The 55,261-nt window shown below is 55.9% G+C and carries 59 protein-coding genes and 1 other RNA gene (1 of these 60 running past the window's edge); 27 read left to right on the top strand and 33 right to left on the bottom strand.

Annotated elements, in window-relative coordinates:
- Together STH12_RS16415 and STH12_RS16410 are read left to right on the top strand one after the other, a co-directional pair.
- Positions 1-279: the 3' end of an AAA family ATPase gene (locus STH12_RS16415; RefSeq protein WP_126168545.1), read on the top strand. 1,338 nt of this gene lie to the left of the window's left edge; only the last 279 of its 1,617 coding nucleotides appear in the window; its start codon lies beyond the left edge, outside the window; the stop codon is at positions 277-279.
- 50 nt (positions 280-329) lie between these two features.
- Entirely contained in the window at positions 330-1,172 is an 843-nt protein-coding gene (locus STH12_RS16410) for a Dam family site-specific DNA-(adenine-N6)-methyltransferase (protein ID WP_126168544.1), read from the top strand.
- Between the two features lie 52 nt (positions 1,173-1,224).
- Here the strand turns inward: STH12_RS16410 and STH12_RS16405 are convergent, their stop codons facing one another.
- Together STH12_RS16405 and STH12_RS16400 are read right to left on the bottom strand one after the other, a co-directional pair.
- Positions 1,225-1,413, bottom strand: a complete 189-nt coding sequence (locus tag STH12_RS16405; protein ID WP_126168543.1) for a DUF2970 domain-containing protein — start codon at positions 1,411-1,413, stop codon at positions 1,225-1,227.
- 5 nt (positions 1,414-1,418) lie between these two features.
- A complete protein-coding gene (locus STH12_RS16400) occupies positions 1,419-1,766 on the bottom strand; it encodes a hypothetical protein (RefSeq protein ID WP_126168542.1) in 348 nt (115 codons plus the stop codon).
- A gap of 209 nt (positions 1,767-1,975) precedes the next feature.
- Between STH12_RS16400 and rpe the strand changes: the two genes are divergently transcribed.
- Genes rpe through trpS form a run of 3 tightly spaced genes read left to right on the top strand, consistent with a single transcriptional unit; the run spans position 1,976 to position 4,350 of the window.
- On the top strand, positions 1,976-2,650 hold the full coding sequence (gene rpe / locus STH12_RS16395; RefSeq protein WP_126168541.1) for a ribulose-phosphate 3-epimerase: 675 nt from the start codon (positions 1,976-1,978) through the stop codon (positions 2,648-2,650).
- Entirely contained in the window at positions 2,650-3,333 is a 684-nt protein-coding gene (locus tag STH12_RS16390; RefSeq protein ID WP_126168540.1) for a phosphoglycolate phosphatase, read from the top strand. The genes rpe and STH12_RS16390 overlap by 1 nt, the downstream gene beginning before the upstream one ends.
- Positions 3,334-3,351: 18 nt before the next feature.
- Positions 3,352-4,350 carry a tryptophan--tRNA ligase gene (trpS, locus tag STH12_RS16385; RefSeq protein ID WP_126168539.1) on the top strand — a complete coding sequence of 333 codons (999 nt, stop codon included), beginning with the start codon at positions 3,352-3,354 and terminating at the stop codon, positions 4,348-4,350.
- A gap of 74 nt (positions 4,351-4,424) precedes the next feature.
- On the opposite strand, the gene STH12_RS16380 is transcribed toward trpS, so the two are convergent.
- Positions 4,425-5,330: a LysR substrate-binding domain-containing protein gene (locus tag STH12_RS16380; protein WP_126168538.1), complete on the bottom strand. Its 906-nt coding sequence runs from the start codon at positions 5,328-5,330 to the stop codon at positions 4,425-4,427.
- A gap of 129 nt (positions 5,331-5,459) precedes the next feature.
- Here STH12_RS16380 and STH12_RS16375 point away from each other — a divergent pair, with 129 nt between their 5' ends.
- Entirely contained in the window at positions 5,460-6,347 is an 888-nt protein-coding gene (locus STH12_RS16375) for a DMT family transporter (RefSeq protein WP_126168537.1), read from the top strand.
- A 144-nt stretch (positions 6,348-6,491) separates the two neighbouring features.
- On the opposite strand, the gene STH12_RS16370 is transcribed toward STH12_RS16375, so the two are convergent.
- From STH12_RS16370 to STH12_RS16355, 4 genes are all read right to left on the bottom strand, one after another.
- Entirely contained in the window at positions 6,492-7,058 is a 567-nt protein-coding gene (locus STH12_RS16370; RefSeq protein ID WP_126168536.1) for a BON domain-containing protein, read from the bottom strand.
- Complete coding sequence (locus tag STH12_RS16365; protein WP_126168535.1) at positions 7,055-7,648, bottom strand: phosphoheptose isomerase; 594 nt, start codon at positions 7,646-7,648, stop codon at positions 7,055-7,057. The genes STH12_RS16370 and STH12_RS16365 overlap by 4 nt, the downstream gene beginning before the upstream one ends.
- Positions 7,649-7,762: 114 nt before the next feature.
- Complete coding sequence (locus STH12_RS16360) at positions 7,763-8,089, bottom strand: YraN family protein (protein ID WP_126168534.1); 327 nt, start codon at positions 8,087-8,089, stop codon at positions 7,763-7,765.
- The gene (locus tag STH12_RS16355; RefSeq protein ID WP_126168533.1) at positions 8,086-9,918 is read right to left on the bottom strand and encodes a penicillin-binding protein activator; all 1,833 of its coding nucleotides are present in this window, start codon (positions 9,916-9,918) and stop codon (positions 8,086-8,088) included. The genes STH12_RS16360 and STH12_RS16355 overlap by 4 nt, the downstream gene beginning before the upstream one ends.
- 88 nt (positions 9,919-10,006) lie before the next feature.
- On the opposite strand from STH12_RS16355, the gene rsmI reads away from it, so the two are divergent.
- Together rsmI and rnpB are read left to right on the top strand one after the other, a co-directional pair.
- Entirely contained in the window at positions 10,007-10,852 is an 846-nt protein-coding gene (rsmI, locus tag STH12_RS16350) for a 16S rRNA (cytidine(1402)-2'-O)-methyltransferase (protein WP_126168532.1), read from the top strand.
- Between the two features lie 65 nt (positions 10,853-10,917).
- Positions 10,918-11,275, top strand: an RNA gene (gene rnpB / locus STH12_RS16345) — RNase P RNA component class A.
- 50 nt (positions 11,276-11,325) lie between these two features.
- Here rnpB and STH12_RS16340 read toward each other — a convergent pair.
- The 4 genes from STH12_RS16340 to STH12_RS16325 form a co-directional block, all read right to left on the bottom strand.
- A complete protein-coding gene (locus STH12_RS16340) occupies positions 11,326-12,819 on the bottom strand; it encodes an EAL domain-containing protein (protein WP_164551231.1) in 1,494 nt (497 codons plus the stop codon).
- A gap of 119 nt (positions 12,820-12,938) precedes the next feature.
- Entirely contained in the window at positions 12,939-13,778 is an 840-nt protein-coding gene (locus STH12_RS16335) for a substrate-binding periplasmic protein (RefSeq protein WP_164551230.1), read from the bottom strand.
- A gap of 75 nt (positions 13,779-13,853) precedes the next feature.
- The gene (locus STH12_RS16330) at positions 13,854-15,500 is read right to left on the bottom strand and encodes a BamA/TamA family outer membrane protein (RefSeq protein WP_126168529.1); all 1,647 of its coding nucleotides are present in this window, start codon (positions 15,498-15,500) and stop codon (positions 13,854-13,856) included.
- A 142-nt stretch (positions 15,501-15,642) separates the two neighbouring features.
- Positions 15,643-16,863, bottom strand: a complete 1,221-nt coding sequence (locus STH12_RS16325) for a threonine/serine exporter family protein (protein WP_126168528.1) — start codon at positions 16,861-16,863, stop codon at positions 15,643-15,645.
- Between the two features lie 134 nt (positions 16,864-16,997).
- On the opposite strand from STH12_RS16325, the gene STH12_RS16320 reads away from it, so the two are divergent.
- Together STH12_RS16320 and STH12_RS16315 are read left to right on the top strand one after the other, a co-directional pair.
- On the top strand, positions 16,998-17,402 hold the full coding sequence (locus tag STH12_RS16320) for an MAPEG family protein (RefSeq protein ID WP_126168527.1): 405 nt from the start codon (positions 16,998-17,000) through the stop codon (positions 17,400-17,402).
- A 145-nt stretch (positions 17,403-17,547) separates the two neighbouring features.
- Positions 17,548-19,920 (top strand): YgiQ family radical SAM protein, encoded by a 2,373-nt coding sequence (locus tag STH12_RS16315; protein ID WP_126168526.1) that lies wholly within the window; start codon positions 17,548-17,550, stop codon positions 19,918-19,920.
- A 96-nt stretch (positions 19,921-20,016) separates the two neighbouring features.
- Here the strand turns inward: STH12_RS16315 and STH12_RS16310 are convergent, their stop codons facing one another.
- Positions 20,017-20,508, bottom strand: a complete 492-nt coding sequence (locus STH12_RS16310; RefSeq protein ID WP_126168525.1) for a DUF2938 domain-containing protein — start codon at positions 20,506-20,508, stop codon at positions 20,017-20,019.
- A gap of 75 nt (positions 20,509-20,583) precedes the next feature.
- Between STH12_RS16310 and STH12_RS16305 the strand changes: the two genes are divergently transcribed.
- Positions 20,584-21,021 carry a helix-turn-helix domain-containing protein gene (locus tag STH12_RS16305; RefSeq protein WP_126168524.1) on the top strand — a complete coding sequence of 146 codons (438 nt, stop codon included), beginning with the start codon at positions 20,584-20,586 and terminating at the stop codon, positions 21,019-21,021.
- Positions 21,022-21,128: 107 nt separating this feature from the next.
- Here STH12_RS16305 and STH12_RS16300 read toward each other — a convergent pair whose 3' ends face one another.
- Positions 21,129-21,992 carry a LysR family transcriptional regulator gene (locus STH12_RS16300; RefSeq protein ID WP_126168523.1) on the bottom strand — a complete coding sequence of 288 codons (864 nt, stop codon included), beginning with the start codon at positions 21,990-21,992 and terminating at the stop codon, positions 21,129-21,131.
- Between the two features lie 110 nt (positions 21,993-22,102).
- On the opposite strand from STH12_RS16300, the gene STH12_RS16295 reads away from it, so the two are divergent.
- A complete protein-coding gene (locus STH12_RS16295) occupies positions 22,103-22,774 on the top strand; it encodes an FMN-dependent NADH-azoreductase (RefSeq protein ID WP_126168522.1) in 672 nt (223 codons plus the stop codon).
- Positions 22,775-22,926: 152 nt separating this feature from the next.
- Here the strand turns inward: STH12_RS16295 and STH12_RS16290 are convergent, their stop codons facing one another.
- From STH12_RS16290 to STH12_RS16265, 6 genes are all read right to left on the bottom strand, one after another.
- Entirely contained in the window at positions 22,927-23,229 is a 303-nt protein-coding gene (locus STH12_RS16290; protein WP_126168521.1) for a hypothetical protein, read from the bottom strand.
- 29 nt (positions 23,230-23,258) lie between these two features.
- Complete coding sequence (locus STH12_RS16285; RefSeq protein ID WP_126168520.1) at positions 23,259-23,684, bottom strand: hypothetical protein; 426 nt, start codon at positions 23,682-23,684, stop codon at positions 23,259-23,261.
- A gap of 49 nt (positions 23,685-23,733) precedes the next feature.
- Positions 23,734-24,321 (bottom strand): peptide-methionine (S)-S-oxide reductase, encoded by a 588-nt coding sequence (locus STH12_RS16280; RefSeq protein ID WP_126168519.1) that lies wholly within the window; start codon positions 24,319-24,321, stop codon positions 23,734-23,736.
- A 214-nt stretch (positions 24,322-24,535) separates the two neighbouring features.
- Positions 24,536-25,747: a M56 family metallopeptidase gene (locus STH12_RS16275; protein WP_126168518.1), complete on the bottom strand. Its 1,212-nt coding sequence runs from the start codon at positions 25,745-25,747 to the stop codon at positions 24,536-24,538.
- On the bottom strand, positions 25,740-26,135 hold the full coding sequence (locus tag STH12_RS16270; protein ID WP_126168517.1) for a BlaI/MecI/CopY family transcriptional regulator: 396 nt from the start codon (positions 26,133-26,135) through the stop codon (positions 25,740-25,742). Before STH12_RS16270 ends, STH12_RS16275 begins: the two co-directional genes overlap by 8 nt.
- Positions 26,136-26,285: 150 nt before the next feature.
- Positions 26,286-26,897 carry a GNAT family N-acetyltransferase gene (locus STH12_RS16265; protein WP_126168516.1) on the bottom strand — a complete coding sequence of 204 codons (612 nt, stop codon included), beginning with the start codon at positions 26,895-26,897 and terminating at the stop codon, positions 26,286-26,288.
- Between the two features lie 95 nt (positions 26,898-26,992).
- On the opposite strand from STH12_RS16265, the gene STH12_RS16260 reads away from it, so the two are divergent.
- Complete coding sequence (locus tag STH12_RS16260) at positions 26,993-27,457, top strand: methyltransferase family protein (RefSeq protein ID WP_126168515.1); 465 nt, start codon at positions 26,993-26,995, stop codon at positions 27,455-27,457.
- A gap of 103 nt (positions 27,458-27,560) precedes the next feature.
- Positions 27,561-28,976, top strand: coding sequence for a homospermidine synthase (locus tag STH12_RS16255; protein WP_126168514.1), 1,416 nt, complete (start codon positions 27,561-27,563; stop codon positions 28,974-28,976).
- Positions 28,977-29,140: 164 nt separating this feature from the next.
- Here STH12_RS16255 and STH12_RS16250 read toward each other — a convergent pair whose 3' ends face one another.
- From STH12_RS16250 to speFL, 4 genes are all read right to left on the bottom strand, one after another.
- Positions 29,141-30,295 carry a porin gene (locus STH12_RS16250; RefSeq protein WP_126168513.1) on the bottom strand — a complete coding sequence of 385 codons (1,155 nt, stop codon included), beginning with the start codon at positions 30,293-30,295 and terminating at the stop codon, positions 29,141-29,143.
- Positions 30,296-30,358: 63 nt separating this feature from the next.
- Positions 30,359-31,675: a putrescine-ornithine antiporter gene (gene potE, locus STH12_RS16245; protein WP_126168512.1), complete on the bottom strand. Its 1,317-nt coding sequence runs from the start codon at positions 31,673-31,675 to the stop codon at positions 30,359-30,361.
- Positions 31,676-31,735: 60 nt separating this feature from the next.
- Positions 31,736-33,898 carry an ornithine decarboxylase SpeF gene (gene speF, locus STH12_RS16240; RefSeq protein WP_126168511.1) on the bottom strand — a complete coding sequence of 721 codons (2,163 nt, stop codon included), beginning with the start codon at positions 33,896-33,898 and terminating at the stop codon, positions 31,736-31,738.
- 225 nt (positions 33,899-34,123) lie between these two features.
- Positions 34,124-34,228: a leader peptide SpeFL gene (gene speFL / locus STH12_RS16235; protein WP_011761440.1), complete on the bottom strand. Its 105-nt coding sequence runs from the start codon at positions 34,226-34,228 to the stop codon at positions 34,124-34,126.
- 347 nt (positions 34,229-34,575) lie between these two features.
- On the opposite strand from speFL, the gene STH12_RS16230 reads away from it, so the two are divergent.
- The 3 genes from STH12_RS16230 to STH12_RS16220 all read left to right on the top strand — a co-directional run bounded on the left by STH12_RS16230 (position 34,576) and on the right by STH12_RS16220 (position 36,807).
- Positions 34,576-34,920 carry a YkvA family protein gene (locus tag STH12_RS16230; protein WP_126168509.1) on the top strand — a complete coding sequence of 115 codons (345 nt, stop codon included), beginning with the start codon at positions 34,576-34,578 and terminating at the stop codon, positions 34,918-34,920.
- 181 nt (positions 34,921-35,101) lie between these two features.
- Entirely contained in the window at positions 35,102-36,151 is a 1,050-nt protein-coding gene (locus STH12_RS16225; protein WP_126168508.1) for an acyltransferase family protein, read from the top strand.
- Between the two features lie 83 nt (positions 36,152-36,234).
- Positions 36,235-36,807, top strand: a complete 573-nt coding sequence (locus STH12_RS16220; RefSeq protein ID WP_126168507.1) for a hypothetical protein — start codon at positions 36,235-36,237, stop codon at positions 36,805-36,807.
- Positions 36,808-36,881: 74 nt separating this feature from the next.
- Here STH12_RS16220 and STH12_RS16215 read toward each other — a convergent pair whose 3' ends face one another.
- From STH12_RS16215 to STH12_RS16200, 4 genes are all read right to left on the bottom strand, one after another.
- A complete protein-coding gene (locus tag STH12_RS16215) occupies positions 36,882-37,421 on the bottom strand; it encodes a YSC84-related protein (RefSeq protein WP_418856627.1) in 540 nt (179 codons plus the stop codon).
- 162 nt (positions 37,422-37,583) lie between these two features.
- Positions 37,584-39,626: a S9 family peptidase gene (locus STH12_RS16210; protein WP_126168505.1), complete on the bottom strand. Its 2,043-nt coding sequence runs from the start codon at positions 39,624-39,626 to the stop codon at positions 37,584-37,586.
- Positions 39,627-39,696: 70 nt separating this feature from the next.
- The gene (locus STH12_RS16205; RefSeq protein ID WP_126168504.1) at positions 39,697-40,548 is read right to left on the bottom strand and encodes a hypothetical protein; all 852 of its coding nucleotides are present in this window, start codon (positions 40,546-40,548) and stop codon (positions 39,697-39,699) included.
- Positions 40,549-40,628: 80 nt separating this feature from the next.
- Entirely contained in the window at positions 40,629-41,018 is a 390-nt protein-coding gene (locus STH12_RS16200; RefSeq protein ID WP_126168503.1) for a nitrous oxide-stimulated promoter family protein, read from the bottom strand.
- A 265-nt stretch (positions 41,019-41,283) separates the two neighbouring features.
- Between STH12_RS16200 and STH12_RS16195 the strand changes: the two genes are divergently transcribed.
- The 6 genes from STH12_RS16195 (at position 41,284) to STH12_RS16170 (ending at position 45,108) form a co-directional block, all read left to right on the top strand.
- On the top strand, positions 41,284-42,072 hold the full coding sequence (locus STH12_RS16195; RefSeq protein WP_126168502.1) for a hypothetical protein: 789 nt from the start codon (positions 41,284-41,286) through the stop codon (positions 42,070-42,072).
- Between the two features lie 81 nt (positions 42,073-42,153).
- Positions 42,154-42,453 carry a hypothetical protein gene (locus tag STH12_RS16190; RefSeq protein WP_126168501.1) on the top strand — a complete coding sequence of 100 codons (300 nt, stop codon included), beginning with the start codon at positions 42,154-42,156 and terminating at the stop codon, positions 42,451-42,453.
- Positions 42,450-42,758 carry a DUF3630 family protein gene (locus tag STH12_RS16185; protein WP_126168500.1) on the top strand — a complete coding sequence of 103 codons (309 nt, stop codon included), beginning with the start codon at positions 42,450-42,452 and terminating at the stop codon, positions 42,756-42,758. Before STH12_RS16190 ends, STH12_RS16185 begins: the two co-directional genes overlap by 4 nt.
- Positions 42,755-43,732, top strand: a complete 978-nt coding sequence (locus STH12_RS16180; RefSeq protein ID WP_126168499.1) for a serine/threonine protein kinase — start codon at positions 42,755-42,757, stop codon at positions 43,730-43,732. The genes STH12_RS16185 and STH12_RS16180 overlap by 4 nt, the downstream gene beginning before the upstream one ends.
- A gap of 108 nt (positions 43,733-43,840) precedes the next feature.
- Positions 43,841-44,455 (top strand): thiol:disulfide interchange protein DsbA/DsbL, encoded by a 615-nt coding sequence (locus STH12_RS16175; protein WP_126168498.1) that lies wholly within the window; start codon positions 43,841-43,843, stop codon positions 44,453-44,455.
- Between the two features lie 440 nt (positions 44,456-44,895).
- Positions 44,896-45,108 (top strand): DUF1107 domain-containing protein, encoded by a 213-nt coding sequence (locus tag STH12_RS16170; RefSeq protein WP_126168497.1) that lies wholly within the window; start codon positions 44,896-44,898, stop codon positions 45,106-45,108.
- Positions 45,109-45,126: 18 nt separating this feature from the next.
- Here the strand turns inward: STH12_RS16170 and STH12_RS16165 are convergent, their stop codons facing one another.
- Positions 45,127-45,330 carry a cell division protein ZapB gene (locus STH12_RS16165; RefSeq protein WP_126168496.1) on the bottom strand — a complete coding sequence of 68 codons (204 nt, stop codon included), beginning with the start codon at positions 45,328-45,330 and terminating at the stop codon, positions 45,127-45,129.
- A gap of 394 nt (positions 45,331-45,724) precedes the next feature.
- On the opposite strand from STH12_RS16165, the gene STH12_RS16160 reads away from it, so the two are divergent.
- Positions 45,725-47,209 (top strand): Na+/H+ antiporter NhaC family protein, encoded by a 1,485-nt coding sequence (locus STH12_RS16160; RefSeq protein ID WP_126168495.1) that lies wholly within the window; start codon positions 45,725-45,727, stop codon positions 47,207-47,209.
- 128 nt (positions 47,210-47,337) lie between these two features.
- Entirely contained in the window at positions 47,338-47,691 is a 354-nt protein-coding gene (locus STH12_RS16155) for a RidA family protein (RefSeq protein ID WP_126168494.1), read from the top strand.
- Here STH12_RS16155 and STH12_RS16150 read toward each other — a convergent pair.
- Positions 47,688-47,951: a Rho-binding antiterminator gene (locus STH12_RS16150; RefSeq protein ID WP_126168493.1), complete on the bottom strand. Its 264-nt coding sequence runs from the start codon at positions 47,949-47,951 to the stop codon at positions 47,688-47,690. The two genes, STH12_RS16155 and STH12_RS16150, sit on opposite strands and share 4 nt — an antisense overlap.
- Positions 47,952-48,094: 143 nt before the next feature.
- Between STH12_RS16150 and STH12_RS16145 the strand changes: the two genes are divergently transcribed.
- Both STH12_RS16145 and STH12_RS16140 read left to right on the top strand, forming a co-directional pair.
- Complete coding sequence (locus STH12_RS16145) at positions 48,095-48,835, top strand: DUF1223 domain-containing protein (protein ID WP_126168492.1); 741 nt, start codon at positions 48,095-48,097, stop codon at positions 48,833-48,835.
- A gap of 119 nt (positions 48,836-48,954) precedes the next feature.
- A complete protein-coding gene (locus STH12_RS16140; protein WP_126168491.1) occupies positions 48,955-50,268 on the top strand; it encodes an esterase/lipase family protein in 1,314 nt (437 codons plus the stop codon).
- A gap of 94 nt (positions 50,269-50,362) precedes the next feature.
- Here STH12_RS16140 and STH12_RS16135 read toward each other — a convergent pair whose 3' ends face one another.
- The 4 genes from STH12_RS16135 to STH12_RS21560 all read right to left on the bottom strand — a co-directional run bounded on the left by STH12_RS16135 (position 50,363) and on the right by STH12_RS21560 (position 55,222).
- The gene (locus STH12_RS16135) at positions 50,363-51,013 is read right to left on the bottom strand and encodes a class I SAM-dependent DNA methyltransferase (protein WP_126168490.1); all 651 of its coding nucleotides are present in this window, start codon (positions 51,011-51,013) and stop codon (positions 50,363-50,365) included.
- 154 nt (positions 51,014-51,167) lie between these two features.
- On the bottom strand, positions 51,168-52,580 hold the full coding sequence (locus tag STH12_RS16130; RefSeq protein ID WP_126168489.1) for a DUF3300 domain-containing protein: 1,413 nt from the start codon (positions 52,578-52,580) through the stop codon (positions 51,168-51,170).
- A 1,090-nt stretch (positions 52,581-53,670) separates the two neighbouring features.
- Positions 53,671-53,994, bottom strand: a complete 324-nt coding sequence (locus tag STH12_RS16125; RefSeq protein WP_126168488.1) for a hypothetical protein — start codon at positions 53,992-53,994, stop codon at positions 53,671-53,673.
- Positions 53,984-55,222 (bottom strand): hypothetical protein, encoded by a 1,239-nt coding sequence (locus tag STH12_RS21560; RefSeq protein ID WP_218567755.1) that lies wholly within the window; start codon positions 55,220-55,222, stop codon positions 53,984-53,986. The genes STH12_RS16125 and STH12_RS21560 overlap by 11 nt, the downstream gene beginning before the upstream one ends.
- Positions 55,223-55,261: the final 39 nt, after the last annotated feature.

The raw sequence follows: 55,261 nt of genomic DNA, 5'->3' as shown, positions 1-55,261 counted from the left end.
AAAGAGGGCTACACCCTTCAGATAGCCACCGTTGGCAAACGTGAGTCAGCAGATGTGATCCTCAAGCGTCTTGCTAAAGAGCCCAATCTCTATCTGGTGCTGTACCGCGACAAATTGGTGATTTTGCAGGGCAACTACAGCAATCACGCCGAGGCTGACAGCCAGGCGGATTCCTTGCCGCAACGTTACGGTGGCGGTAAGCCGTGGGTGCGTGCATGGAAGGATTTGGGGAGTTATCAGCCGATTGAAGCGGTATCCGGCGGTGAAATTTCCAATTAAAGGAAGTACAATCAGATGCTTCTTATTTCTTCCGGCGACTTTTCCCAACCATGACGATTAAACAAAGAGCCTTTCTCAAGTGGGCCGGTGGCAAGTTCAAGCTGATGGACGACATTCGTCAGCATCTGCCCAAGGGAAAGCGTCTGGTTGAGCCATTTGTGGGTGCCGGTTCGGTGTTTTTGAACACCGACTACAACTCATATCTTCTTTGCGATATTAATCAAGATCTTATTGGGCTATACAAAATTGTGCAGCGTCAGCCTGAAGACTATATTCAGGCGGCGAGGGCTTTGTTTTGTGATGAGATGAATAACAAAGAAGCCTATTACGATATCCGGAAGCGCTTCAACAGTACCCGCGACGCCTTCAGTCGTGCGGTGTACTTTCTGTATCTGAATCGCCATGGATTCAATGGCTTGTGCCGCTATAACCGTAAGGGTGAGTTCAATGTGCCCTTCGGCTCCTACAAAAAGCCTTACTTTCCTGAGCAGGAAATCCGCGCCTTTTCCGTGAAAGCCAAGCGGGCCGAGTTTTTGTGCATCAGCTATGAGCAGGCCTTCGAACTGGCAAACAAGGGCGACGTGATTTACTGCGACCCGCCCTATGCGCCGCTGTCTACGACCGCCAGTTTCACCACCTATGTTGGCGCAGGCTTTACTCTGGATGACCAGGCGCTGCTGGCGCGTCATTCGCGTCATACTGCCATCGAGCGTGGCATTCCCGTGCTTATCAGCAACCATGATATTCCGCTGACCCGTGAGCTCTACCATGGCGCCAGGCTGGGAACCGTTCGGGTGCAGCGTAATATCAGCCAAAAGGGCAGCGGCCGCAATAAGGTGGATGAGCTGATGGCGCTTTACGATGAGACTTACCATCTGGAGTCGCTGGACTGATCCAGTCGATCACTGACCGGCGATTGGCGAGATGCTCGAAAGAATGCGGTTGTTAGTTTGGCAGTACCATGCCGACCAGCCAGAGCAGTCCGGCCACCAGGCAAGCAGCCAGAAAAATACCCATCAAAATAAAAGGTACCGGGGAATCGGTGCTGAAATCTTTTTGTCTTCGCTGGTCAGATTGCACGCCAAAGAAGGCGGCGACAGTGCTGGTGAATACCCGAATAACGGACCGAAACACGGCGCTTAACGCTGGCTGGCCGCCGGATTATCGGTAGGCTTGCTGTCGTGTCCGTGGAGCAACTCCAGCAAATCGAGGAAATGGAACTGAGTGGTGCGGCTGCTGCCGGAAAGCCAGGACTTCCAGCTCAAATCCTGAGACTGGGTGGCGCAACGATTGTTGGGGTGACTGGCTGGCAGACTGTTGTTGTAGCTGGTGCTGGCACTACATACGCAGGCAGACGTGCCGGGATCTTTGGCGCTGGCCTGATACACCACACCACCAATAACCACAGATGCCGCCACGGATAAGACCATGACTGCCTTGATATTGGCAAATCGGCGTGGTGCATGTTGCGGGTTGTTGGTGTCCATCGTCACTTCCTTCGAGACAGAGGCTAGCTTCGGGATTATAACAAAAGCGTGCGCTTTTTGAACAATTTTCTTTCATCTGCATCGGCACAGGCCAGTGAATAGTGCCATACCCTGTGGCCGAGGCCATAAAAACAACAGAAAGTACGGAAAAAATCAGTGAAATCGGGTAAAATATGCGCCCTCCCATTTTCAGCCAGAGACTCTGAATTATGCGTCCTTACCTGATTGCTCCTTCGATTTTGTCTGCCGATTTCGCCCGTTTGGGTGACGATGTCAAAGCCGTGCTCGATGCCGGCGCCGATGTGGTTCACTTCGACGTGATGGACAACCACTATGTGCCTAACCTGACCATTGGCCCCATGGTGTGTAAAGCGCTGCGTGACTATGGCATCACTGCCGACATCGATGTGCACCTGATGGTAAAACCTGTCGACCGCATTATTCCTGATTTCGCCAAGGCCGGTGCGTCAATCATCACCTTCCATCCGGAAGCGTCCGAGCACGTTGACCGCACTCTGCAACTGATCCGCGACCACGGCTGTAAGGCTGGTCTGGTGTTTAACCCAGCCACCCCGCTGCACTACCTCGATTACGTGATGGATAAGCTGGATGTAATTTTGCTGATGTCAGTTAACCCGGGCTTTGGCGGTCAGTCTTTTATTCCTGCTACGCTGGACAAGCTCAAGCAGGTGCGTGAGCGCATCGATGCCAGCGGCTTTGATATCCGTCTCGAAGTCGATGGCGGCGTGAAAGAAGACAATATCGCAGAAATTGCTGCCGCCGGTGCCGACATGTTTGTCGCGGGCAGTGCCATTTTTGGCAAGCCGGATTACAAGGCCGTAGTAGACAGAATGCGCGCCGAGCTGGCCAAGGTGAACGCGTAATGCTGCTCGCTGAACGTATCCGTGCCATTGCATTTGATTTGGATGGCACCCTGGTGGACAGCGTGCCGGATCTCGCCGCTGCCACCAACGACACCTTAAAAGAGCTGAAGCTGCCCCAGTGCAGCGAAGATCTGGTACGTACCTGGGTAGGTAATGGCGCCCGGGTATTGATAGCCCGCGCCCTAACCCATGCCCTCGGCCGTGATGTTACCGGCTCCATGCTCGACGATGCCATGCCCATGTTTATGCAGCATTATGAGCGTCATCTTGAGCGTCACAGCCGCTTGTATGATGGGGTGAAAGAAACCCTCAATGAGCTGTCGGCACTTGGTTTCAGAATGGCGATTGTTACCAACAAGCCGCACAAGTTCACCTTGCCGCTGCTCAAAGCGTTCGGCATTGAAAACCATTTTGAGCTGATCCTCGGCGGCGACTCTCTGGCGCGGATGAAGCCGGACCCACTGCCGCTGACCCACATTATGGACAGCTGGGCCCTTGGTCCGAACGAGCTTCTGATGGTCGGCGACAGCCGCAACGATATTCTGGCTGCCAAAGCGGCTGGAATTGCATCCTTTGGCTTGACCTACGGCTACAACTACGGTGAAGATATTGGGCTTTCCGGCCCAGATGCCGTATGTAACACCTTTGCAGAGATCTTGACCCGCCTGAAGGCGGCAGAATAACACGGAGTAAGCAGCAACATGACCAAACCCATTGTACTCAGCGGCGCGCAGCCATCCGGCGAGTTGACCATAGGCAACTACATGGGCGCACTCCGTCAGTGGGTGGCGATGCAGGACAGTCATGATTGCCTGTATTGCGTGGTGGATTTGCACGCTATCACTGTGCGTCAGGATCCGGTTGCCCTGCGCGAAGCTTGCCTCGACACCCTGGCGCTGTATCTGGCCTGCGGCGTCGATCCGAAAAAGAGCACTGTATTTATTCAGTCTCAGGTGCCGCAGCACACCCAACTGGGTTGGGTACTGAACTGCTACACCCAGATGGGTGAGCTGTCGCGTATGACTCAGTTCAAGGACAAGTCACAAAAACACGCCAACAACATCAACGTGGGCCTGTTTGGCTACCCGGTTCTGATGGCGGCTGACATTCTGGTGTACCAGGCCAACCAGATTCCGGTTGGTCAGGACCAAAAACAGCACCTCGAACTGACCCGCGATATCGCCATTCGTTTCAACAACGCCTATGGCGACACCTTCACCGTGCCTGAGCCTTTCATTCCACCTGTGGGTGCCAAGGTGATGTCGCTGCAGGACCCGACCAAGAAGATGTCCAAGTCAGATGACAACCGCAACAACGTGATTGGTCTTTTGGAAGATCCCAAAGCGGTGATGAAAAAGCTCAAGAAAGCCATGACCGACAGCGACGAGCCGCCAGTGGTGCGCTTCGATATCGACAACAAGCCCGGCGTGGCGAACCTGCTGAGCCTGATGTCCGGCGTGACCGGTCAGAGCATTGCGTCACTGGAAGCCGAGTTTGAAGGCAAGATGTATGGCCACCTCAAGGTTGCCTGCGGCGAAGCCGTAGTCGGTATGCTGGAGCCGCTGCAGGCCCGTTTCCGCGAGCTGCGTGAAGACAAAACCTTCCTCGAAGCCGTGATGCGCGATGGCGCCGAAAAGGCCCAGGCCCGCGCCGAAGTTACCATCAAGAAGGTATACGAGAAGATTGGTCTGCTGGTGTAAGCCAGACCGCAAACGAAAAATCAGCCCAGGTGGCTGATTTTTTTATGCCCGTGGGCCGTGAATTTAACCCTGCCTTAAATAGTTTCGGCCCCGGCCTGCGCCTTTATCCAGCTGGCAAAGGCAGCCATGGCGGGCTCGTTCAGACGCCGCTCGCGGCAACCAAAGTGAAAGCCAAAACCGGTTTCCAGCGCGGGCCAGGGCAGGGCCACCAACTTACCGGCGGCAATGTCGGCCTCCACAATGAAGTCGCAGGCCAGTGCCACCCCCTGTCCGGCAATGGCGGCCTCGATGGCCAGCAGCACATGACTGTAGCTTTGCAGTTGACTGCACGACAGCGGCAATTGGCGGGTCTCGGCCCAGCGCTGCCAGTCAGGGCCAATATCGACCTCATCCACCGACAGCAGCGGCAGGCTGTCCAGACTCGCAGGTAGGGTCAGCGACTCGCCCAGGGTGCTTTTGAGCATCTGTGCCAATGGCGGGCTGCAAACCGGGATCAGCCGCTCTGGTCGTAACAGCGTCTGCCAAAAGCCTTTTTGTTGCTGCACACCGCAGATAAACATGTCCGCCACCTGATCCGATATTTGCGGGTCGCCACTGACCATTTCAAGGTGAATTCTTACCCCCGGATGCTGGCGCCGGAAATCACTCAGCCGCGGAATAAGCCACTTCACCGCAAACGAGCTGTACACCGCCAGCCTCAGTTCACGGCTGTCGCCTTCATTGAGCTGACGGCACAGGCTGTCGAGTCCATCCAGCGCCGACTGCACCCCCAAAAACAGCTGCTGACCTTTGCCTGTCAGTGTCAGCTCCCGCCCTTTACGGCTGAAAAGCGGTTGCCCCAGATGCTGCTCCAGCGCCCGCACCTGATGCGAGACTGCGCTTTGAGTCAGGCACAGCTCGGTCGCCGCGCGGGAAAAATGCAGATGGCGGGCAGCCGCTTCAAATACCTGAAGCGCCCTTAACGGCGGCAGTTTACGCATGTGAAACCTGCGGATTGAATGAGGAATTAATGCATGAATCTAATTCATGGTTAAAGAAAAAACATCATTTTTAATAATAATTTGTGGGCGATATCATGCCCAGCAACGCATGAGCTGAGGTGATGTAACGTGCAAAGAGCCACCCTGATTGGCCTGGGATTGCTGATATTCGGCAATATCTTCAGCGCCCTGTATGACGTATCGGTGAAGTGGCTGCCTGACGATGCCAATGGGGCCAGTTTTTTGCTGCTGCGCCAGCTCACCTCGGTACTTATGTTGTTGCCACTCTGGTGGCTTGCCGGGCGTCCGGCGACCAATCATCTTCCGCTCCACCTTTGGCGCGCCGGCATAGGTGTTGTTGGCGCGCTCTTTTTAATTCTTGGGCTGATGGCGCTGCCATTGGCGACCGTGAGTTCGCTGTTCTATTCCGCGCCGCTGATGATCATGCTGCTGGGTTGGTGGCTGCTGGGCGAGCGGGTGAGTGCCGGCCAATGGGTGTGTGCTCTCCTGGGCTTTGCCGGGGTGCTGATTATTCTGGCGCCAACCGAACTGGGCTGGGCCGGACTTATGGTGCTGGGCGCTGCGCTGACCTTCTCGCTGTGTCAGTTGTCGTTAAGAAAGTTGCCGGTGACTGAAAGCCCTGTGTTGACCATGCTGCTGTACAACCTGCTGGGGCTGCCAATCGCGCTTATCTTTGCCGCATTCAATAACTTTGCCGGTTTCAGTTGGTCGCTGCTGTGGGTGGCGCTGGCGAGCAATCTGTTCCTGATGGCCTATCACTGGTTTTGCGTATTGGCGTATCGCCGGGCGCGTGCGGCCGACATCGCTGTGGCCGAATACAGTGGCCTGCTGTTTATCGTGACGCTGGGCTGGCTTTGGTTCGATGAATGGCCTGGAGAGGCCGTGTGGTGGGGGGCTGCGCTGGTGGTGTTGCCGTCGGCGGTGTATCCCCTGCTTGCCCGCCTGTGGCAGGCCAGAGGAAACTCAGCACTTATTCGACGCACTCAAAGACCTTAATAATCAAAGACCTTAATGACTTTGGGTGCACAGGCAGTATCACGGGCACCTTAGGCCGCCAGGTCCGCCTGCGAACGGGGAATAAGCACCAGCAGAACATCCCGGCCGTTTTAGGTTACAACCTCTACGCGGGTTTATTCGGTGTTACTCGACGTACTCAAAAACCTTAATGACCTTACGCACACCGGCGGTGTTACGGGCAACATCCACCGCCAGGTCGGCCTGCGAGCGGGGGATCAGCCCCAGCAGGAAGACTTCGCCGTTTTCGGTCACCACTTTCACCCGGGTAATATCCAGCGTCTTTTCATTCAGCATTCGTCCCTTCACCTTGGTGGTGATCCAGGTGTCGTTGCTGCGGGTGGTAAAAGACGTGGGGTTGCCAATGCGGATCTGATTGTGGATTTTGCCGCCAAGCTTCAGATCCTGCACGATTTTCACCGCTTTATCTCTCAGAGTCGAGTTGGGAGCCTGACCTATCATCAGCACGCTGGTATTGACGACCACGGCGGTGATATTGGTTTTGGCTTTCAACTCTTCGTCTTTCATCAAGGCGCTGGCAATCACAAAGTCGGCGTTGGTGTCATCCAGCTGCGTTGATATGGAGCGTTCGTCATTGGCCATCACGGCGCCACCGACGGCGCCCACCATCACGGCGCCGGCACAACCGGTGAGTGTGATACAGGCGAGAGCGGTCAGCAGCAGTCGGGTCATGCCTGTTCGTCCTGTGGGAACAGTGTGCGGTCGATATTGTCGCACAGGCAGTGGATCACCAAAAGGTGCACTTCCTGAATGCGGGCAGTGACGTTGGATGGCACGCGGATTTCCACGTCGCTGGCACCCAAAAGGCCCGCCATGGCGCCGCCGTCTTTGCCGGTCAGGGCCACAATGGTCATGTCGCGGCTCAGGGCTGCTTCCATGGCTTTAATCACGTTGGATGAGTTACCACTGGTGGAGATGGCCAGCAGTATGTCACCGGGCTGACCCAGTGCCAGAATTTGCTTCGAGAACACTTCGTCGTAGCTGTAATCGTTGGCAATGGCGGTCAGGGTAGAGCTGTCCGTGGTCAGCGCAATCGCAGGCAGCGGTGGACGTTCTACTTCATAGCGGTTAAGCAGTTCGGCCGAGAAATGTTGGGCATCACCGGCGCTGCCGCCGTTACCACAGGCGAGGATCTTGTTACCGCCCAGCAGGCAGCCAACCATCATTTCAGCCGCCTTGGCAATGGAGTCTGGCAGGGCTTCTGCGGCATCGATCTTGGTCTGGATCGACTCGGTAAAGCTGTCTTTGATACGTTCTAACATGGCGGATCCTTACAAAATAAACTGGCGCTATCATGCCATAAAGCAGCGCGGGAGTAGAGAGCAAGGGGGTAAATTGTTGTTCATAACACCCAAATCTTACCAAGTAGCTGAATGCTAAAAGGCATCTTTGAGCCAGGTCAGCTGATCGCCGGTAATGGCAACCACATCAAAACGGCAGGGAGCATCAATGCGATGGCATTGCAAAAAGTGGTTGGCGGCGCGTCTCAGACGGCCTTGCTGGGCATGGGATAGGGCATCAAGCGCATCGCCGAACCCTTTCGGCGTGCGGAATTTTACCTCCACGAACACCCAGGTTCGACCATCACGCATCACCAGATCCAGCTCACCGAAGGGATAACGCACATTGCGCGCTTCAAGCTTAAGCCCCTGTTTAAGCAGGTGCTTTACTGCCATTTCCTCGGCAAGCTGGCCTGTGTTCACAGCGGCCTCAGCACGCCTCGCTGGATTTTGCCCCAGGAGAGCTGACGTTTGATAACGCCTTCATGGGTGACCGACAACACGCCGCCACGACCCTGGAACTGATAACCGGGGAAGGCGCGCATCTGTGCCAGCTTATCCACCAGATCCAATGCATCCCAGCCCATAATAAACAGGCGCTTCTGGCCGTTATTCCAGCTTGGCCACAGGGCGTTGACGTCGCGGGCCTCGTCGGAGATTTGCATCAGCCAAGGGATGTCACTCACCATCACATTGTTGAATTCCTGCGGCACCTGATGGCTGTTGTCCTGTGGCCGCGCACGGCTCGAGGTATACATGGGCACAGGATCGGCAAACACCGAGAAGCTCACATCAATAAATGGCTTAAGCAGCTGAATTTCTTTAGGACTGGCAATCATGTAGATGGCGTCTATGTCCTCGCGGGAGCGAAACTCGGCTTCGAGTTTACGTCCCATGATTTCCTTCATGCGGGCAATGCGCGCCTGGCTGTCGAGCACGCCCAGGGCGCGCTGCACAGTGAGCTTCATTTCATTGCCCTGCTCGAAATAATGCACTTCGGCCGGGTCCTGGGTTTGCTTTTGCCAGGTTTGGTTAAAGGCCTCGGCCATACGGCGACCGGTGGCATCGGCACTGGCCAGCAGTAAAGGTTTTTCCACGCCATCGCGGTACAGGCGCTCGGCGGCGTCACTGGCTTCTTCTGAAGGAGACAGCGAGAAGAAGAACTTGTCGATATCGGCGCTGAACTGACCCAGCTGGTTCAGATACAGGCGCGGCACCAGCTGCTGCTCGGGGGTCTTGGCCATGGCCTCAATGGCTTCGATAGCCGCAGGCAGCAAAGGGCCGATGATAAAGTTGGCACCTTCGGCCAGCGCTTGCTGGTAAGCTGCCACCGGATTGGCGGCGCTGTCGTAAAAATTCACGGTGCGGTGCTGATCATCCGCCGCCAGATAGCCAGCCAGAATACCCTGCTTGATGGCGTAACCTGCCGCGGCGGCGTTTCCGGACAAGGGCAGCAGCACAGCCACATTGCCGGTGTTGTATGGCTTGGCATTGAGGGCGCGATCCAAATCGGTTGGCAGTCTGGCAGCAGCGGGGTGGAAGGGGTTTTCCCGTTGCCAGTCGCCCAGGTAGCGCACCAGTGTCTGAGGGTCTATCGCATAATGTTTGGCGATAAAGGCAAGCTGCAGCCAGCCTTTGTAAAGCGGTGAGCGGGCATCCTGCATAAAGGCTTCGATGGTTTCTTCATGCATCGGTGCCAGGGTTTTCCAGAGCCGGTCGTTAACTTCGGCCGCCTCGGCGGGGCTTAAATACTTGCCCAGCTCCGCCAGTTCTCGCACCTCTTCCATAGGCTGCTTTTGCGCCCGGAACAGCTGCGAGCGCAGCTGGTGATAGGAAACCCACTGCCAGTCGGGCAGTTTCCAGTGGCTGGGGTAAGTCAGCGCTTTCAGGGCGGCTGCCAACTCGCCGTTTTGCTCCAGGGCACGGGCGGTGAGATACTTGAATTCCGCCTGAATTTCCGTGTCCTGCGCCAAACCGGCCTTAATGGAGCCAAGTAACTGGGCGGCACCCTGCGGGTTGCCCTCGTTCAGCATCGCATGGGCGGCCAGCAACTGGTAGCGGCTGCGGGACTGGTTATCCCGCGTCGACTCGGCCAGTGCCAGGTACTGAGTGGATGAAAGTTCGGCCTTGACCAAAGAAACGGATCCCTGAGGTTGGCTTACATCTGTCCTTGGTGTGCTGCCGCAACCTGCCAATAAAGACAGGAACAGGGCAACACCTGCGAGTTTCAATTGATTCCGGCTTTTCAACACTTGGCTTCACTCTGGTAAAATGCTGCGTTAAGTTTAACCTTCTCCGGCCCGGGGTTAAAGCCTTGGCCATCATACTCCAGAGGTAATTATGTCCCTGCCCCCAGCGCTTTATATCGTTCCGACCCCCATAGGTAACCTGGGGGACATGAGCCCGAGGGCCGTTGAAATCCTCCAGTCGGTGAGTTTGATTGCCTGCGAAGACACCCGTCACTCCGGGAAATTATTCAGCCATTTTGGCATCAACACCCGCACCACCTCGGTGCATGACCATAACGAGCGCGCCCGTGCCCAATGGATTATTGAGAAGTTGGCTGCGGGTGAAGCTGTGGCGCTGGTGAGCGATGCCGGTACGCCGCTGATTTCAGACCCTGGTTATCATCTGGTGTCCCAGGTGCGTGAAGCAGGCTTTAAGGTGGTGCCACTGCCGGGCCCCTGCGCAGCCATCACGGCGCTGAGTGCCTCGGGGCTGCCGTCGGACCGTTTCTCGTTCGAAGGCTTCCTGCCCGCCAAAGATAAGGGCCGCACCGATAAACTCACTGCGCTGCGGGAAGATCCGCGCACCCTGATTTTTTACGAGTCTCCCCACCGTATTTTGCAAACGCTCGAATCTCTGGTGGCGGTCTTCGGTGCCGACAGACCCATGGTGATGGCCCGCGAACTCAGCAAAACCTTCGAAACCTTTATCAGCGGTACCACCGCTGAGGTGCTCGCGGCGGTTCAGGCCGACAGCAATCAACAGAAGGGTGAAATGGTGCTGATGTGCCACGGTTTTGTGGCCGAAGAAGACGAAGAAGCCATTCCCGCCAAGGCGATGGAAACCTTAGGCCTGTTGGCGGCCGAGCTGCCACTGAAAAAGGCCGCGGCCATTGCGGCGCAAATCCACGACCTGAAGAAAAACGCCCTCTATAAGGCGGGTCTGGCAGCAGGGCTGTAAGCCGGGTTTGACCTTTATTGGCGAAAGCCCTTGGTCGGCTCAGGTCATTGGGCTATAATCCGCGCCGAGCCGACTGGGCAGTCGCTGCGTTCGAAAGAACGGGGAGGAAAGTCCGGGCTCCATAGAGCAGGGTGCCAGATAACGTCTGGGCGGCGTAAGCCGACGACAAGTGCAACAGAGAACAGACCGCCTGCCTTCGGGCCGGTAAGGGTGAAACGGTGCGGTAAGAGCGCACCGCGCGGCTGGCAACAGTTCGTGGCAAGGTAAACTCCACCCGGAGCAAGATCAAATAGGGTTCCTTATGGCGTGGCTCGCGTTGGAACCGGGTAGATTGCTTGAGCCTGCGAGCGATTGCAGGCCTAGAGGAATGGCTGCCACTCCTTTCGGGGAGAACAGAACCCGGCTTACAGGTCGGCTCACCAATTTGCCAAAAAGGCCGCCTCAGGGCGGCCTTTTTGCTGTCTGTCATTTGCTCAGGCGGGCTGAATGTCTGCTGCGGTTGCCGTTTGCTGCGGATTTTCAAGCTGCAGCTGGTGCGCACTCAGCCAGGGTAACAGCTCGGTTATCGGCATAGGGCGCGCAAACAAAAAGCCCTGCAAAAAATGCACGCCCGCGGTGCTCAGGTACTCGGCCTGCGCCTGGGTTTCCACCCCTTCGGCCACAATCAGGTATTCCAGCTTGTGCGACAAGGCAATGATGCTGTCGAGCACATGGGTGCTCATATCGTCGCGGCCAATGGTGTCTACAAAGCACTTGTCGATTTTCAGATAATCCAGCGGCAGGGTTTGCAGCAGTGCCAGCGATGTTTGGCCGGTGCCGAAATCGTCGATGGCAATCAACACGCCCTGGCGGCGAAAGCCTTCGATCTGCCCGGCAATGTCCGGGGCTATCAGGGTGCGCTCGGTGATCTCCAGCAGGGTTTGTACCCCAGCGGTCGATAAGCTGCGTTGCAGTTCGGCGAAGTTGCTGCCACCGCCCAGGGCTAGCTGGGCCGCCGACAGATTGAAGCCAAGTTTGAACCCCTCGGGAAAGTGCAGATCGGCAAAATCTGCCATGGCCAGGCTGAACACCCGCTCGGTGAGCGCTGGCATCAAGCCGTGCTCTTCGGCGAGGGGGATGAAAATGTCCGGCCTGACGGCACCCAGCTCAGGGTGGCGCCAGCGCAGCAGCGCTTCGGTACCAGCCACCTGACCACAGGTCTTCAATACCGGCTGATAGGCCAGATAAAACTCACCTGCCGTCAGTCCGCGCTGTATGTCGTCCACCATGGAGCCGCGGCGTAAACGGTATTTACGCCACCACTGCCAACCGCCAAAGGCCAGCAATAAACACACAGGCAGCATCAGGACCAGATAATGCCAGAAGTTGTTTTTGGCGTATTCGGGATTGGACTCCAGCAGCAGTCGTATTCCGGCGTAGGCCGAGTGATACACTTCCAGCCCGGGTGTGAGGCTTGTCAGCTGGTTATCGAACAGACGAATGCGGGCTATGGGCAGCTCAAGCGGGGTTTGAAAACCGTCCAGCATCAGCTGGGCATCCAGCACCGACACCACGGTGAAGTCACGTCCGGCGTCCCTGGCAACCACCACAATCGCCGGACTGTCGGGCAAGGCCGGGGTGCCGGGCACGGCAAACACGGCACCGTCGCTCAGATCCCACAGCGGCAGAATGCTTTCTTTAGGCTCGGCTATCTGGCCAAACTTGGACGAGCAATAAAAGGTGTCGCCCTTGAGCAGCAGACTGCCACGAAAATATTCCCTGAAGGCGGCCAGCTGCGCCAGCCTGCGACACTCATCTTCGTCGCTGCTGCTTAACATGCGTTGGTTGATATCCTGCGCCACATGGATGAGACCGGTCAGGCGTTTGTTGGCAAATTCCGCCAACACCCGAACGTCTTGCTTTGCTTCCTGCACAGCAAACCAGGCACTGAGCCCAAAGGCCATCAGCGCGCAGCTGAGAAACCACAATGTCGGTGCCCGCCATTGGGTTGCACGGTTTGTTGTCTGCATAAGGTAAAACGTCTAAAAAATGCACTGAGGGCGGGCATTATAGCCAGTGACAGCAACCGGGCCGGTTACCTTTTGTATCAGAAGGGCATGTTCCAGCTGGGATCGGGTGGAAAAGAGACGGAAGTTGGCGACATCTGCCACTGGCTCAGGATGGTATCAAAGGCGCCCTGGGCCATGAGTTTGACAATCAGGCGGTTAAAGCGGGCCACCCGTTCCCGCTGACCGGGCTTGGGCTCAAAGGCCAGACAATACTGAACCCCAGACACCGCCGGCAGGAAGTTCAGCGGCCCGATACCCTCTTTGGCGGCATACCAGGCGCCCACGTCCCGATTAACGAAATACGCATGAAAACGCCCCTTTTGCAGCATCCGCAGCGGCAGTTCATTTCCCTGAGGGAACTCTACAATCTGAAATCCCTGGCCGTGCTGTGTTTTTAGACCTTGGTTCAGTTTGACCAGTTCAAAGTGAGTATTGGAGGGGACAAACACCCCTACCTTGTGCTCAGCGAGTGCCGTAAGAGCCTGGGGAGCGAAGGGTGGGCGGCTGTAGAAGCCGTATTCGGTTTCCAATAACGGCAGCGAAAACAACATGTGTTGCGCCCGCTCCTCGTTCCAGCCCAGAAACAGCGCGTCGACTTCACCACTGGCCAGCAGCTGTTTGGCGCGGGGGGTAGGCACCAGCCGCAGTTCACAGCCCTCCGGCAGGGCATTGCACACCACCCGGGTGAGCTCAATCAGCGCGCCTGTGGGCTGGCCGTTGTCGTTGTAACTGAAGGGAGCAAATTCATGGAAGCCGATACGCAGCGGCGCGCTGAGCACGGCGCTGGGCAGTAGGGCGGCAGTCAGCAAGGCGAGCAGCACCAGCGACATCCACAGCCGGGATCTTGGCAGCAGCTTTGGGCTTGGCACTCGCAACATGGGCAGCATCCAATTGGGTTAGCCTGGCGTTCCTGCTGTTAAGTGTAGTTCAGCGCCAGGGCTAGCCCGAGGGGATCAGAAGCGGTTTTTCACCAGGAAGCGCCACTCCCAGCTGTCGACGTGCTCGCCGCTTTGGAACGGCATGGTCAAATCGATGTGGGCGACGTTGCCGTAGCTGGAGCGGGACGAGTAAATCCGGGCGCCGATGCCGATGGCACCAATGGGGCCGGATACTTCGTTCAGTTCGGCCTCGGGGCCGCCGAAGGCATTACCCACGTCGATAAAGGCTGCCCAACCCAATTCGGCCAGTTGATACAGGTTGATGTTGGGGTAGTTGCGGATTTCGGCACTCAGCAGCCACTGATGGTCACCATGCTGATAGTCGTTGGGATAGCCCCTAAGCCCGGTTTCATCCCCCAGCGCCAGGGTGGTGTCCACGTAGGTGTTGTTGGAGGTGCCCAGCACGGCTTTGCCGTAGGCGGTCCACTTGGGATTGATTTGATAGAAGTATTCGGCAACACCTTGCAGTTGGTAGTTGTCCTTCTGGCTGGTGTTGAAGGTACCGCGCCCTTTCAGCGACAACAGCAGCAAGCTGTCTTCCGTGCCAAAACCGCGGGAGGACTGAATGCCCACATGGTAGCCGGGCATGTCGCCGCGGGTGTCGTTGGTCTCCAGCCCCAGGGTGAAATAGTGCTGCCAGCCGAGGTTAAAGTCTTCGTTGTAATTAATCAGATGCACATTACGCAGCACCCGATAATCGTCCTGAATGTACTGCCAGCCCACCCAGGGATAGAGGAAGTCGCGGTCCTGCGGCAGGTCGGCATCTGGGTACACATCGGTTTTCTCGAAGCTGTGCTTATCTTCGGTAATGCCCACAATCCAGCGGCTCAGGTGGCCATTGTCTTTGCTGGCCAGCCAGCCGTATCTGAGGTTGATGTAATCGACGCTGTGCTCAAACTCGTTCACTTCAATGCCGTTTTGGCGCAGGGTGTCGATGCGGGTGTCGTTGAGCGCCTCGGCGGAGTACATCAGTTTGCCATCGAGGGTGTAGAAGGGGCGCTCAAAATACACATGTGCCGCCTGGCCGTCGCTGTTGTCGTAAAAATCGGCCGCCAGGGTGCCGTGGGGCACTATGGTCAGCGGCATATCAAAGGCGACCTTATAGCCGGTTCTATCTTGATTTGCCTGATATTTCAGCCTGGTACGAATGCCCGTGCCCAGCAGGTTGTCTTCTTTGATACCGAAGGAGTACTTGGTGTCGCCGCCGCTGCGCCCCAGGCTGACCGTGGGCAGCAGTGACCAGTTATCCCAGGTTTCCACCACCACATCTTTGTGACCATTGGCCTCGTCGGCGTCCGGATCCTGCTCGGCAAACTTGATGGTGGCGTCGCGAAGATAGGGTTCGGCCCGCAGCAGTCGCTGGGCTTCATCCAGATCTTTTTGGGTCACGGCATCGGCCTCTTTAAAGCTCAGCAGGCTTTTTACCGTGGATTCGCGGGTGTTGATGTGCAGGAAGTTGGCCCAGCGATGGATAAAAAAGGCGTCTGGATCGGATTCATCGAAAATGGGATGGCTGATAACGACTATGTTGCCCACATTGCTGGGGTTGACTGCGGGGGCTGCGGTTTCGGCTTCCGGCGCTGTCTCGGCCACCGCGCCACAGGCAAGGGGCAGAGCCAACATCAAAGCGCCGTTGAGTCGGAGTTTTGTTGCCATTGCCATCCCCTTTGCAGCCGTAGGTCTCTACATTTCATTAACACCGTAAGCCGGGGGATAGTCAAGGCTGCTTTGAAAAAAACTTAAATTGTTACTTAAGCTTAAGTGAAATAAGGGGCTGGTACTTTCGACTGCCAGCCCCTTAAAATCAGAGGGTTCTGCGCGGCGGAACGGCCACGTTGGCGAAGATCAATCCGGCAATCAGCGACATGAAAATCAGGAATATCTGTGAACCGATATGGGCCTGATTAAGCATGGTTTCGCCCGAGATAAGTACGTTCAGACCTATGTAGGTTTTGCTGCCTGGAACCAGAATAACTATGCCTTGCAGCAGGGCAATCGAGGCCGGCGCCTTCATCCAGCGGGCAAACAGGTTTGAGTAGATACCCACGGCGAAGGCGCCGATAAAGATACCTATACTGTCACCCAGGTAGATACCTCCGGCCATGGCCGAGAAGAAGGCGACAATACCGGCCAGTACCCCCCAGGGCGCATCTTTCATGCGTGCCTTGAAGATAATCACCAGCGCCATCGACAGTATCGGTACCGCAGACCACACCGCCAGCTTGGGCACGGGCTGGGGCTCAACATAAATCGCCTCACCAAACAGTGCCTTACCTACCACCATGCCCAGAATGGCACCGAAATAGAGTTTAAACAGCAGCATCACCGCATCCATGATGCGCATGGTGCCGGACATCAGATCCCGCGCGGCAAGCTCTGCCAGCCCCAGGGTGAGGGCAAGGCCGGGAATAAAGATGATGATGCCCGAAAGGATAACCACCGGAATATTGATACCCGGATCGAACTGGCTGATGCCGGTGGCGGCAAGGGCGCAAACAATGGCGGAAAGTGGTTCGAGCATTTCGGCCATCCGCTTGGAGCGCTCGGCGCGATGCACCAGACCATACACAATCAGCCCCAGCATGCCTGACCAGAACACATCGTTCCAGCCGCTGCCCATCAGCATCGCAAAGGCGGCGGCCGATGAGCCAAACGCCAGCAGGGTCAGCAGCGGGCCGTAGGGATTGGGTTTGTTGATGATTTCTTCGAGGCGGTCCATGGCTTCCTGCAGCGTGCGTTTGCCGCTGATAAGCTCATCCACCAGTTCGTCGGTGCGGGCCAGTGAGCCCAAATCCAGGTCGCCTGGCTTTACCCGGGCAACGTGGTTGTATTCCTGATCGGCGTCGTGCTGCAGCACAAAGGTCATCGAGGTGGGCGAAATCAGGAAGTAGCCCTCAATGCCCAGCATGCGGGAAACGTTCTGCAGGTGGCCTTCCAGCCGATATGCCGGAGTACCAAACTTATGCAGTGCCTTACCTAACTTAATAATAAAGCGACGTTTTTCAATAAATTCTGCGTTGTCCACGCGCGGTTCACTCGCCTTGTCAATGTGCCAGCCTGTACCCCATGCTCAGGCGCGCGAATAATACCCTAAGTTGCAGCCAAAGGGTTAACGGGATTTAATGGCGATGCAAACAATATTGCCACCTGGAGAATTTTATGCCGCTTTCGGTAACAGCCTTGTATGTCAGTCTTTCGGCCCTGTTGATGTTGGTTTACGCCTGGGGAGTCGTACGTATTCGCAAACGGGAAAAAATCGGCCTGGGCTCTGCAGACAACAAGGCGCTGGAAATCGCCATGCGGGTTCACGGCAATTTTCTTGAATATGCCCCCATGTTCCTGCTGCTGTTGGCCTGCGCCGAAATGAATGGCCTGAGTGCTCTGTATCTGCACGTAATGGGCGCGGCCTGGCTGGTGGCCCGGGTGCTGCATGGCATTGGACTCAGTCACGGGCGCGGCGGTTACCATCCGGGACGCTTTTACGGCACCCTGATCACCTGGCTGCTGATCTGCGCCGCTGCGGTAATTAATCTGGGCCTTTGGGTGCTCGGCGCGCCCCAATAATGCCCCCAACAACAGTTGACAAAAAAACTCGGGTTTTGGTGGTTTTTTGGTCACACTTAAGGGCGGAGTCCTGTTATACTCCGCGCCCTTGAAATGCATCGCCAGCGGGCGGTGTCTGTTGTGATTAGCATCGTCGGGTTTTGTCATGCGCGTTGAAGCCAGCCTTTTCAACTATCCAAAGTATTGGGCCGAGTGTTACGGCACCGCTCCTTTTTTGCCTATGTCCCGTGCCGAAATGGACAAACTGGGCTGGGACAGCTGTGACATCATCATTGTGACCGGCGATGCCTATGTGGATCACCCAAGCTTCGGCATGGCGGTGATTGGCCGCATGCTGGAAGCGCAGGGCTATCGGGTCGGCATTATTTCCCAGCCCGACTGGTCCAGCAAAGACGACTTTATGAAGCTTGGCCGCCCCAATCTGTTTTTTGGGGTAACCGCGGGCAACATGGATTCGATGATCAACCGTTACACGGCTGACCGCAAACTGCGCCACGACGACGCCTACACCCCCGGCAATATCGGCGGCAAACGCCCCGACCGGGCCGTGACCGTGTATACCCAGCGCTGCAAAGAAGCCTTTAAAGAGGTGCCTGTGGTGATTGGCGGTATCGAGGCCAGCCTGCGCCGCATCGCCCACTACGATTATTGGTCCGATAAAGTGCGCCGCAGCGTGATTTTCGACGCCAAGGCCGACGTCCTGGTGTACGGCAACGCCGAGCGGCCCTTGGTGGAAATCGCCCATCGTCTGGCCCGCGGCGAAAGTGCCAGCGAACTTACTGATGTGCGCGGCACCGCGGTTATCAGCAAAACCCCTATGCCTGGCTGGCGCGGCATGGATTCGCGCAAAATCGACCAGCTGCATAAAATCGACCCTATCCCCAACCCTTATGGCGCCGATGATGTGGGCTGTCAGAACCTGTCTGGCCCCAGCGATACCAAGGTGTTTAACGACGAAACCGCGCCCGATGGCGTGACCGTGGCCAAGCCCATCAGCATTCAGCCACCCAAGCCTCGCCCATGGGAGCAAACCTATGTGCTGCTGCCGGCTTTCGAGCGGGTGAGCGAAGACAGATACCTGTACGCCCACGCCTCGCGTATTTTGCACCAGGAGCAAAACCCCGGTTGTGCCCGCGCGCTGTTCCAACCCCATGGCGATCGTGGTGTGTGGGTCAATCCACCGGCATGGCCATTGTCCACCGAAGAGATGGATGCGGTGTTTGACCTGCCTTACAAGCGGGTGCCACACCCTGTGTACGGCAAGGAAAAAATTCCTGCCTACGACATGATTAAGACCTCGATCAACATCATGCGTGGCTGCTTTGGTGGCTGTTCCTTCTGCTCTATTACGGAGCACGAAGGCCGGATCATCCAGAGTCGTTCAAAAGAATCTATTGTCCGCGAAATCAAAGATATTCAGGCCAAGGTGCCGGGCTTTACCGGGGTGATTTCCGACCTCGGCGGCCCCACCGCCAACATGTATCGTTTGGGCTGTAAGAGCGAAAAGGCCGAAAAGACCTGTCGTCGTCTATCGTGTGTATTCCCCAGCATCTGCGGCCATCTGGACACAGATCATCAGCACACCATCGATTTGTACCGCGCCGCCCGTGATGTGCCCGGCATTAAGAAGGTGCTGATTGCCTCAGGCGTACGTTACGATCTGGCCATTGAAGATCCACGCTATGTGAAAGAACTGGCCAAGTACCATGTGGGTGGTTACCTGAAGATTGCCCCTGAGCATACCGAAGAAGGGCCGCTGTCGAAGATGATGAAGCCCGGCATGGGCACCTACGACAAGTTCAAAGAGCTGTTTGACAAGTTCTCCAAAGAGGCGGGCAAGGAGCAGTTTCTTATTCCTTACTTCATCTCGGCCCATCCGGGCACCACAGATGAAGACATGGTGAACCTGGCGCTGTGGCTTAAGGAGCACAAGTTCAAGCTGGATCAGGTGCAGAACTTCTATCCATCGCCGATGGCCAATGCCACCACCATCTACCATACCGAGCTGAACTCGCTGAAAAACATCAAACACAGCAGTGAAGAAGTACCGGTACCGAAAAAGGGCCGTCAGCGTCGCCTGCACAAGGCACTGCTGCGTTATCACGACAGCGCTGGCTGGCCGCTTATCCGCGAAGCTCTGATTGCCATGGGCAAAGAGCACCTGATTGGCACAGGCACCCAGCATCTGGTGCCGCCGGAAGGCCGCGCCGAACAGTGGGCCGCCAAGGGTCAAAACGGAAAAGCCCGCAACGACAAGGCTGGTAAGGGGCAAAAAGCCTTTACCCGCTTCAGTGGCAACCAGTTTGACGACCGCAAAGGCCCGGCCGAAAAAGCCTCAGGCGCCACTAAAGCCAAGCCTCAGGGTAAAGGCGGTGCAGGCCCGGCTCCTGCTAAAAGTGGCCCGAATAAAAGTAGCCCGAATAAAGGCAAAGGCAGCAATCCACGCCCCGGCGCCAAACCTATATTCGGCAAGCCAAAGCCTGCCGGACAAGGGCAAAGCCGCAGGCCGAGCAAATAAGCTTGAATCATAAAAATGAAGCTTGAGTCATAAAAAACGCCGCACAATGCGGCGTTTTTGTTTTCAGCGACCCGCCAATCAACTCGATATTTGCCGTTAAAGCAGCGCAAGCGGCTTGATGATAAGAGCACTGAGGTACAGGCCTAAACCAAACACGGCGTGGGTGAGCAGGCTGTGCACGCGGGCATGCCATGGCTTGGGCGCCCGTGAGGCCGCAATGCCCATACCCATCGCCGGTTGCAGTAACAAAAACGGCGCTGCCACTGTAACAAGCCCGAGGGCGATTGCCGGGGCTAAGGTGGGCTCAGTAAACCAGGTGGCACCGGCAAATGGCAGCAGCAGTCCGGCAAAAGCGATGCCGATGGCGTAATGGGCGAGCCAGCCTGCCAGGGCCTCGCCCTGCTGCGGTGCGGCTGCCGTTATCGGACTATGAGTAAAGCGCCCTTTGGGCATCCACAGCAGCCAGCGGCCAACCATGGCATAGTTCAGCGAAGGCACCCCAAACAGCCTGAGTCTGAGCATTGCCCAGAGATCCATTATCAGGGTTGCCCCCACGCCAATTATCAGTATTTGCAGCAAAAGTAGCATTCTTGTGTTCCGTCCTTGTGGTTAAGCAGGTTGCAGGGTACAACTTCAAGTCAACTTGAGGTCAAGGAGGATGTGATGGACATTTCACAGGTAGCGAAACAGTCGGGCGTTGCGGCTTCAAGGCTCAGATATTATGAGGAAAAAGGCCTTATCCGCTCCATCGGCCGCGATGGTCTGAAACGGGTGTTTCCGCCCGGAATTTTGGAGCGACTGGCCCTGATTGCGTTGGGGCAGTCGGCGGGGTTTTCGCTGGATGAGATTGCCGGCATGCTCGGCCGCGATGGCAATCCGCAAATAGACAAAGCCAAGCTGGTGGAAAAGGCCGATGAGCTGGATGATCGGATCAAGCAGCTTCGCGCCATGCGCGATGGCCTGAGGCACGCCGCTCAGTGCAGTGCTCCGAGTTACCTCGAATGCCCGAACTTCCAGCGTCTGATGCAGCATGCCGCGAAAGCTGACAAAAAGCAGCGTCACTCGGGTTCGGCCTCCAGGCACAAAACTCCTACGCGCTAAACTCCTGGGGCCTGCTTTAAAGCGGTAAACCAGGGCGAGCCTTCCAAAGCAAAAACGCAGGTCAGTTAAGCATCTTGTATGATAAATTGCTGTATTTATTGCTATTTTTATTCTGTGTGAGCATTTAAAGTGGCAAACTCTTGCTGCAACCAATGGGCGAAGGCGCGCACCCTATGGTTGTGCTCACGCTTGGGATTTAGCCTCAGACAATAGTTGTAACCTGCAAATTCCGGCATGTGACTTTGCTTTGCAAGCCACCCTTGTTTGACCACGGACTCGGCGAGCACATTGCTGATAAGCGCCATTCCTTGCCCCGCCAGCACCGCTTGCAGGGTGTACTGCTCCTGCTCGAAACTGTTGATAGTAAAGCCTAATCCGTCAAGGTGCTGCTGCCATGGCAGATTGCCAAGGGCGCTGCTCTCCCGCCAGTGGGTCACAAACAGTTTGCCCGATGGCTGAAGGTTGGTGCTCAGTTGGTAGCAGCTTTGGGTCTCGGTCGCGAGCAAGATTTCCCCCTCATTCACCCCTTTACCGTAGCGCAGGGCGATATCCAGCTGCGTGGCTTCGCTGAAGTCTTGCAGGCTGTCGCTAGCAAGGATTTGTACGTCGATGTCTGGATAGCGCTGCTGAAAATCTGCAAGCCTCGGTGCCAGCCACAGGGTGGCGAATGAGGTGCAGCAGGACACTGTGATTTGCGTGGCAGGCTTGGTCAGCTCTGTCAGGGTATTACTGAGTTCACTGAACATCCGCTCCGTGGTCGCTGCCAGTTTTTCACCTTCGGCTGTTAACACCACCTGGCGCACCTGCCGCTCGAACAGGCGAACATTCAAAAACTGCTCCAGATGCTTTATTTGATGAGAAATGGCGGTTGGCGTGACGTTAAGTGCCTCGGCAGCGACTTTAAAACTGTTGAAATGGGCCGCTGCCGCAAAGGCTTTGAGGTTATTCAGCGAGGGTAACTGTGAAAACATGGCGAGTAATATAGATGAGGTAAGCTAAGTTATAGTGTGCGTTTTCTCGTTTGTCCGTCAAGGCGGTGCTTGCAAAAATGCCATGGTCTTAATTGCACCAAGGAATGCCCATGCCCACACTATTACAAATCGACTCCAGCGCCCGCAGCTTTGACCCTGAAAAGTCACAGCATCAATCCATCTCCCGAAAATTGGCTGATTGCTTTGTAAAAAGCTATCGGGCGCAGCAGCCAAACGCCCAGTACATTCAGCGCGACCTGGCAATGACGCTACCAGATTTTATCAGCGTAGATTGGATTGCAGCCTGTTTTAAGAAGACCGAACTTAGCGATGAAGAGGCGAAGGTGTTGGCGCTTTCTGACGAACTGATAGATGAGGTAGCTTCAGCGGATTTGATAGTGATTTCGGCGCCCATGTATAACTACGGTATGCCAGCGGCGCTGAAGGCCTGGTTTGATCAGGTCATACGTATCAATAAAACCTTTTCCTTCGATTTAGCCCGTGGCGATTGCCCGATAGAGCCGATTTTTAGCGGTAAAACCCTGGTGCTGCTGAGCTCCTGCGGCGAATCCGGCTTTGAGCCCGGCGGTGCTCAGGCCCACAAAGACCATCTCGGCGCCCACATTAAGCTGCTAAGTCGCTACCTCGGCGCCAGCCGGTTTTTCCATATTGCCGCCGAATATCAGGAGTTTGGCGACGAGCGGCATCAGAAGTCAGTTGCCGAAGCGCTCGACAAGGCTAAGGGGCTCGCCGCCGATTTGGCATCGCCACTGGCGGTGTAGTTGGATGTATGCTCTGCCGGGCAAACGTTAGGACCAGGACAGGTCGGGTGGACAAACCACAGAGTGCTTGCTCACCCAGCCTGCTCTCTTATGGAGTGGATAATGCATTCAAGGTGGCGAATCCGGCTCTGTCTGACATCAGCTACCTGAGATTAGGCGTCTTCGCCCTGATAGCCGGTGAGAAAAAATTCCACCTTGCCGCAGCTTTGGCAGGCATACATGTCGAGGGCTTCTTTGCTGACGAAAAGCTCTCCCAGTTCACCCAGCACGCCCCAACGGCTGCCTTCATGAAAGTCTTTGCTTCCGACAAAACGCAGGGGAGTATGGCAGCGCAAACATGCGAGCACAGCTTTTGGAGCAGGCGCTTCGCCGTCTCGGGGAGTATTGCACTGCCAGCAGATTTCAAAGGCGTCGTCTTCCACCTTGGTGTGGCAATGTTTGCAAATCCAGGACATCAGGTTTCTCCTAAACCAATCTGAATTGATTACGTGTCTGACTGACACAGTGCGGGGGCCAGCTTATCGCTGTCCAACGCAGGCATGATAGCGGCTTGCTGATGCCCCCACCAGATCAAGAGGACGCAGGCAACCGTTATGGTCAGGTAGAGTACAGGTTTCACATAGGCTTTGGTGCCACGGACCACCAATGTGGGTTTATATACTTTCTCGCCCTCGGAGGGAAAGCGGCCTTGCACCTGTTCCCTAATGGCCATCGGCACCAGAGTGAACAGCATTGGGACAAGCACCAGTACCGGAATACCCACCAGGATGAGCTGCCAGAAATAGTCGGCACCATTCAGGCCGGCAAACTGATAGCAGTGGGGGCGATTGGCGAAGTCCTCGATAAATGGATTGAACCACAACCACTGGCCCATAATCAGCAGCAATCCAAGCAGCGAATACAGGCACACCCGCGTCCATTTTTCTGTGCGTATTCCATGGCAGCCCCTTGTGGTCAAATTACGGCTTGTCATCCTCCAATAGCCGCTGAACCTTTTCAAGCTTGGGGGCTATGTACAGCTGGCAGAAGGGGCGATCGGGGTCGGTTTGATAGTAGTTCTGGTACTCGGCCGGCGAGGTTTTAAAGCCTTCGAGGGGCAAAATTTGAGTGATAAGAGGCTCAGGGAATTCGTTGCCAAGCACAGTTAAAATCTCAGTCAGCCGTTGCTGCTGATTGTGGTTTTGGTTGAGATTATGATTGCGAAAGTACAGCGCCGAGCGATATTTACCGCGCATGCTGTGTGCCTTGGTGGCCGCATGGGTATGCAGGTGCACCCGTACCAGCTGCTCTTCGCTTATCTTTTCGGGATCAAAACTCACCCGTACCGCCTCTGACCAGCTGTCATAGGGCGGCGCTGAGCGTGCAAAGCCCTGTTCGACCTTGATTACCCCGCTCAGGCTTTGAAACACTGCCTCTGTGCACCAGTGGCAGCCACCGCCCAGAGTGAGTAGGGCAAAGGCGCAGCCCGGCTGAGTTGCAGCAACATCAGCAGTCGGTTTATTTGGGTTTGCAGCGTGCGTTGAGTTGCAGATGGTCTTTTGTGGCATAGATCCCCCATGGCTTATTCAAAAGACCCGTAAAGCGTACTTTGGCTTTCGGGTGCTCGCTTCTATGACCATGGCCACCATGGTGAGCAACAGGGGTGAAGGTATTTTGGCAATACCACAAGGGCCGGCCCGCTTGTGGACTTGCAGCTTGCCTGCTTAACCGGCAGTTTGGACAATTGCCGGAAAATCAGGGGTGTTGCTTAGGGCTGTGATATCAGTGTTTTTCTTCATTGTGTGGCAGCACCGCGATGCGCTCGCGCTCATCGTCGGCTGGTGTTTGACTGATGGGCGCAGGTGGCGCCAGCCTGTAGTCGAGTTGTACCTCAACCCCTTTGCTAGCCTTGGGCTCGTATTGCCATTGATTCAGCGCATCGATTGAAACCTTATCAAACACGCCTTCGGGTTCAGATTTAAAAATCACCACATTGGATACTGTGCCTTTGGCATCGATATCGAACCTTGCCTGCACATAGCCTTCGATACCCTGTTTGGCGGCGTTAATGGGGTACTTGGGCTCAATGCGTACCACAGGTTTGCTGAGATCTTTGCTATCGCCAGCCATGGCTGGAGCCTGTGCCCAAATCCCGAGAGCGGCTACCAGTGCCAGTGGTGTCAGCAGTGATGCGGCGCTGAAACCCTTGCTGTGTTTGAGCTGGATGAGTCTTTGTTTCATGGTGTGTTTATCTCCATAGTGGTGAGAAAGCGGCTGCCAACTCCGGGCTACCGTGGCGGCATTACCAATTAGCGCGCGGCCATAGGCAATGCGGTCGGCCTGGCTGAGTTCGATGGTGACATCGGCGTCGCAGGCCATTTCCTGATCCTGCCTGAAGCGGCGATACGCCAGCAGGCACAGGGGGTTAAACCAGCACAGGCACAAGAGCGCCAATGCCAGTAAGTTGCAATGCAAGTCGCCCCGGCGCCAATGGCTTAGCTCGTGGGCAAGAATAAGCTGCTGATCTTTAATGCTGAAAGTGGATTCAAAGCCTTCGGGCAGCACCACAGTGGGGCGAAAAACGCCAAACACAAAGGGGCCCTCGGTTTCGCTGGAGGTCAGCAAGCGCGCGCCTGTGCTCGTGGTGTCAGCGGCAGGTTTGGCGAGTCTGATGAGCTTGGTGAGGCGCAATAAGCTTAAGCCGATGACCGCGAGTGCAATCGTGAGGCCCGTGATATAAGCCGCGCTCAGCCAATCGATGTTGCTGGCGCCCTGGGAAAGCTCGCCCAGAGTCACTCGATAGGTCTCCATGGCGCTGTTACTGACGGGGCTTGCCAAAGGGATAAGCAGCGCCAGCAGCAGTACCGGAACACACAGCCACAGGCCGTATTGGAAGCGGGCACCGAAGCGCTCAAGCACCCAGGGGCGCAGTAAAAGCAGCACTGCCAGCAGCAGCGTGAGTGGCGGCGTGAGCCTGAGAATGAGCTCAATCATGCTTCTGCTCCTTCTCCCAGGCGTCGATAAGCTGCTTAAGCTCGGCAACGTCCTCTTGGGTTAGCTTATTGCTGCCGGCAAAGCCTGCCACCAGTGGCGCCAACTTGCCGCCAAATACCCGCTCGATAAAGCTCTGGCTCTCTTTACGCTGGTAGGAATGCTCCGCAAGTTTTGGGAAGTAAAGATAGGCGCGGCCGTCTTTTTCAAACCCCAGTGCGCCCTTATTCACCAGCCGGTTTATCAAGGTTTTAACGGTTTTTTCATGCCATTCGCCGCTTTGGTTAAGTGCCTCGACTATGTCGTTGGCGCTAAGAGGCGCCTGCTGCCACAGCACCTTAAGCACTTCCAGTTCGGTGGGGCTGATGTCTTTTAATTCGGGTTGAGTCATGGCCATGCCTGCACTTTTGATTACAGATGTAATATTAAACCTATTACAATTGTAATCGTTATGGCAAGCATAATTTTTGGGCTGTGGATTTTGGCGTGTTGGCCAGTTGATAAAAAACCAATGCCTGGCCCGGCTAAATGCGCCTTGGGTTCAGGTCTTAGCTGAAGGCTCCTGCGCGATTTTTGCCGTTAATACATGGTCTTCCCATTGGCCTTTGATTTGAAGGTAGGCGCGGGCCAGGCCTTCTTTTTCGAACCCAAGCCGCTTTAGCAGGGCGGCGGACCTGTGGTTGGATGGCATGTAGTTGGCCATTACCCTGTGTAGTTTCAGCTCTTCGAAGGCATAGGCGAGGGCGGCTTCACACAACCTCGTGGCAAATCCCTTTCCCTGCAGTGACTGGTCAATACCGTAGCCCAAATAACAGGCCTGGAACGGGCCGCGCACCTGATTGCTGAGGGTTGCTATGCCCCAAATATGCGCCGGGTCGGCCAGCACCAGATAGCTGCAATTGCTGGTCTCAATAAGCGAGGCTTTGATGCGTGCTTGCCACTCGGCAGCGCTGTGATAATCCGCAGCCCGCAGTGGCTCCCAGGGCGAGAAGTGGGCCTGATTGCGGCTAAAGTAGTCTGCCACCGCGCTGGCATCGTCCTCCCGAATCAGCCGTACAGCGCAATTTTTTGCATCGAATTCAGCGGCTTTACTGTGGTGCTGGCTGAGGCACTGGCTGCGGCGCTGGGTGAGTGAGTCTGGCGGGTTTGACATGGCAGGGTTCCGGTGGCGGGTAAAATTCAAGCATCTATTAATTCTCTCGATGTTACACTCGGGTAACACCTTCGCCAAACCCATAAGGAGCCTGGATGGTCAATCATTGGCTGGCCGCGCTGACCCGATACCCACTGTTTTTAATGCTCGGCTTGGCGGCAATCGCGTTATTCAGCCTGTTGGATGGCGAGCCCTGGCTTAGTGCAAATCGATTGTTGCTGCTTGTTGGCGTGACGCTGGGGATGGCGGGTACCCTGCTTTTGTTAGCTGCGGCAGGACTCTTTCGGCGGGTTGGCACCACAGTAGACCCAACCAAGTCGCCGGATGCGCTGGTGACCCATGGTCTGTATAGCTTCACCCGTAACCCCATGTATCTTGGCATGTTATTGCTGCTGGTGGCCGAGGTGTGTTTACTGGGCCGAGCGGTGGTGTTGCTGTCTCCGCTGTGCTTTTTTGTGCTGATGAATGCCCAGCGTATTCCCGCCGAAGAGGCCATGGTGGAGGCGCGTTTTGGTGCGGCATTTATCGACTATAAGGCCCGGGTCAGGCGCTGGTTATAGCCGCCTGGGTGAATTGCTGCTCGGCAGCATTGGGTTCATTTTTGAATGAACACGCGATTGCCCCGGCTATTGGGGCAGAGCTTGAAGGAGGTTTCCCATCGATATGATAGAGCCAACCAAGTACGTCAAAGCCCCCGGCCGCATTCTGATTGTCGGCTTCGGCAGCATAGGTCAGGGCCTGTTGCCGCTTATCCTGCGCCACATAGATATCTCCCCCAAAAACATCAGTATTATCACCGCCGACGACCGTGGCCGCGAAGAAGCCGACAAGCTCGGCATTCGTTTTATCGAATTGCCCCTGACCCGCAAAAACTACCAGAGCGAGCTGACGCCGCTGGTGGGCAAGGATGACTTTTTGGTGAATCTGTCGGTGGATGTGTCATCCATCGCGCTGATTGAGTTTTGTCAGGCCCGTGGCGCCCGTTACATAGATACCTGCATCGAGCCCTGGGCCGGCGGCTATACCGACCCCAGCAAGTCGTTTGCGGCGCGCTCGAACTATGCCCTGCGGGAGCGGGTGTTGGCACTGAAAGACAAGTATCGCGGCGGCCCCACCGCCGTGGTGGCTCAAGGTGCCAACCCTGGCATGGTGTCCCATCTGGTGAAGCAGGCGCTGATGAACCTGCAACAGGACATTTTAGGTACCCATATTGAGCCCAAGAGCCGCGATGAATGGGCCAGACTCGCCCACGACCTCAACATCGAAGTGATTCATATCGCAGAGCGTGACACCCAGGTGGCCAATCAGGCCAAGGCCATGGATGAGTTTGTGAATACCTGGTCCTGCGACGGTTTTGTCAGTGAAGGTGCTCAGCCCGCCGAACTTGGCTGGGGCACCCACGAGAAACACTTCCCCCGGGATGGCGGTCGCCACGAGGAGGGCTGCGGCGCGGCCATTTACTTGAAGCGCCCAGGCGCCACGGTAAAGGTGCGTACCTGGACCCCCAACTACGGCCATTTCCACGGCTTTTTGATCACCCACAACGAAGCCATCTCCATCGCCGACTTCTTTACCCTCAAGCAGGATGGCAAGCTGGTGTATCGCCCTACCTGCCATTACGCCTATCACCCCTGCGACGATGCTGTGATGTCGCTGCATGAGTTCAATGGCAAAAATTTCCAGATGCAATCACGGCAGCGGCTGATGCGGGACGAGATTGTCAGCGGTATCGATGAGCTGGGCGTGCTGCTGGCGGGCCATAAGAAGAATGCTTACTGGTACGGCTCGCAGCTGTCTATCGACGAGGCGCGGGCGCTGGTGCCCTTCAATGGCGCCACCAGTCTGCAGGTTACCTCGGCAGCGCTGGCGGGTATCGTCTGGGCGCTGGAAAACCCCAATGCCGGGGTGGTGGAGTCGGACGAGATGGATTATCGCCGCAACCTCGAGATCATGGGGCCTTATCTTGGACCCGTGGTGGGGGAATACACCGACTGGACTCCGCTGTATGAGCGTGGCGAGCTGTTCCCGGAAGATGTGGATGACGACTACGCCTGGCAGTTTAAAAACGTGCGGGTGTAGAGAAAGCAAAAAACGCCACGGCAAGGGGCCGTGGCGGAGAGGTTATGACCAAACCCGCGGCGCCGGTGGAAGTGAGGGCGGCGCCGATAGCCCGGGGCATCATGGCGAATGCGTCCCGGGATTGGCGGTCATCAAGGCGTGTGTGTCACGCAGCTTCCTGAGGATCAGAAGAAGTAGTTAATGCCCACCGCAAATTGGTTGTCTTCCAGCGCTTCGAGCGACTTGTCGTCCATATCGGAGAAGTCGAGTTTGGCTTCGAAAAACATCACTGTATCCAGGCTGTAGCGGTAGTGCAGCCCCACCATGGCGAAGCGGCGGGTCCAGTTGCCGCTGATGGGTGTGCTCTGGTCGGTATCCAGATCCAGATAGCTCAGCACCGCCATGGGCACAAAGCCATTGTCTGCCTGCCAGGCCAGCATCAGCTCGGCGCCGGTGGCATCGTACAAATCGCCGTTTACCTGCTCGTTATTCTCACTCTTGTGGGCATTGAAGCCCACATAGAGACCGTCGGCTTTGCGCTCGTCGGCATAGTGGTAATAGCTGCCGTACATGGCGCCTATGCCGATGATTTGATTGGCTTCATCGATTTGGCTGTTGCCAATGTGGCCGGTAATGTCGCCACGGTTCATGCCCGCCAGCAGGCTGAATTTATCGGTCACCGCCCAGGTGATAGAGGCGCCGTAGCTGTTGTCGAAACTCAGCTTGGCATCGTCAATCTGATTGCCGTCGCTGTCGGTAACGCTGATATCACCGTTGTTTTTGGCGGCATACTGCAGCGCAACGCTGAGGGGGCCAAAGCTGTTGCGGTACTGGAAGGCGCTGTCGGCACGGCCGGTGCCGGTCAGGCCGCCATCGCCAAAGCCGTAGGCGCCCACGCTGTAACCGGCAAACACGTTCGGCAGGTCGGTGGTGCCGGCCACATCATAGTAAGCGCCCCACTGCTTGCCGAAGGTCAGGCTGCCGTATTTGTCGTGTGACAGGCCCACATAGCCCAGACGGTTATTGAGGAAGTCGCCGCTCTTTTCGGCGCTCAGTTTGCCGCCCTGCATCACCAGATCTTCGTTGCCGGAGACGATATTCACGCCCCATTCGGTCACCGCGTAGGCGCGCCAGCCGTTGCGCTCTTCGCGCTCGAAGGTAAAGCGCAGCTGCGACAGGTTGTCGTTCACCGCTGTTTCGTCGCCATCGTAAAGGGCGTTGAAGCCGAGCCAGCCGGTGAGGCCGAGGCTGTTCTTGTTGTCGTTGTACAGCTCCATGGCGTTAGCTGAGCTGGCGCCAACCAGCAGTGGCAGCAGCAGTGCCAGGTATGATTTTTTCATGATTCCACCTTTGAAATGCTTGTCGTGGCCCCGCTCTGTGGCGAGGCCTTATTTGTGTTGTGTTCAGGCCTGTTGCAGGCGCAGTTCGTTTTTCTTGGAGATAACGCCGTACAGGGTCCAGCCGAAGAAGGTGGCAATGGAGCCCAGCATCACGGCGGTTTCACCTGAGCTGTACAGGGCGTAGAAGCTGTAGAGCGCCCCCATTACCGCCATGCAGTTGGCGACACGGGCCTTGCTGACCGGAATGTTCATCTGCTTTTGCATTACGCCAAGGGCGGCCATCGACAGGATGTAAGGGATGATGTTGGTTACCACCGCCAGGTTCACCAGGGCTTCAAACTGCTTGTTCAGCGAGGGGCTGATGGTCATCAGACTCAGCACCGACTGGATTGAAACAATCGTCAGCATGCCCAGCACAGGTGCTTCGGCCTTGGTGACTTTGGAGAAGATTTTGGGGAAGAAGCCTTCGTCGGCAGAGGCCTTGAACACCTGAGCTATGGTGAACTGCCAGCCCAGCAGCGAGCCGGTGCAGCTGATGATGGCGCAGGCCATGACGATGGCACCAATGGTGGGGTTAAACATCTGGGCAAAGGCCAGACCGAAAGGCGCGTTCGACAGCGCCAGCTCGCCGTTTGGCACAATACCGGCAATCACGTTGGTGGAGACGATGTAAATCAGCGCTGCGCCCAGGGTGCCGCCCATTACCGCGATAGGCACGTTCTTCTCTGGATTTTCAACCGCTTCTGAGTTGGCACAGGCCGATTCCAGCCCCAGGAAAGCCCACAGGGTCATGGCGATGGAGCCGCCCAGCGCTTCAAAGAATGGCAGATTGTGTGGGTTCCAGGCTGACTTGTAGAGGTCAAAGTCGAACCAGTACCAACCTATGATGGACACGCCAATCACCGGCAGGATGATGCCCCACACAGTGATGCTGGACACCTGACCCGTGATGCGGGCGCCGCCGAAGTTGGCGACTGTGGCGAGCCACAGCACGCCAATGGTGGCCAGACAGGTGGCGATGGGGCTTAACTCCACGCCAAACAGCACGGCGCCGTAGCCCACCGCCGAGATGGCAATGGCCACGTTGGCGATCAGCAGCGATACCGCATAGGTGTAGTTGGCCATAAAGTTGCCGCTGCGGCCGAAGGCGTATTCGGCGTAGCCGCCCATGCCACCGGATTTTTTACTGAACATACCGCATTTGGCGAAGGCAAAGGCCAGCGCCGTGGAGCCCGCGGCCGTGACCAGCCATGAGAGTACCGAAATGGTGCCAACCTGTGCCAGTTGGGTCGGCAGCATGATGATGCCCGAGCCCATCATGTTAACTATGGTGAGAATGGTGAGTTGAACCACGCCTATCTTGTTGTTTGATTTACTCATAATAGTGTCTCGATTCGTTTTGGTTTTAAGGGGCGGCGTCCCTTGGCCGCCCCGCCGTTATCAATGCTTGAGCACGTAACCCATGGCCTGTACCCGGCCGCTGTCGCTGCGCTCCAGATACACGCCCTGCAGCTCGGGGGCGAAGCCCGGCAGCAGGTTGATGCCTTCCTCGAGCGCCAGGAAGTAGCGCTGCACCGCGCCGCCCCAAACCTCGCCGGGCACCATACAGAGCACGCCGGGTGGGTAAGGCAGGGCGCCTTCGGCCGCAATCTGGCCTTCGATTTCACTGAGCGGCACCAGCTCGGCCTTGCCGCGCACAAAGGCGATATTGGCGTCCTGCGGGTTCATCACCGCTTTGGGGAAGTGAGCGGCACGGAACATCTCTTTTTGCAGCTGCTTCACGTTGCGGCTGACATAGAGGTCGTGCATTTCCTGACACAGGCGACGGATGCTGTAGCCCTCATAGCGCTCGCGGTTGGCGCGATAGACGTTGGGCAGCACCTCGCTTAAGGGCGCATCTTCGTCAATCAGCTTCTCGAAACGGGCTATCTGGGCCACCAGATGCTGCATCTTGGCCATGTCTTCTGCGGGGGTCATGAGGAACAGGATGGAGTTAAGGTCGCACTTCTCGGGGATGATGTTGTTTTCCCTCAAGAAGTTGGCAAGGATGGTGGCCGGGATACCGAAGTCTTCGTACTCGCCGGTCTCGGCATTGATGCCGGGGGTGGTGAGCAGGAACTTACAGGGGTCGACAAAGTACTGGCCCTTCTCGTAGCCCTCGAACGCGTGCCATTTAAGGCCTGGCTCAAACTCGAAAAAGCGCAGGTCATCGGCCATCAGCTCGGTATCAAAGCTCTGCCAGGGCTCGCCTTCCACAGTGGTTGGGATAAAGGGCTTGATGTACTTGCACTTTTTCAGCAGCAGCTTGCGCGCTTCGATACCGGCTTTTACCGCCTCGCGCCACAGATAACGGCCGCTGGTGCCTTCGTGCATCTTGGCGTTCACATCCAGCGCCGCAAACAGCGGATAGAAGGGGCTGGTGGAGGCGTGCATCATAAAGGCGTTGTTGAAACGCTTATGGTTGCAGTAGCGCTGTTGTCCCTTGATATGGCGGTCTTTTTTGTGGATTTGCGAGGTTTGTGAGAACCCGGCCTGCTGCTTGTGTACCGACTGGGTAACGATAATGCCGGGATCGTCAGCGCCGAGTTCCAACAGCAGCGGCGAGCAGTCTTTCATCATCGGAATGAATTGCTCGTAGCCCACCCAGGCCGAGTCAAACAGGATGTAGTCACACAGGTGACCGATGCGATCCACCACCTGACGGGCGTTGTAGATGGTGCCGTCGTAGGTGCCAAGCTGGATGATAGCGAGGCGGAAGGGGCGCGCCTCCTGTACCCGCTCAGGGGCGACCTTGCCGATTTCGTCCCGCAGGTAGGCTTCATCGAAACAGTGGGAGTCGATGCCGCCGATAAAGCCGAAGGGGTTACGGGCCGTTTCCAGATACACAGGAGTGGCACCGGCCTGAATCAGGGCGCCGTGGTGGTTGGATTTGTGGTTGTTGCGGTCAAATAGCACCAGATCGCCGGGGGCGAGCAGGGCATTACACACCACCTTGTTTGAGGCGGACGTGCCGTTCAATACAAAGTAGGTTTTGTCGGCGTTATACACCTTGGCGGCGTATGCCTGGGCGTCGTGGGGGGCGCCTTCGTGGATAAGGAGGTCACCGAGCTTCACGTCGGCGTTACACATATCCGAGCGGAATACAGTTTCGCCAAAGAAATCAAAGAACTGACGACCAACGGGATGCTTGCGGAAGAACTGGCCACCCTGATGCCCTGGGCAGGCAAAGGTGGAGTTACCCATTTCAACGTACTTTTTCAGGGTGCCGAAGAAGGGCGGCAGCAGGGATTCCTGATAACGGCGCACCGCAGTTTCGACCTGTTTGCCATAAAAGTCGGTTTTGGCATTACAGAGTTCAAATACCCCGGTGATGGCGTCGCAAAAATCATCGGGGAAGGCTTCTTCACAGCAAACAGAAACAAATATCGGTAAATTCAAACCGGTATTTTTAATTTTATCGACAATGCCATTATTTACGTCAGTAACAGAAACAACGGCGGCACCCACATCACAAAAGTCTGTGGTTAAAACGTTGACGACTTCCCGTTTAGTATCAAAACAGGCGCGAACAGATAAGCTGGCAGCAATTTTTAACGAATTCATAATTAACCTGATTAATTTTGGTTAGCCGGACCCCTGCCAATATTTAATAAATCGACATGGTAAATTCCGGGCAGCCGAATGGGTGCTGACAAATCAGGACTGCGAATTAATAAGAAGGCGCAGAGTTTCCCTGACAGAGTCAGTCCAGGCTGGCAGATAAATTTAGTTTTTTATGCGATAGACTCTCGGGCGACAGATAGCCCAAGGCGTCCGGCGAAGGCAGGATTAAAGCAGGAAGAAGAATGAATAGTCGAAGTAGTCGCGTTGCTCAGGCATCATGATATGCCTCGTTCGGCGAATATGCGCCATAATCTTTGATTTCTTTCTCATATACAACTCCATTACGAATATAAAGAAACCAGTGGAAGAAAATGCCTCATTTGGCAGGGTGATTTTATCCGTACACCAGCGAAGATAATTTGAACTGAATCATAAAAAATAAACTCTGTTAAAAAATGTAACCCCATGTAACCAGTGTAATTATTTTTATTAATTTACGTGAGATTAATTCAATGGCCACTCAATTATTAAAATGGATAATCGTGATATGCATGTTCATTTTATAAAAATGGCCAGGCGTCTTTATTTAATCAGTCTGGATGAATAATACTTCATCATCACTGACACCCGAGGGCTTTTCGCGTACAGTAAACGTTCTAAGGCAGAGGAGCATGGCCATGGCAGACAGCGAGTACAGTGACAGCAGTTTTTGGCAAAAGGTAAAGGATTTTGCCAAGCAAGCGGGTCGTGAAGTGATAGAAAAGGCACTTTGGCTCTACTATGCCGCCCAGCGTCCGGAGACCCCTGCCTGGGCCAAAACCATTATCTTCGGCGCCCTGGGCTACTTTATTACCCCGGTGGATGCGATTCCGGATCTCACGCCATTGCTGGGCTTTACCGATGATTTGGGCGCCCTGGCTGCCGCGCTGACCATGGTGGCCGTGTATATCGATGAGGATACCCGCGCCAAAGCCACCGACAAGCTGGATAACTGGTTCGGCGCCGATAAGCCAACCGATTGATATTGAAGTGCTATTTCATCTGTTTCGCGAAGGCCGAAAATATTCTTTTTCTGCCCTATTCCGGTTTTTCGGGCGTGGCGATATAGTGTTGCCACGCTGATCCCAGCAGTCCTGCCGAGAAACCCCATGATCCCTTTTTCACCACCTGCCAAAGCGGCCAAGTCCACGGGTCGGGTGACGCATGCGTAAGCAACAGCTCGAATTTACCTATATGCGCGCCATCGCCATTTTATGGATTGTGGCCGGGCACAGCATTTATAACTCGGGCCAGGGATTTCCGCTGGGGTTGGAAAACCTGCTCAGGGGCGGTACGGCGCTGTTCGTGTTTATCTCGGGCTACTTTTATCACCGCATTTTTTATCCGCGGATGGTGTACAAAGAGTTTATGAGCGCCAAGGTGCGCAATGTGCTGGTGCCGTTTTTATGGGTGTCGCTGGTGGGGCTTGCGATGCTGGCGACCCAGTGGAGCCTGATGTACGACCGGCCGCTGTCCGAGGTGGGCAAGGGCATCTACTACACGGTGCGAAATGGCTACGTGCTTTACCCGCACTGGTATATTCCCTTCATCATGGCGGTGTTTGCCATCTCGCCGGTGTTTTCGGCCTATATTCGCCTGAGCGCTACCGCCCGCTGGCTGATTTTCGCCGCCATGTGTCTGGTGTCTGTGTATATTCACCGGCCCATAGGTAATATCAATGTGCTGCATTCGGTGGTGTATTTCACCCCTTTCTACCTGATGGGTATTCTGTATTCCGCCCATGAAGACTGGCTGCGCCGTCATGCATTGCCGCTGCTTGGCGCGGCGCTGGTGGGCACTGTGCTTAGCCTGTATATGCAAACTTATGTGTCTGGCCATGTGGGCAATTACCACAAGGCTGCGCTGGCCTTTGGCGGGGTGGACTGGCAGTTTGTACAGAAGTTCAGCCTGTGCGTGCTGGCGGTGGGCCTGTGTCTGTGGATGTCGCAGCAAACGCTGTCTGAGCGTGCCAACAAGGCCTTGGGGGCGCTGGCGGAAATGAGCTTTGCCATCTTCTTTATTCACCCGCTGTTTTCCATTGTGTTTGGGGTTATAACCGGTCTGCTGCGCTTTAAACTGGCCCCCGGCAACATGTGGACGTCGCTGGCTTTGTCATTGTTTATTTTTGTCTTTTTGCTGGCTGGCAGCGTGTTGACCGCCAAGGCCATCAAGGCAAAGCTGGGCGATCGCTCCCGCAGTTACATTGGCTGGTAATGGTTTGCCGTGGTGATTTGCCATCCTTAAGGCTGATTTCACCCTCGGTTGATAGGCTGACCTTTTACTGGGGGAGAACAACAATGAACCATAAACTGACTTTGTTGCCGGCCTTGCTGCTGGCAAGTGGCACCGCCATGGCTGCGCCGCCGCATCTGCAATTTTTCGACAGCCTCAGCGCCCTGTGCGGTAAAGCATTTGAAGGCAAGGTTACCCGCAGTGATGCCAGCGACGATGGCTTTGCCGCATCGCGGCTGGTGATGCATGTACGTGAGTGCAGCGACAATCAAATCAAGGTGCCTTTCCATGTGGGTGAAGACAGATCCCGTACCTGGGTGATCAGTAAAACCGACACTGGCCTGCGTCTCAAGCACGACCACAGATATCAGGATGGCCGCGAGCACAAGGTGACCCAATACGGCGGCGATACTGCCGATGTGGGCAGTGCCCGCTGGCAGTCGTTCCCGGTGGATAGCTTTTCCATCAATAATTTCAATGACAATGGCCTGACCCAGTCGGTCACCAATGTGTGGCATCTGGGGCTGAATCAGCAGAGTTTCAGCTACCGCCTAACCCGTGAGAACCGTGACTTTTTGGTGGAGTTTGATTTGACTCGTCCCATCGAATTGCCACCTGCGCCCTGGGGCCACCAATAAGCGTATTGCGGCTGACAAACAGCAAAAAGGCGACCCTGGGGTCGCCTTTTGTTTGACGGGTTTATCTATCCGGCTTATTTGCCTTCAAAGGTGAAGGATTGTCCGGCCAATGCCGCCTCAAACATCAGCCCGCCCTTGGCGGCGGTAAACACCGTCATGCCATTGATATAGGCTGCGGTGGCGTTCTGGGCGCCGCCTGACTGGCCAGCACCGGCCGAGTTGCCTGTGGTGCCTGCCTGGGCATTGGCGCCAACGTTGATGGCCACGGCGGATGCCTGACCACTGAACTCGAAGCTGCCGCTGGTAAAGTCACGGAAGGCTTTCTCGTCTTTAAAGAAAATGATCTCGCTGTAGGCCTGGCCGCCGAGCTGCAGACCAATTGACACCTGAGTCATGCTGGAGTCGCCCACATAGGCGCCCTGACGAAACACCCGGCCCTTGCCGTAAGCCGCGCCAATGCCTATGCCACCTTTGCCAATGGTGGGGAACAGGGCATAGCCGTAGGCGGTGTCGAAAAACTTGTGGGTTTCACTGGCTTGTCTGAAGGTGGCCAGCGCGTCCTGATATTTGGCGTCATCCTCGGCCGCAGTGGCCTGGCCGATACCCAACAGCATCAGAGTTGTAAGCAACAAAGTCTTCAATGATTTCATGGTGCTCTCCTAATTCGGGTGGAGTGGTTGACAGACACCAGCATAGGCTCAGGCCAAAAAAAGTGAATAGCATTCAGTAAAAAAGCGTCCGAAAGGACGCCTTTTTTGCTCAGATGTCAGCCGGGGTTAAGGTTCAATCCCCAAAACATAATAGTTGAACCACTTCACATCCCACTCCATTTTGGCCTTGCGGTGCTGATACTTCGAAAGCCCATGGCCCTCGCCGGGATAGACCACCAGTTCCACCGGCACACCCAGATAGTTGTGCAGTGCCCGGTACAGACCCTGGGCATGGCCAAGGGGTACCCGGGCATCTTTCTCGCCGATGTGGATAAGGGTTGGGGTTTTGATTTTGTCGGCGTGGCTCAGGGACGAGCCATGGGTGTAGGCATCGGCTTTTTCCCAGGGCAGGCCTTCCATAAAGTTGACCACGTGGCCCGGAGTGTCTTCGAGCATCCACTGCAAACGCTGATCGAACACCCCGGCGCCTGAACTGGCCGCCTTGAAGCGGTCGGTGGTGCTGATAAGCGCATTGGTCAGATAGCCGCCATTGGACCAGCCCATCACCGCCAGCTTGTCGCCATCGACAATGCCATCGGCAATCAGCTTATCGACGCCCGAGAGGATGTCTTTGACTTCGATATCGTGTTCACGGCCAACCAGATCGGTGAGGAACTTGTCGCCATAGCCGGTGGAACCGCGGTAGTTGGGTGACAGCAGGGCCCAGCCCTGGGCCGGGAAGCTGGCGCGGCCATAGCTGCGATGTTGCAGCGAGTAAGGCGTAGCGGCGGTGGGGCCGCCGTGGATTTGCACCACCAGTGGCAGCTTGCCTTTGGATTTATCCCAGCCAAAGGGTAGCTCCAGAATGCCTTCCACCTCAGTGCCGTCCGGCGCCTGCCACTTGTAAATGCTGATTTGCGGCAGCTGCCAGTCGGCGCTCTGGGGGTTGATATTGGTCAGGCGCTTGGGTGTGGCTTTTTTGCCATCGGCATCGGCAACAAAGAGATCGGTAAAGTGGCTCAAACCGTTGTGGCTGAAGGCGAGGCGCTGGCCGCGGCTATCGAAACTGTAACCGCCCATCACCAAATCACCGCCGACCACGGCGCGGGTGTCGCCCTGCTTGAGGCCGTTGATTTCAGTACAAAACAGCTTAACCCGGGCCGCTTCGGCGCCGCGATAGCACAGCTCATCGCTGCCCGGGCGCCATTCAATATCGGCACCATTGAGGGTGACCTTGCCGGGACGGGTGAGTTCCATCTGGCCCTTACCCTGGGTATTCACCACAAACAGACGCCCCGGATGACCGTCAAAGTCGATACGAAATGCCAGCCGCTCGCCCCTGGTGTCCCAAGCCAGACCCTCGAGCCAGCCGTAGGGGGAGGCCGCCTGCTCGCGCCAGCTGGCGTCTTCCAGTACCCGGTTTTGCTTATCGGCGGTATTGAACACTTCAACCCGCGACCAGCCTTCGAGGTACACCAGCTCGTTATCGTCGGTGGTGATGCGGGCGATTTGCTTGCCATCGGGGCTGACACTGAAGTCCCACACTACCTTATCGTCGTCCAGCAGCAGTTGCTGACGGAAATTTTGCAGATCCAGCCTGTACAGCGGATTGGTGTCACGCTTGCCATGGCCATACTGAGGCGCACTGTGGCTGGCGCGCATGCCGGCCCAGGTATCTTTGTCTTTGGTTTCTTTGTTGGCGAGGAAGTAGAGCGCAGCGCCGTCTTTGGACAGCTCAAAAGCGTTCACACCGTCTTTTTCACGGGTCATGGCCACGGCTTCTGAGCCGCCTTTGGCAATACGGAACACCTGCGGCTTGCCATTGTAGGGGGCCTTGGCGCCTTCGCGCTTTTCTTTGCCGATGTAATAGATGAACTGGCCGTTGGGGCTCCAGACCGGGCGGGACTCGCTCTCGTCGGTGAAGGTCAGACGCACTGGCGCCCGATTTTGCAGATCGATTTGCCACAGATCGGCCTGGCTCTTGTCGAGTTCCTTATCCCAGCGGCTTTCGAGCCAGAGCGCGTGATTGCCGTCGGGACTGATAACCACAGATCCCATGTTGGCGATACTGAAAAAATCATCGACGGTAATTTGATGGGATGGTGCGGCCATGGCGGCAGGCGCGGCCAGTAATCCGGCCATCAGCAGACGTTGGTAAAGCGGTGACATCAACAATTCCCCCGTAGTTGAAAACGAGGTTCACCTTAACGTCTTGGTTATAAAAACACCATGAAAAAGCTTACTTTTTTTCCTCCTGCAACAGCTCTTGCAGGTAGTTGAGTTCATCGGCGCTCAGCAGTTGGCTGCTGGATTTCTGGCTGATATTGCTCGGCAGTGTGAGCTTGCCGCGAAGGTAGGCGGCGCGGGTAATTTGATGCAAACCGTAAAAGGCCAGCAGGTACAGGCTGAGCAGTAAAATCATCCGTGGCAGCATCAGCATCAGTTCACTGGCGCCATCGCCGAAGTATATCGGGATCAGGGTAAGTACGACCCTGAGTAACCAGTTGAACATCAGTGCCAGGCACAAGGTCATCAGCCAGCGAAAGCGGATGTCCTGCAGGTTTTCTTCATGGGCGCGGGCGCTGCGGCCGCGATGGCTGAGTAAGAGTCTGAAAATCAGCATGAAATAAATGCAGGTTTGCACAAACAGCAGCACGGTCAACACCGCCGTGAGCGGGGTGTAGTCGGCGAGGGAAAGCTTGTCGCCGTCGCTGGGATTCATCAGCCCGGGGCGCAGCATTTGGTCGACGGCCACTCCAATGGCAATCAGAGGTGCGGGCAAATAGTGATACCAGAAATGGCCCCGGTGTTTGCACAGCGCCTGGTGGCAATATTGATACAGCAGCGGCATCAAAAGGAAGTAGCCGGGAATAAACAGGCTGTAGATCAGTGGCATCGGCAATGACACCGTATGGCGGGTGAGCAGGCCACTGAAAAAGGTCAGCGAGACCAGCGAAAAGATCCCCGCCAGCAGCCGGTGGTTGCCGCTTTTAGAATGGTAGAGGTAGCGCAGATAGAGTCCGAGTCCCAAACAGTGGAGCCCGCCGAGCAGCGATAGCCACTTAAAGGTTTGCTCCAGAAACTCCGTCATGGGCGCGCACTCATGTTATTGAAAAAGTTACCGTTCGAACTCCTGTTTTAGCCCATGCGCGCTGTGGTGGCAATCCTGCCTTATTCTGATGCTGCCTTTTGTAAACGCTGATGACGGTTTGAGAGATTTTTGGGCGGCTTGCCCGGCGCCGCTTTACGCTCCAGCAACAGATGGCGAATGGCCAGAATAGGGTGGGGCAGCAACATCCGTGGTCCGGCATAGCGCATTATGGTGCGGGCCTGCTCCCGTGGCTCAGGTTTGTAACAGTGCACCGGGCACTTGTTGCAGGTGGGCTTGTCCTGTCCATAGGGGCATCGGTCCAGACGGGTTTTGGCGTATTCCAAAAACGCCTGACACTCATCACAGGGGCTCTTGCCGCCATGATGATCACGGCAGTAGATGGTAACCATGGCGCTGATGGTGGCAAACTCCCGCCCCAGATTGCCGCTTAAGATGATGGACTCGGTCATGGGAAATACCCAAGTGTTTTACTTGGTTTTATCTTAGTCCCCGAGGCCAGTGAACTCAAAAAGGGATCGTCAAAGCATGAAGGTGCGCACAAAAAGAGCCTTTTATGCCATAGGTAAATTTTGATGCCCGATACCACGGAAGGTGCATAAATACTTGATTTGAACAGGTGAAATGCTCTAATAATAACCACTGCTCCCGGCGTCGACAGGATGCCGGACATTGGGGAATGGCGGCGAGGCTGCCAAGAGAAACAGGATACACACCATGAAAATCGTTGTACTCATCCTGCTGGTGCTGGCTGGGGTCTTCCTTTACATACGTGCCAAGCGTCTGGCCACCGAAGAGCAATATGGTCGCAGTGACCGCCCAGAGGCCGGAAAATCCAACGCGCCCGCCGAAGTAGAGCCAGAAAAGGCCGTTGAAGTACAGGAAAAAACTGCTGAAGTGCTGGAAGCAGAAGTTTTGGATAAAGCGGCTGTGGTCGACGTGGCCGCCGCAGTTGACGCTGCACAGGACGTTGAAGCGACCCAGAAAGTTGAAGCTGCTGCAGCCGAGCCTACCAATGAGGTGGTGGCCGAGGTGGTAGCAGCTAAGCTGCCAGAGCCAGAGCCAGAGCCAGAGCCAGAGCCAGTTATCGATACTCCCGCTGCCGTTGTCACAGGGCTGGCGGTGCCTGATTTTGCCGCCGAGCCTCTGGCGCGGGCCATCCGTGAATTCAATGGCGCTGGCAGCGATGAGCTTAAGCATCAAAGCCTGCTGGCGGCCATCAATGAATGCTACAAGCAGCGCAAAGACACCGCGCACCTCGGTTTTGGTGCCGGTCTTGCTGACGACTATGCCAGGCTGGCCATTAAGGTGCTGGGCTCGGGCAAGCCGCTCAAGGGCGTTGGCTTTATGCAGCTGGCAACCCTGCTCAATGACAAGGGCGACTTCAACGGCGCCATCGACATTTGTCGTCAGGCACTCGACCATGGTCTGTCCGATGGTACTGTCACCGGCTTCGAAGGACGTATCGCCCGCATCGAAAAGGCCCGCGACAAGGCTGCTGGCTAGTCCAGACTGGCAAGGGCCTGCCCAAGCGGGATAAACTACAAGGCGGTGCAGTTGGCACCGCTTTTTTATTGGGAGCTGTGGTTGAAACGTCTCATCGTAAGCGTGCTTGCCACCCTGTTGCTCGGCGCCTGTACCCAGGCGGATCAGTGGACACTCACCTTCCGGCAAACGCCGGCGCAGGGCCAGTGGCAATTCAGCGACATTGCCGGTTACTACCAGAGTCTCGAGCAATGTCAGGCCAAGGGCGAAGGCCTGCGGCGCCTCGCCGGTGATACAGGTCAGTATCAGTGCGCACAGCAATGCGAGGCCGAGCAGGGCCTGCTCAGCTGCGCCCTGATTGCCCCTTCCACGTCATTCCCCAGTGCGCAAGAGAGCCAATGAATATCCAACACATCAGCCTCGATAAAGAGGCCATCAGCCTTGCCATTCGCGGCGACATCGATTTTGACCACTTTGACGAATTTGCCGAGCCACTGGCTGCCGCCCTCGACTGCCGGGTGCTGGAGCGTCAATGGGGTGCCGACCGCCATCAGTGGCTGCTCGATTTTGAAGGCTGCCGCTTGTGGCTGAATTTTGAGTTTTACGGCGACGTAGCCTGGCTTGCAAGCGATCGGGAGGAAGATCTCGAAGTGCTGGCCTTCCTGGCGAGTTTGCTTGCTCCACTGGTGCAGGGGGAAGCCCGATGAGCGCCGCGTTTCATTTTCATTCGCTCACGCCAGATACCATACTCGATGCCATTGAATCGGTGGGCATTTATCCAGAAACCGGTCTCACGCCCCTGAACAGTTTTGAGAACCGGGTGTATCAATTCCGCTGTGACCGCGGCAATCGTTATGTGGCCAAGTTCTATCGCCCCGAGCGTTGGACTGATGCCCAGATTGCTGAAGAGCACGGCTTTGCCTTTGAACTGGCCGATGCCGAGGTGCCGCTGGCTGCGCCAGTGCTGATTGATGGCAAGAGCCTGTTTCATTTCAATGGCTTCCGCTTTGCACTGTTTCCTTCAATCGGTGGTCGGCCGTTTGAGATGGACAACCTCGACCAGCTGGAGGCCGTGGGCCACTTTATTGGCCGTCAGCATCAGTTGGGTAAGGGCGGACAGTTTGCAGCCCGTGAGACCCTGTCGGCCGCCATGGCGGCTGAGGCGCTGGCTGAGCTGCTGTCATCATCCCATGTGCCGGAAACGCTGCGCGCCGATTTTGCGGCGGCAGGCCAGACGCTGGTGCAGGCCATTGAGCAGGCGTGGGTAGAGACCACAAGTCTGCGTTTGCACGGAGATCTGCACCCGGGCAATATTCTCTGGACCCCGGATGGCCCAGGGTTTGTTGATTTGGATGATGCCCGCAGTGGGCCAGCGGTGCAGGATTTGTGGATGATGCTGGCGGGTGATGACAATGAGCGGCGCATGCAGCTCGATACCCTGCTTGGCGCTTACGAAGAGTTTTGCGACTTCGATATGAAGGAGCTGGCGCTGATTGAGCCGCTGCGGGGGTTACGGATGCTCAGCCACATGGCCTGGATTAGCCGCCGCTGGCAGGACCCGGCCTTTCCGATGCATTTCCCCTGGTTTGCCGACGAGGCTTACTGGCAGCGACAGATAAGGGATATGCAGGCGCAGGTGGCCCAGATTGGTTTGCCGCCCTTGACTCTGCAGCCATTTTGACGTCTTTTGTAACACAAAGTTGAACTATGGGCTTGAGATAGCATCAAAAAGCATATTAGTTTAGGCAAGTTGATTTGGTCCGCTGGACCCGAAAACCAAGGAAACAAGATGAAAAAAGCGCTTCTGATGGCTGCCGCTCTGCTGGCAATGCCCTTTATGTCTCTGGCCGCCGATTTTAAAGAAGGTGTGCATTACGAAGTGATCAACGAAGGTCCTGGCAGCGCCAAGCCTGAGATCACCGAGTTCTTCTCTTTCTACTGCCCACACTGCTACAACTTCTCCAAAACTGTGGTGCCAATGATCGAAGAGAAGAAGCCTGAAGGCGTGGCCTTCAACCAGGCTCACGTTGACTTTATCGGTCGTGAAATGGGTGTGGAAATGTCGCGTGCCTTTGCCGTGGCGCACCAGCTGAAAGTCGAAAAGAAAATGGAAAAGGCCCTGTTTGCTGCTATCCACGACAAGAAGCAACACTTCACCACCCGTGACGACGTGCGTGCCCTGTTCGTGGCCAACGGCGTAGACGGCAAAGACTTTGATTCTGCTGCCAATTCATTCATGGTGAACGCGCAAATGTCCAAGATGAAGCGCGACACCGAAAACGCCAAGCTGTCAGGTGTGCCTGCGCTGGTGGTAAACGGCAAGTACAAGGTGCTGACCGACTCTATCAAGAGCTACGACGAGATGCTCGACATCGCTTTCTATCTGTCGACCAAGAAAGACTAAGTTTTTGTTCGATAGCAAAAAAGCGCCCAAAGGGGCGCTTTTTTTATGGCTGTTTGCCGATGGGCTTACTGATGCAGGAAAATCCAGGCAAAAAAAAACCGTACTCCCTGGTCGCAAGAAGCACGGTATAGAGCCACATGGCTCAGTTTTACCCTGAGTAACACGGTAAATGTAGCAATTCGTCATAAGCTTGGCAAGCGACAGATAATTGACGTTAAAAAAAAGACTGTTTGGTTGGGCGGTAAATCAGCAGCTTACGTCAAGGGAAGTCAATATTTACAAATTTCTGCTTCGACGGATGAAACTTGACTGGTAAAAGAAGGGTCGAACTACTGTAATCAATAATAAGGGAAGGTACGAACAGGTTCTGCACCTGCTCCGCGGGGGCAAACTGAGGACTTGTTGGCACTGACCCAAGAAAACAAACACAGGAGGGTCACGTGAGAGTTTTTCCTGTTTATGCTCCCAAGCTTATCGTCAAGCATGTAAGGATCTTTTTGACGGGGGCTATCTGGGTGAAAGACCTGGGACGGCTGGAGTTTGAAAAAGGAAAATTTTTACTGCCCCGGAAGAGCCTGCCTCAGGTTAAGCAGGCGATTCTGGAATTGAACGAGCTGATTGAAGCTCAGAATCAAGAGGCCAAGACAGCCTGAGGCATAGCGTCCGAACAGTCAGTCAACCTGGTTGCTCAGCAAACCAACCAGACCGGTGATCTTATCATTCCAGGAGCCGAGCTCCTGCTTGAGTTGCTGGTTTTGCTCAGCCAGGTTGGCAGACTTCTCTTTCTCTTCTTCGAGTTCCAGCTTCAGAAGTTCAATCGACTCCAGTGCGGCTTGGATTTTGGTTTCCAGTTGGGACAATAGTTCAAGGCTCATGGGAAAGGTCCTGTAAAAAAGGGTTCTGGATGGAGCCCAGATTCTAGCAGGGTCAAGGCGGTGCACCTAGTGCAAATGCGCAATTTATGCCAATTCACCGGTAAGTTTACCCAGCCAGGATGCCCGCTGCAGTGGGTGTTGTCGGCAAGGGAGCCATCGCCTCATCCACAGGGCTGACGCTAAGCTGCGCCCACAAGCTTGGTGCACTTTCTAAAGCGGCAAGCCAAGCCTTTGATCCCCTTGATTATCCAAACCAAAAAGCCAGCCAGCAATGGGCCGCCTGCAGGGCATCAAGCCCGTCGTTCCCTTCGTCCGCTCGATTTTAACCACCGGACTTTGCAGCCTTGGCACTCACGGGTATGCTGAGCCACATTGATTGTATTTTCGACCGGGATTGCCTGTTTTGCTTGAACTCTTTCCGCTGCTGCTCACCCTGACCCTGGCCTTGTTGCTGCGGCGCACCCTGATTGCTCTGGGGGCGGGCGTGCTTTGCGGCGCCCTTATCCTCAATGATTTCGCGCCGGTGGATTCGGTTGGCTACCTTGGCCGGGGTATTCAGGGGCTGTTTTATCAGGACGGGGCCTGGCAGAGCTGGCATTTGAATGTGCTGGCGGCCATGTTGCTGCTGGGGATTATGACCAGTCTACTTGGACGCAGCGGCGCCGTGGCCGAGTTTGGTGTTTGGCTGTCGCACCGTATCCGCGACGGCCGTCAGGCACGCCTTGGTGTGGTGGGGCTGGGTTTTCTGGTGTTTATTGATGGCATTTTCAGTTGCCTGGCGGTGGGCAGTGTGGGGCGGCCGCTGGCACAGCACTATGGTATTTCGGCCAATCGCCTTGCTTACATGGTGGATACCACCGCTTCGCCGCTGTGCTCGCTGGTGCCGGTGGCCAGTTGGGGGCCTTATGTGATGGCGCTGCTGGCGGGGATTGCCTTTTTGCCGGTGTCACCGCTGGAGGCCTTTATTGGCATTGCCGCAGTGAACTTTTACGCCATTGGTGCCCTGCTGCTGGTGCTGCTGGGCTCCTGGCTGAACTGGGGCTGGTCAGGAGAGCCTGAGCCGACAATCGATACAGCGGCAGATGACCTGACTCATGCTTCGCCCTGGCCGTTGTTTTTACCGCTGGCTGCGCTGCTGATCAGTTCGGTGGCTTTTACCCTCTATTCCGGCAGTCGCCTTGCCAGCGAGCCGGGGCTTGGCGCCATGCTTACCGCCGCCGACATAGGCGCGGCCATGCGCGATGCCTCCGCCCTGGCGGTGCTGGTTGCCATGGTGGGCAGCCTCTGGCGTGGCCGTGGCAGCTTGCTTGGTGCTGATTTGCTGGTGGGGCTGAAATCCATGGCGCTGGCGGTGGGAATTTTGCTGCTGACCTGGATGATTGGCCAGCTTATTAAAGATTTGGGCGCTGGCGCCCGGATAGCCAATCTCGCCCGTGAGTGGCTGTCGGCAGACTATATGCTGGCGGGCATTTTTGGTCTGTGCGCCGTGATGGCGTTTGCCACCGGCACCAGCTGGGGCACCTTCGCGATTATGATCCCGCTGTGCGCCGAGGTAGCGCACTCGCTGCAACCTGAATTATTACTGCCGGCGCTGGCAGCTGTGATGGCAGGTTCTGTGTTTGGCGACCACTGCTCGCCCATTTCAGATACCTCGATTTTGAGCGCGACCGCCAGTGGCGCCGAGGTACAGGGCCATGTAACCAGTCAGCTGCCCTTTGCCCTGATGGCTGCCATTGCGGCCTTGTTGGCGTTTCAGGCGCTGAATCTGGGGTTGGCGACCGCTGCTGCGCTGGGGCTGATGGCGCTGGTGGCCACGGCGCTGCTGTGGCTGTGGCAGCGGAGATTAAAGGCTGCGGAGACCAGAGGCAGCGGCGACTAAAGGCGGCGAGGGCACGGGCCTGAGCCTCTGAGCGCGGGCAGTACAGTAATTTTCACGCTGGTCGGTTAGCCTGGGGCGTGCGGCCGGGATACAATCGGCCTTTTCGACAAGCGATATAAGGAATTGCCATGAGTATAGTTCGCATGGACACAGGCACCCGTATGAGCAGCATAGTGATCCATCAGGGCACTGTGTATCTGTGTGGTCAGGTGGCCAAAGACAAATACAGCGACATCACCACCCAAACCCACACCATGCTGGAAGAGGTGGATACCCTGCTGGCGCAGGCTGGCAGCAGCCGTGAGCATCTGCTGAGCTGTACCATCTATCTGAAAGACATGGCCGATTACGACGCCATGAACGCGGTGTGGGATGCCTGGGTGCCACAGGGCCATGCTCCGGCACGGGCCTGCGTGGAAGCTGCCATTGCCGAGCCTGAGTATCTGGTTGAAATATCTGTGGTTGCGGCGCTGAAGGATTAAGGATTTATCAGGATCCGGCCAAACTCGGCACCCTCGATATCCGGGGTGATGGCAATGATGCGGTCGAGGCGGATGGCCCTTTGTTGGGTGGCTGTGTCGACCAGCAGCCACTCGCTCTTGTCGGCGCGGGTTTCTGTGGTTACGGCGCGGCCGTGGATACGGCCTTCTTCCTTCAGTTCCAACAACAAGGGGTAACGCCGGATACACGCAAGCTCCAGATAGTCATAACGATCACAGGCGATACCTTGATAGGTTTGCATAAGTCTTATTCTCTTTATCACTTTACGAAATAACGCACTGTAAAAACCTTAGTCGCTGGCTGACGATTTTCAAGCAAGTATTTGAAATTGCTTTTCCGAACGGCGGGTCTGTTTGATTAACCGCCCACCACCGGAGTCCCAGTATGCGTCTGCTTTGGTTGTTTGTCTTGCCAGCCTTACTGGCCTTGCCGTTGTCGGCCGTGGAATTCAGTGCCCGCAGCGAGAATCCCGAGCCCATTATTATCGAACTCTACACCTCTCAGGGCTGCAGCAGTTGTCCGCCCGCCGAGGCGTGGCTGTCTGCGTTTGCCAAAGAGAAAGACCTTTGGCACAAATACTTCCCGCTGGCATTTCATGTCAGCTATTGGGACTACCTGGGCTGGAAAGATCCCTTCGCCGACAAACGCTTTGGCAAGCGCCAGTATGCGCACTGGAATCGCAAGCACAGTAAGGGTGTGTATACGCCACAGATTTTTATCGGCGCAGATGAGTGGCGTGGTGAAGATCGTCGCGGTGAAAGGCGTGGCGGTGAAGGCCGTCGCGCTGCTGCAGCGCCTCTCAGCCTCAGCCTGAAAGATAAAAGGCTCAACGCCGATTATGGCGCCGCCGCGCCGCTGCTGAACCTGGCCATTGTGGGAGTGGGAATTCACACCCCGGTAGCCAAGGGGGAGAATCGCGGCAAAACACTGCAGCAGGACTTTGCAGTGCTGTCGCTGTATCAGTTTGATAATCAGTCGGATATTGCCAATATCAGCCGTTTTGGCGGCGAGCTTAAATTGGATATGGACGCGCTGTTGCGCCGTGCGCCACGGCTGGCGCTGGTGGCTTGGGTAGATGAGGATATGCAGCCGTTACAGGCAGTTGGCGGCTGGTTAACGCCCTGAGCCGAAGTAGTGGCTGTTGCGCCAGGCTCTTTCGCGGCCAAAATGGCGCAGCGGTAACTTGTGTCGGCATGGCCTTTGTGATGAGCTAGGGCGGTTATTTATATCACGGAGGATAGCCAATGAAACTCCTGATGGTGCACGGCTGGAGTGTCACCAGCACAGACACCTACGGCGGCCTGCCCGAGGCCCTGGTCAAATGGGCTCCCACCGGCCTGGCGCTGGACATCACCCATATCTATCTCGGGCGCTACATCAGCTTTGTTGATGAAGTGCGCATGGACGACCTGACTCAGGCCTTTGAGCGCGCCCGCCGCGAAACTCTGGGCGATGAACCTTTCGCCGTGGTGACTCATTCCACCGGCGCCCCTGTGATGCGTTGCTGGCTTGCCCGCTATTATCCCGATGGCCTTGGCCAGTGCCCACTGACCCACCTGATTATGCTGGCACCTGCCAATCACGGCTCGGCGCTGGCGCAGCTGGGTAAATCTCGCCTCGGGCGAATAAAGTCCTGGTTTGAAGGCGTGGAGCCTGGGCAGCAAATCCTTGATTGGCTTGAACTTGGCAGCCTGGGGCAGCATAAGCTCAATCAGTATTGGCTGACGCAAAACCCCTCTGCCGATGGCCTGTATCCCTTTGTGATCAGCGGCGAAACCATCGACCGTCAGCTGTACGACTACCTCAACAGCTACACTGCCGAGCCCGGCAGTGATGGGGTAGTGCGCCTGGCCGGCGCCAATCTCAACTATCGCGCGCTGGTGTTGCAGGAGTCCGCTGAGCCGGACGACAAGGGCTTGGTCCCGCTGACCATAAGCCAGGATCAGCGTTCCCCAAGCTGCGGTTTTGAGGTGTTGCCCAAGGCCAGTCACAGCGGCAGCAAGCTTGGGATCATGGCATCAGTCAACGCTAAAAGTGCCAATCCCAAGCCGGTGGTGAGCAGCATTCTGGCCTGTTTGCAGGTTGGCTCGGCCAGCGCATTCAATGCCCTGTGCCAACTGCAAAGCCAGCCTGCCAAGGGGGCGCGCTTTACCCAACTGGTGGTGCGGCTGTGGGACAGCGAAGGCGAGCCTCTCAAAGACTTCGACTTCCTGCTGCTGGCGGGGCCGGACTATGACCCCGGTAAACTGCCCAAGGGCTTTTTTCAGGACAGGCAGAAGAACCAGCGCATCGGTAATGCCCTGACTCTGTATTTGAACCATGACCGCATGCTGAAAACCGCCGAAGGCTGCTGGGGCTTTCGGATTTTGCCGCGGCCGGACAGCGGTCTTGTCCATTACCGGGCGGTGGAATTTCACTGCGAGGGGGCCATTGCCGATTATCTGAGGGCCGATGAAACCCTGATGCTGGATGTGATCCTGACCCGGCACATTCACCCGAATGTATTCAGCCTGACACAAACAGAACTGGGGGATTTCAAGCCGTTAGCCAAGGTGTAGCGCCTAAGGAAGTTCTTGCGAAGGACTTGAGCCATTCGCAGGAACTGTGGCTTGCATCTATCCGCTGTAGGCTCACGCAGAGCAAGCACGGGACTTATTCGCATCTTCCCTCACTGTTTTTAACGGCTATCAAAAAGTGTTCGGTCTCGCCACGGGTTTCTGTGCTTTGCTGCCACACAGGCTCAAGGCCGAGTGCACTTAGCTGTGCAACCAGATCGGCGGGGCTGTGGCCCTGACGCCAGACGCTGTCGCCATGGCGGTTGGTTTGGCTGTGGGGTGTGGTGTCGCACTCGATAAAACTCAAATACAGCAGGCCGCCCTGCGCCAGTTTGGCAGTGCAGTCACGTAAAAATTGCGTGGCGCTGTGGCTGTCGAGATAAGGCAGGCCGAAGGCGCAGGCTATCACATCAAACTCGCCAGCAAGGCTTGCGGTATCCCTAAGATCCACACAATGAAATTCGCCATCCGGCAGCGCCTCTTTGGCGAGCATCAGCATTTGCTGTGATAAGTCGGTGGCGGTGATGGTAAGCCCGGGAAAGCGGGATTTAAGGTGCAGGCTTAAGGTGCCGGGGCCACAGGCGAGGTCCAGCAAGCGAGTGTGGCCGGGCTGCATTCTATCCGCCAGCGCATCGAAGGTGGCGAGGTAACTTGGCAGCAGCGCAAAGGCGTCTCGATAGGCCTTCGCATGTTTGTCGAAGGTGGCAACGGTTTGCGCGGTTTCGGCAGCACGGATGTGGCCGGACATGGTCAGCTCCTTGGGTTTGCCTGCTTATTCCTGCCATGGCTGGTGGCAGGCCTGGTTGTAACAGGCGATGTAATAAAAAAGACCGGCGGGGCCGGTCTTTGTTTTTGGCATATTTTCAGCAGCCTGGCAATTGATAGCTGCGCCTTGAGCAGGGTTAGAGGTGACGCTCGCGGGCATGCTCGTTGTGACGCTCGCGCTGTGGCTGTGCCCGTTCACGGGGCTGATGGTCACGTTGCTGCCGCTCCCTTGGCTCGGCCTGTTGCCGTGGCTCAGGGCGCTGCCTTGTTTCTATCTGCTGTCGTGGCTCTGGGCGCTGCCGGGGCTCAATTTGCTGACGCGGCTGGGATTGCAGCTCGCGCTGGCGCTCCTGGCTTTGATGCTCCCGTTGACGCTCGCGGTTTTGCAGTTCGCGCTGCTGCGGCTGGCTGCGCTGTTCCAGTCGCTCACGGCTTTGTTCACTGCGCTGAAGGTTGCGCTCGCGGTTGTCAATTCGCTCACGGCTGCGACCATCGGCCTGAAGGCGGTTTTCACTGCGCTCCATACGGGCCTTGAAGTCGCGTTCGCGGCTGCTATTGAGCTCACGGCCGTTGAACTCGCGCGTGCGCACCTCGGCATTGCGGCGGTCATTGTGGGCAAACTCACGGCTGAACTCCTGTCTGCGCTGATGCTCCCGCTCGATACGGCTTGGCGCATTCACATGGTAACGCTTACGGATATCGGCGCTGCGATAGGCCACGCCACGGCGATGTCCCGGGTCGTGGCGCCAGCGCTGAGCACCCTGGCTGATGGCGTATCTGGGTTCGGGCGGACGACGGTAATGATGGTGATGACTCACAATCACGTGTCTGTCGTACCAGTGGAAATTGGAAAAGTAAAAGTTAAAGGAAATGCTGATGCCCGAATGCCAGCCAAAGTGACGATGGTAGTGGGCATAACCGGGGAAGGGCGCCCAGTACACAGGTGGGTAGCGGTTCCAGCGCCAGTGACCATACACCACCCGTGGGTCGTAGTAGGGCACGTAGATGATTTCAGGGCTGGGCGACTCAATAATGATTTGAGTGGGCTGGCGCTTCACTACCAGATTATCGCCGCCATCGAGGTTACCGGCGCGATCGGCCTCGCGGCGCAGCATTTGAATACTGTCGAGCACCGCCTCTTCATCGGCGAGGAAGGCATCCCCCAGATCCCGGGTCCAGTTAAGGTCATCGCTCATGCGTTCCAGCACATTGGGGAAGGCAATCAGCGCGGTGACGCTGGGGTCCCAGCCCTGCTTCTCTGCCTTATCCATCAGCTTCTTATCGCTGAGCTTGCGATTTTTCTCGCGCCAGCGGCTTGCTTCCACCACTTCCAGCGGATAGCTGGAGGCAATCAGGATATGGGTCAGCAGGGTATCGGGGTAAAGGGCAATGGGCGCCAGCAGCCGTGCCAGCTCGGCTTCGCTGAAGCGCTCGGCGCGGATACTGCTGCTGTATTCACTCGGCTCGGCCTGAGCCACCGAGGTGCAGCCGGAAAACAGGGGCAAACACATCAGGGCCGACACAAGTTGTATTCTGATAGACCTGTTCATAGGGCCTCCTTGACTGTTTCATACCGGCACAATGCCAGTTTGATCACAGGCTACAGGGGTGAAGATGAACGAAGGCTGAAGGGCGAAAACGGCCGCAAGGCAAACGACAGAACAGTTTCTGTCGTTTAGTTTGAGCCGAAGGGACTCAGGCCCGCCACGCGGATATTCTGTTAACGCAGAAGGCACGTTTGGGCTCTGACGGGACAGAAAACCCTGCGGGTTTTGTCGCTTTGCAAGCGACGGAAGCCGTTATCCCTGGCGGGATTGGCTGCGTGCCGCAGCCGAAGGTCGTGGGCAAAATGCATCCATGCATAACAGCCAGTTCGCCATCCATGGCTCTCGCTCGTGGGCCTGTCGCTGAGCGACACTCGCCAACCCACACCCGGAGAAAGGGCGTAAGGGTGCCTATCAGGCAAGCGACAGAATAGTTTCTGTCGCTTAGCTGGAGCCGAAGCTCGTCTCGAGCACCACGCGGAGGCCGTTTCGACTTACAAATGCGTCCATGCAAAAGAGCCAGCTCACCATCCATGGTTCGCGCTCATGGACGCTCTGGCGGGCATGAACCCTTATCCAATCCCACTGCGACCCCAGACGAAGCCGAAATCCCCTCGGTCTTATGGACGAAATTGGCTAACGCTTCAGACTCCCGAATTTACATCCCTATAAATTTATCCCGGCTCGGCTATCCTTGCCTCGCGCTCATAGGCTTGCCGCTTCGCGACATTCGCCCCTTCTCTACTGGCGCCGCTTGGGCGAAGCACATCCCTATGCTTCACTCCCAGCTCGGCTATCCTTGCCTCGCGCTCATAAGCTTGTCGCTTCGCGACATTCGCCCCTGTTTCGGCTCACTCAGCCCAACAGCCAAAGCGGCTTCGATGGGGGGAGAAGTGAGACCTTTGAGTACATTGCTGAGTGAGAGATTTGTGGTGTCCGCACTTTTGTTTGTTAGCTCCCGCTAACTCATCAATTCGAGCAAGTCGTTGCTCAGAACTTAAGTGACCATATTTATCTTTAAGGTATGTAGACCTGGTGTTTACCTCGCTGATAATTTCGGTTCTAGCATTGTTTGGAACAACATGTAGCTATCTAATTACCAGCCCTTTGCTTGTAGATACTTGTCAGGAATTCTTAGCCTAATCTCTTTATCCAATATTGATGGAGCTGCTCTTAAATCTTCACTAGACAATGATGTTTTGAATAGTTGCAATTGAAACCCTGACTGGACAATCGAGAAAAACAAAGTATTTTTCTCGATGGCTAACCTCACCACAAAATAGTTGTAAAGAGTCATTTCAATTGTCAGGTGCAAGAATGGAGTATCGGTTGACTCCTTAACAACAAAATCTTTTACGGCTGTCTTAAAATGCTCATCGAGCTTTTCAATAAGAACATCTTCTAAGTCATCACTTCGCATACCAAACTCCATCAACTTCTCTTAACCGTTTATATCCATGTGTATTCTGCAAGTATTCCCACTCTTGCAGCAGGAATCCACCGTTGGTTCTAGGATCGTGACTAAACTTAATTTGTTTACCTGCATTTACTGCATCGTCCAACACTGGAATATTAAATGCTCTAAACATGTCATCATCAGACAACCCATATTTTGAAGTAACAGAGCCCCATTCACTACCAAGGTCAAAGTATGTCGCGTTCTCAGTTCTAGCAATCGCCACATAAGAATCAGGCCCAGGTACGCTCCAATCTTCAACACCATTTGTTATCGTGGGTCGATACTTTCCTAAGACAAGCGTGGCGGAGTCAGCGTTGTGCAGCGACCGCCCCTTGATTGCAAAATAATCGACCTCTGGAACTTTTTGAAAAATGTCATCTAACTTGTTTGGTGTAACACCCAAATCAGCAGCAGTACTCCCAATGTCGTCCAAGTCTACCTTAGTTTGAGCTTTCGTGTCTTTCACCGCATCGACAATCGCATCTTTGATTTCTTTGGCGTCTGTGATGATTTTCTTACGGTTTACCGCGGCTTCGGCAACCAGCAAGCCTGCCTCGTATCCCCTGAGAGACTGGATTGCATCGGCGCCGCCTTGTTGAGCGGGGCTAATGCTGACGGTTTCAATCTCCCGGTAACGTTCAGCCAATTCTTCGCTGCTTAAGGCTTGCCCTGTTGCCTTGTCTGTTGCCTGGATGATGCCCTGTTCAGCAAACCATTCGGCCTGTGAGGCCCGCTGACCGGCAATGAAATCGTTAAGTACTTGCTTACCTGCGCCAACAAGGCCATCAATGGCATCTTCAAAGAATGAGCTGCTCGAATTTGATGTAGAAGCGGCGCTCCACTGCGGCCTTGGAGGCAGGGATTGTAACTTGTGCTGGAATTCATTGGATAGGAAGGGGCTGCTGCGCTCAAAAAACAAAACGCCTTCGAGATCTCCGCGGCCGCTGAGTAAGAAATAGTCGCCTCGGTTTATAAGAGGGCGAATATCTTCCAGCAGGTTATCGACCTGATGAGGAGTAATACAAGCGCCCAAACCTCGGTCGCAGAGCATTGAATCAAGGCCTGATATATAGGGATGGCAACCCGGTTCGCGTCGTAGGCTTGAGCGGATATTTGCCAAGGCCTGCCGTGGTTCCACTATCAGACCTATGTCGTCCAGATAGGCATCGCTATGATGTACAACCCGCATCTGTTTCTCCCTGTATCCTCATCCCGAGAGGCGTAAATC

It is taken from the genome of Shewanella khirikhana (assembly GCF_003957745.1).
Lineage (GTDB): Bacteria > Pseudomonadota > Gammaproteobacteria > Enterobacterales > Shewanellaceae > Shewanella > Shewanella khirikhana.
This window is presented reverse-complemented; position numbering and strand designations above follow the sequence as displayed.

Bases quoted from the DNA above. Each gene is read 5' to 3' on its own strand.
- STH12_RS16410 (WP_126168544.1), top strand. From the start codon at position 330: ATGACGATTAAACAAAGAGCCTTTCTCAAGTGGGCCGGTGGCAAGTTC.
- STH12_RS16400 (WP_126168542.1), bottom strand. From the start codon at position 1,766: ATGGACACCAACAACCCGCAACATGCACCACGCCGATTTGCCAATATC.
- rpe (WP_126168541.1), top strand. From the start codon at position 1,976: ATGCGTCCTTACCTGATTGCTCCTTCGATTTTGTCTGCCGATTTCGCC.
- STH12_RS16390 (WP_126168540.1), top strand. From the start codon at position 2,650: ATGCTGCTCGCTGAACGTATCCGTGCCATTGCATTTGATTTGGATGGC.
- trpS (WP_126168539.1), top strand. From the start codon at position 3,352: ATGACCAAACCCATTGTACTCAGCGGCGCGCAGCCATCCGGCGAGTTG.
- STH12_RS16380 (WP_126168538.1), bottom strand. From the start codon at position 5,330: ATGCGTAAACTGCCGCCGTTAAGGGCGCTTCAGGTATTTGAAGCGGCT.
- STH12_RS16370 (WP_126168536.1), bottom strand. From the start codon at position 7,058: ATGACCCGACTGCTGCTGACCGCTCTCGCCTGTATCACACTCACCGGT.
- STH12_RS16365 (WP_126168535.1), bottom strand. From the start codon at position 7,648: ATGTTAGAACGTATCAAAGACAGCTTTACCGAGTCGATCCAGACCAAG.
- rsmI (WP_126168532.1), top strand. From the start codon at position 10,007: ATGTCCCTGCCCCCAGCGCTTTATATCGTTCCGACCCCCATAGGTAAC.
- STH12_RS16335 (WP_164551230.1), bottom strand. From the start codon at position 13,778: ATGTTGCGAGTGCCAAGCCCAAAGCTGCTGCCAAGATCCCGGCTGTGG.
- STH12_RS16330 (WP_126168529.1), bottom strand. From the start codon at position 15,500: ATGGCAATGGCAACAAAACTCCGACTCAACGGCGCTTTGATGTTGGCT.
- STH12_RS16320 (WP_126168527.1), top strand. From the start codon at position 16,998: ATGCCGCTTTCGGTAACAGCCTTGTATGTCAGTCTTTCGGCCCTGTTG.
- STH12_RS16315 (WP_126168526.1), top strand. From the start codon at position 17,548: ATGCGCGTTGAAGCCAGCCTTTTCAACTATCCAAAGTATTGGGCCGAG.
- STH12_RS16310 (WP_126168525.1), bottom strand. From the start codon at position 20,508: ATGCTACTTTTGCTGCAAATACTGATAATTGGCGTGGGGGCAACCCTG.
- STH12_RS16305 (WP_126168524.1), top strand. From the start codon at position 20,584: ATGGACATTTCACAGGTAGCGAAACAGTCGGGCGTTGCGGCTTCAAGG.
- STH12_RS16300 (WP_126168523.1), bottom strand. From the start codon at position 21,992: ATGTTTTCACAGTTACCCTCGCTGAATAACCTCAAAGCCTTTGCGGCA.
- STH12_RS16295 (WP_126168522.1), top strand. From the start codon at position 22,103: ATGCCCACACTATTACAAATCGACTCCAGCGCCCGCAGCTTTGACCCT.
- STH12_RS16290 (WP_126168521.1), bottom strand. From the start codon at position 23,229: ATGTCCTGGATTTGCAAACATTGCCACACCAAGGTGGAAGACGACGCC.
- STH12_RS16280 (WP_126168519.1), bottom strand. From the start codon at position 24,321: ATGCCACAAAAGACCATCTGCAACTCAACGCACGCTGCAAACCCAAAT.
- STH12_RS16275 (WP_126168518.1), bottom strand. From the start codon at position 25,747: ATGATTGAGCTCATTCTCAGGCTCACGCCGCCACTCACGCTGCTGCTG.
- STH12_RS16270 (WP_126168517.1), bottom strand. From the start codon at position 26,135: ATGACTCAACCCGAATTAAAAGACATCAGCCCCACCGAACTGGAAGTG.
- STH12_RS16265 (WP_126168516.1), bottom strand. From the start codon at position 26,897: ATGTCAAACCCGCCAGACTCACTCACCCAGCGCCGCAGCCAGTGCCTC.
- STH12_RS16260 (WP_126168515.1), top strand. From the start codon at position 26,993: ATGGTCAATCATTGGCTGGCCGCGCTGACCCGATACCCACTGTTTTTA.
- STH12_RS16255 (WP_126168514.1), top strand. From the start codon at position 27,561: ATGATAGAGCCAACCAAGTACGTCAAAGCCCCCGGCCGCATTCTGATT.
- STH12_RS16250 (WP_126168513.1), bottom strand. From the start codon at position 30,295: ATGAAAAAATCATACCTGGCACTGCTGCTGCCACTGCTGGTTGGCGCC.
- potE (WP_126168512.1), bottom strand. From the start codon at position 31,675: ATGAGTAAATCAAACAACAAGATAGGCGTGGTTCAACTCACCATTCTC.
- speF (WP_126168511.1), bottom strand. From the start codon at position 33,898: ATGAATTCGTTAAAAATTGCTGCCAGCTTATCTGTTCGCGCCTGTTTT.
- speFL (WP_011761440.1), bottom strand. From the start codon at position 34,228: ATGAGAAAGAAATCAAAGATTATGGCGCATATTCGCCGAACGAGGCAT.
- STH12_RS16230 (WP_126168509.1), top strand. From the start codon at position 34,576: ATGGCAGACAGCGAGTACAGTGACAGCAGTTTTTGGCAAAAGGTAAAG.
- STH12_RS16225 (WP_126168508.1), top strand. From the start codon at position 35,102: ATGCGTAAGCAACAGCTCGAATTTACCTATATGCGCGCCATCGCCATT.
- STH12_RS16220 (WP_126168507.1), top strand. From the start codon at position 36,235: ATGAACCATAAACTGACTTTGTTGCCGGCCTTGCTGCTGGCAAGTGGC.
- STH12_RS16215 (WP_418856627.1), bottom strand. From the start codon at position 37,421: ATGCTGTTGGGTATCGGCCAGGCCACTGCGGCCGAGGATGACGCCAAA.
- STH12_RS16210 (WP_126168505.1), bottom strand. From the start codon at position 39,626: ATGTCACCGCTTTACCAACGTCTGCTGATGGCCGGATTACTGGCCGCG.
- STH12_RS16205 (WP_126168504.1), bottom strand. From the start codon at position 40,548: ATGACGGAGTTTCTGGAGCAAACCTTTAAGTGGCTATCGCTGCTCGGC.
- STH12_RS16200 (WP_126168503.1), bottom strand. From the start codon at position 41,018: ATGACCGAGTCCATCATCTTAAGCGGCAATCTGGGGCGGGAGTTTGCC.
- STH12_RS16195 (WP_126168502.1), top strand. From the start codon at position 41,284: ATGAAAATCGTTGTACTCATCCTGCTGGTGCTGGCTGGGGTCTTCCTT.
- STH12_RS16185 (WP_126168500.1), top strand. From the start codon at position 42,450: ATGAATATCCAACACATCAGCCTCGATAAAGAGGCCATCAGCCTTGCC.
- STH12_RS16180 (WP_126168499.1), top strand. From the start codon at position 42,755: ATGAGCGCCGCGTTTCATTTTCATTCGCTCACGCCAGATACCATACTC.
- STH12_RS16175 (WP_126168498.1), top strand. From the start codon at position 43,841: ATGAAAAAAGCGCTTCTGATGGCTGCCGCTCTGCTGGCAATGCCCTTT.
- STH12_RS16165 (WP_126168496.1), bottom strand. From the start codon at position 45,330: ATGAGCCTTGAACTATTGTCCCAACTGGAAACCAAAATCCAAGCCGCA.
- STH12_RS16155 (WP_126168494.1), top strand. From the start codon at position 47,338: ATGAGTATAGTTCGCATGGACACAGGCACCCGTATGAGCAGCATAGTG.
- STH12_RS16150 (WP_126168493.1), bottom strand. From the start codon at position 47,951: ATGCAAACCTATCAAGGTATCGCCTGTGATCGTTATGACTATCTGGAG.
- STH12_RS16145 (WP_126168492.1), top strand. From the start codon at position 48,095: ATGCGTCTGCTTTGGTTGTTTGTCTTGCCAGCCTTACTGGCCTTGCCG.
- STH12_RS16140 (WP_126168491.1), top strand. From the start codon at position 48,955: ATGAAACTCCTGATGGTGCACGGCTGGAGTGTCACCAGCACAGACACC.
- STH12_RS16135 (WP_126168490.1), bottom strand. From the start codon at position 51,013: ATGTCCGGCCACATCCGTGCTGCCGAAACCGCGCAAACCGTTGCCACC.
- STH12_RS16130 (WP_126168489.1), bottom strand. From the start codon at position 52,580: ATGAACAGGTCTATCAGAATACAACTTGTGTCGGCCCTGATGTGTTTG.
- STH12_RS16125 (WP_126168488.1), bottom strand. From the start codon at position 53,994: ATGCGAAGTGATGACTTAGAAGATGTTCTTATTGAAAAGCTCGATGAG.
- STH12_RS21560 (WP_218567755.1), bottom strand. From the start codon at position 55,222: ATGCGGGTTGTACATCATAGCGATGCCTATCTGGACGACATAGGTCTG.